59 protein-coding genes (2 of these 59 cut by a window edge) are annotated in these 52,916 nt (G+C 69.4%); 33 read left to right on the forward strand and 26 right to left on the reverse strand.

The genetic code is table 11. The features are described from left to right. Window positions 1-131, forward strand: the end of a protein-coding gene (gene amaB, locus VEB62_RS05520; RefSeq protein WP_324796494.1) for an L-piperidine-6-carboxylate dehydrogenase. The gene continues 1,363 nt to the left of window position 1, outside the view; the window shows 131 of its 1,494 coding nt (coding positions 1,364-1,494); its start codon lies beyond the left edge, outside the window; its stop codon occupies window positions 129-131. 246 nt (window positions 132-377) lie between these two features. Here amaB and VEB62_RS05525 read toward each other — a convergent pair whose 3' ends face one another. Both VEB62_RS05525 and VEB62_RS05530 read right to left on the reverse strand, forming a co-directional pair. Further along, window positions 378-1,574: a winged helix-turn-helix domain-containing protein gene (locus VEB62_RS05525; protein ID WP_324796497.1), complete on the reverse strand. Its 1,197-nt coding sequence runs from the start codon at window positions 1,572-1,574 to the stop codon at window positions 378-380. 310 nt (window positions 1,575-1,884) lie between these two features. Continuing rightward, window positions 1,885-3,765: a vWA domain-containing protein gene (locus VEB62_RS05530; protein ID WP_324796499.1), complete on the reverse strand. Its 1,881-nt coding sequence runs from the start codon at window positions 3,763-3,765 to the stop codon at window positions 1,885-1,887. A 143-nt stretch (window positions 3,766-3,908) separates the two neighbouring features. Here VEB62_RS05530 and VEB62_RS05535 point away from each other — a divergent pair, with 143 nt between their 5' ends. Continuing rightward, the gene (locus VEB62_RS05535) at window positions 3,909-5,765 is read left to right on the forward strand and encodes a monovalent cation:proton antiporter-2 (CPA2) family protein (protein WP_324796500.1); all 1,857 of its coding nucleotides are present in this window, start codon (window positions 3,909-3,911) and stop codon (window positions 5,763-5,765) included. A 39-nt stretch (window positions 5,766-5,804) separates the two neighbouring features. Here the strand turns inward: VEB62_RS05535 and VEB62_RS05540 are convergent, their stop codons facing one another. Then, window positions 5,805-6,374, reverse strand: coding sequence for a DUF4142 domain-containing protein (locus VEB62_RS05540; RefSeq protein ID WP_324796503.1), 570 nt, complete (start codon window positions 6,372-6,374; stop codon window positions 5,805-5,807). Between the two features lie 94 nt (window positions 6,375-6,468). Between VEB62_RS05540 and dusA the strand changes: the two genes are divergently transcribed. Both dusA and VEB62_RS05550 read left to right on the forward strand, forming a co-directional pair. Beyond that, the gene (dusA, locus tag VEB62_RS05545; RefSeq protein WP_324796505.1) at window positions 6,469-7,485 is read left to right on the forward strand and encodes a tRNA dihydrouridine(20/20a) synthase DusA; all 1,017 of its coding nucleotides are present in this window, start codon (window positions 6,469-6,471) and stop codon (window positions 7,483-7,485) included. A 131-nt stretch (window positions 7,486-7,616) separates the two neighbouring features. Further along, the gene (locus VEB62_RS05550; protein WP_324796507.1) at window positions 7,617-7,928 is read left to right on the forward strand and encodes a hypothetical protein; all 312 of its coding nucleotides are present in this window, start codon (window positions 7,617-7,619) and stop codon (window positions 7,926-7,928) included. Window positions 7,929-8,238: 310 nt separating this feature from the next. Here VEB62_RS05550 and VEB62_RS05555 read toward each other — a convergent pair whose 3' ends face one another. After that, entirely contained in the window at window positions 8,239-8,862 is a 624-nt protein-coding gene (locus VEB62_RS05555) for a DUF4126 domain-containing protein (protein WP_324796509.1), read from the reverse strand. Window positions 8,863-8,952: 90 nt separating this feature from the next. Here VEB62_RS05555 and VEB62_RS05560 point away from each other — a divergent pair, with 90 nt between their 5' ends. Then, window positions 8,953-9,936, forward strand: coding sequence for an SDR family oxidoreductase (locus tag VEB62_RS05560; protein WP_324796512.1), 984 nt, complete (start codon window positions 8,953-8,955; stop codon window positions 9,934-9,936). Between the two features lie 54 nt (window positions 9,937-9,990). On the opposite strand, the gene VEB62_RS05565 is transcribed toward VEB62_RS05560, so the two are convergent. The 5 genes from VEB62_RS05565 to VEB62_RS05585 form a co-directional block, all read right to left on the reverse strand. Then, on the reverse strand, window positions 9,991-10,278 hold the full coding sequence (locus VEB62_RS05565) for a GNAT family N-acetyltransferase (RefSeq protein WP_324796515.1): 288 nt from the start codon (window positions 10,276-10,278) through the stop codon (window positions 9,991-9,993). A 121-nt stretch (window positions 10,279-10,399) separates the two neighbouring features. Then, window positions 10,400-10,804 (reverse strand): hypothetical protein, encoded by a 405-nt coding sequence (locus tag VEB62_RS05570; protein WP_324796518.1) that lies wholly within the window; start codon window positions 10,802-10,804, stop codon window positions 10,400-10,402. Window positions 10,805-10,817: 13 nt separating this feature from the next. After that, window positions 10,818-11,510: a hypothetical protein gene (locus tag VEB62_RS05575; RefSeq protein WP_324796521.1), complete on the reverse strand. Its 693-nt coding sequence runs from the start codon at window positions 11,508-11,510 to the stop codon at window positions 10,818-10,820. Window positions 11,511-11,584: 74 nt separating this feature from the next. After that, window positions 11,585-11,989, reverse strand: coding sequence for a dihydroneopterin aldolase (gene folB, locus VEB62_RS05580; RefSeq protein WP_414641984.1), 405 nt, complete (start codon window positions 11,987-11,989; stop codon window positions 11,585-11,587). Window positions 11,990-11,992: 3 nt separating this feature from the next. Further along, window positions 11,993-12,766: an SDR family oxidoreductase gene (locus VEB62_RS05585; protein WP_324796524.1), complete on the reverse strand. Its 774-nt coding sequence runs from the start codon at window positions 12,764-12,766 to the stop codon at window positions 11,993-11,995. A gap of 153 nt (window positions 12,767-12,919) precedes the next feature. On the opposite strand from VEB62_RS05585, the gene VEB62_RS05590 reads away from it, so the two are divergent. Then, on the forward strand, window positions 12,920-13,393 hold the full coding sequence (locus VEB62_RS05590; RefSeq protein ID WP_324796527.1) for an NUDIX domain-containing protein: 474 nt from the start codon (window positions 12,920-12,922) through the stop codon (window positions 13,391-13,393). Between the two features lie 15 nt (window positions 13,394-13,408). Here VEB62_RS05590 and VEB62_RS05595 read toward each other — a convergent pair whose 3' ends face one another. The 4 genes from VEB62_RS05595 to VEB62_RS05610 are packed head-to-tail and all read right to left on the reverse strand — an operon-like array spanning window position 13,409 to window position 15,053. Further along, window positions 13,409-13,837 (reverse strand): DUF1801 domain-containing protein, encoded by a 429-nt coding sequence (locus tag VEB62_RS05595; protein WP_324796530.1) that lies wholly within the window; start codon window positions 13,835-13,837, stop codon window positions 13,409-13,411. Window positions 13,838-13,851: 14 nt separating this feature from the next. Further along, on the reverse strand, window positions 13,852-14,289 hold the full coding sequence (locus VEB62_RS05600; protein ID WP_324796533.1) for a DUF1801 domain-containing protein: 438 nt from the start codon (window positions 14,287-14,289) through the stop codon (window positions 13,852-13,854). Window positions 14,290-14,301: 12 nt separating this feature from the next. Beyond that, window positions 14,302-14,733, reverse strand: a complete 432-nt coding sequence (locus tag VEB62_RS05605) for an SRPBCC family protein (protein ID WP_324796535.1) — start codon at window positions 14,731-14,733, stop codon at window positions 14,302-14,304. Further along, window positions 14,730-15,053, reverse strand: a complete 324-nt coding sequence (locus VEB62_RS05610; protein WP_324796537.1) for an ArsR/SmtB family transcription factor — start codon at window positions 15,051-15,053, stop codon at window positions 14,730-14,732. Before VEB62_RS05610 ends, VEB62_RS05605 begins: the two co-directional genes overlap by 4 nt. Before the next feature lie 161 nt (window positions 15,054-15,214). Here VEB62_RS05610 and VEB62_RS05615 point away from each other — a divergent pair, with 161 nt between their 5' ends. The 5 genes from VEB62_RS05615 (at window position 15,215) to pgsA (ending at window position 22,206) form a co-directional block, all read left to right on the forward strand. Further along, on the forward strand, window positions 15,215-15,661 hold the full coding sequence (locus tag VEB62_RS05615; protein WP_324796539.1) for a DMT family transporter: 447 nt from the start codon (window positions 15,215-15,217) through the stop codon (window positions 15,659-15,661). Window positions 15,662-15,710: 49 nt separating this feature from the next. Further along, a complete protein-coding gene (gene uvrC, locus VEB62_RS05620) occupies window positions 15,711-17,612 on the forward strand; it encodes an excinuclease ABC subunit UvrC (protein ID WP_324796542.1) in 1,902 nt (633 codons plus the stop codon). A gap of 66 nt (window positions 17,613-17,678) precedes the next feature. Next, window positions 17,679-20,741, forward strand: coding sequence for a tetratricopeptide repeat protein (locus VEB62_RS05625; RefSeq protein ID WP_324796545.1), 3,063 nt, complete (start codon window positions 17,679-17,681; stop codon window positions 20,739-20,741). A gap of 43 nt (window positions 20,742-20,784) precedes the next feature. Further along, window positions 20,785-21,408 carry a carbonic anhydrase gene (locus VEB62_RS05630; protein ID WP_324796547.1) on the forward strand — a complete coding sequence of 208 codons (624 nt, stop codon included), beginning with the start codon at window positions 20,785-20,787 and terminating at the stop codon, window positions 21,406-21,408. A gap of 162 nt (window positions 21,409-21,570) precedes the next feature. Next, complete coding sequence (gene pgsA / locus VEB62_RS05635) at window positions 21,571-22,206, forward strand: CDP-diacylglycerol--glycerol-3-phosphate 3-phosphatidyltransferase (RefSeq protein ID WP_324796550.1); 636 nt, start codon at window positions 21,571-21,573, stop codon at window positions 22,204-22,206. Window positions 22,207-22,224: 18 nt separating this feature from the next. Here pgsA and VEB62_RS05640 read toward each other — a convergent pair whose 3' ends face one another. Further along, on the reverse strand, window positions 22,225-24,312 hold the full coding sequence (locus VEB62_RS05640; RefSeq protein WP_324796553.1) for a S46 family peptidase: 2,088 nt from the start codon (window positions 24,310-24,312) through the stop codon (window positions 22,225-22,227). A 187-nt stretch (window positions 24,313-24,499) separates the two neighbouring features. Continuing rightward, the gene (locus VEB62_RS05645) at window positions 24,500-26,569 is read right to left on the reverse strand and encodes a S46 family peptidase (protein ID WP_324796556.1); all 2,070 of its coding nucleotides are present in this window, start codon (window positions 26,567-26,569) and stop codon (window positions 24,500-24,502) included. A gap of 162 nt (window positions 26,570-26,731) precedes the next feature. On the opposite strand from VEB62_RS05645, the gene VEB62_RS05650 reads away from it, so the two are divergent. From VEB62_RS05650 to VEB62_RS05660, 3 genes are read left to right on the forward strand one after another with little or no spacing between them, the layout of a single operon-like run. Continuing rightward, window positions 26,732-27,874, forward strand: coding sequence for an ABC transporter permease (locus VEB62_RS05650; protein WP_324796559.1), 1,143 nt, complete (start codon window positions 26,732-26,734; stop codon window positions 27,872-27,874). Continuing rightward, window positions 27,871-28,626: an ABC transporter ATP-binding protein gene (locus tag VEB62_RS05655; protein ID WP_324796561.1), complete on the forward strand. Its 756-nt coding sequence runs from the start codon at window positions 27,871-27,873 to the stop codon at window positions 28,624-28,626. The genes VEB62_RS05650 and VEB62_RS05655 overlap by 4 nt, the downstream gene beginning before the upstream one ends. A 25-nt stretch (window positions 28,627-28,651) precedes the next feature. Next, window positions 28,652-29,665, forward strand: coding sequence for an HlyD family secretion protein (locus VEB62_RS05660; protein WP_324796564.1), 1,014 nt, complete (start codon window positions 28,652-28,654; stop codon window positions 29,663-29,665). Between the two features lie 3 nt (window positions 29,666-29,668). Here the strand turns inward: VEB62_RS05660 and VEB62_RS05665 are convergent, their stop codons facing one another. Together VEB62_RS05665 and VEB62_RS05670 are read right to left on the reverse strand one after the other, a co-directional pair. Beyond that, entirely contained in the window at window positions 29,669-30,466 is a 798-nt protein-coding gene (locus VEB62_RS05665; RefSeq protein WP_324796566.1) for a crotonase/enoyl-CoA hydratase family protein, read from the reverse strand. Window positions 30,467-30,639: 173 nt separating this feature from the next. Beyond that, window positions 30,640-30,798, reverse strand: a complete 159-nt coding sequence (locus VEB62_RS05670; protein ID WP_324796569.1) for a hypothetical protein — start codon at window positions 30,796-30,798, stop codon at window positions 30,640-30,642. A 154-nt stretch (window positions 30,799-30,952) separates the two neighbouring features. Between VEB62_RS05670 and VEB62_RS05675 the strand changes: the two genes are divergently transcribed. Then, complete coding sequence (locus VEB62_RS05675; RefSeq protein WP_324796572.1) at window positions 30,953-31,162, forward strand: DUF1289 domain-containing protein; 210 nt, start codon at window positions 30,953-30,955, stop codon at window positions 31,160-31,162. A 91-nt stretch (window positions 31,163-31,253) separates the two neighbouring features. Next, window positions 31,254-31,763: a retropepsin-like aspartic protease family protein gene (locus VEB62_RS05680; RefSeq protein ID WP_324796574.1), complete on the forward strand. Its 510-nt coding sequence runs from the start codon at window positions 31,254-31,256 to the stop codon at window positions 31,761-31,763. Window positions 31,764-31,784: 21 nt separating this feature from the next. Here VEB62_RS05680 and VEB62_RS05685 read toward each other — a convergent pair whose 3' ends face one another. Next, entirely contained in the window at window positions 31,785-32,609 is an 825-nt protein-coding gene (locus VEB62_RS05685; protein ID WP_324796575.1) for a sulfite exporter TauE/SafE family protein, read from the reverse strand. Between the two features lie 121 nt (window positions 32,610-32,730). On the opposite strand from VEB62_RS05685, the gene VEB62_RS05690 reads away from it, so the two are divergent. Next, a complete protein-coding gene (locus VEB62_RS05690) occupies window positions 32,731-33,813 on the forward strand; it encodes an AAA family ATPase (RefSeq protein WP_324796577.1) in 1,083 nt (360 codons plus the stop codon). 18 nt (window positions 33,814-33,831) lie between these two features. On the opposite strand, the gene VEB62_RS05695 is transcribed toward VEB62_RS05690, so the two are convergent. After that, the gene (locus tag VEB62_RS05695) at window positions 33,832-34,392 is read right to left on the reverse strand and encodes a methylated-DNA--[protein]-cysteine S-methyltransferase (RefSeq protein ID WP_324796580.1); all 561 of its coding nucleotides are present in this window, start codon (window positions 34,390-34,392) and stop codon (window positions 33,832-33,834) included. Further along, window positions 34,389-35,177 carry an isocitrate lyase/PEP mutase family protein gene (locus tag VEB62_RS05700; protein ID WP_324796582.1) on the reverse strand — a complete coding sequence of 263 codons (789 nt, stop codon included), beginning with the start codon at window positions 35,175-35,177 and terminating at the stop codon, window positions 34,389-34,391. The genes VEB62_RS05695 and VEB62_RS05700 overlap by 4 nt, the downstream gene beginning before the upstream one ends. Before the next feature lie 222 nt (window positions 35,178-35,399). On the opposite strand from VEB62_RS05700, the gene VEB62_RS05705 reads away from it, so the two are divergent. Together VEB62_RS05705 and uvrB are read left to right on the forward strand one after the other, a co-directional pair. After that, window positions 35,400-35,597 carry a hypothetical protein gene (locus tag VEB62_RS05705; RefSeq protein WP_324796584.1) on the forward strand — a complete coding sequence of 66 codons (198 nt, stop codon included), beginning with the start codon at window positions 35,400-35,402 and terminating at the stop codon, window positions 35,595-35,597. A 48-nt stretch (window positions 35,598-35,645) separates the two neighbouring features. Further along, entirely contained in the window at window positions 35,646-37,994 is a 2,349-nt protein-coding gene (gene uvrB, locus VEB62_RS05710) for an excinuclease ABC subunit UvrB (RefSeq protein ID WP_324796587.1), read from the forward strand. Window positions 37,995-38,023: 29 nt separating this feature from the next. Here the strand turns inward: uvrB and VEB62_RS05715 are convergent, their stop codons facing one another. After that, on the reverse strand, window positions 38,024-39,730 hold the full coding sequence (locus VEB62_RS05715) for an AIPR family protein (RefSeq protein ID WP_324796590.1): 1,707 nt from the start codon (window positions 39,728-39,730) through the stop codon (window positions 38,024-38,026). Window positions 39,731-39,869: 139 nt separating this feature from the next. Between VEB62_RS05715 and VEB62_RS05720 the strand changes: the two genes are divergently transcribed. From VEB62_RS05720 to VEB62_RS05730, 3 genes are all read left to right on the forward strand, one after another. Next, window positions 39,870-40,088: a hypothetical protein gene (locus VEB62_RS05720; RefSeq protein WP_324796592.1), complete on the forward strand. Its 219-nt coding sequence runs from the start codon at window positions 39,870-39,872 to the stop codon at window positions 40,086-40,088. Between the two features lie 260 nt (window positions 40,089-40,348). Continuing rightward, window positions 40,349-41,032 carry an HNH endonuclease gene (locus VEB62_RS05725; RefSeq protein WP_324796595.1) on the forward strand — a complete coding sequence of 228 codons (684 nt, stop codon included), beginning with the start codon at window positions 40,349-40,351 and terminating at the stop codon, window positions 41,030-41,032. A 234-nt stretch (window positions 41,033-41,266) separates the two neighbouring features. Beyond that, window positions 41,267-42,010, forward strand: coding sequence for a hypothetical protein (locus VEB62_RS05730; RefSeq protein ID WP_324796598.1), 744 nt, complete (start codon window positions 41,267-41,269; stop codon window positions 42,008-42,010). A 58-nt stretch (window positions 42,011-42,068) separates the two neighbouring features. Here the strand turns inward: VEB62_RS05730 and VEB62_RS05735 are convergent, their stop codons facing one another. After that, window positions 42,069-42,587, reverse strand: a complete 519-nt coding sequence (locus VEB62_RS05735; protein WP_324796601.1) for a hypothetical protein — start codon at window positions 42,585-42,587, stop codon at window positions 42,069-42,071. Window positions 42,588-42,763: 176 nt separating this feature from the next. On the opposite strand from VEB62_RS05735, the gene VEB62_RS05740 reads away from it, so the two are divergent. The 4 genes from VEB62_RS05740 (at window position 42,764) to VEB62_RS05755 (ending at window position 45,256) form a co-directional block, all read left to right on the forward strand. Further along, the gene (locus VEB62_RS05740; protein WP_324796604.1) at window positions 42,764-43,423 is read left to right on the forward strand and encodes a hypothetical protein; all 660 of its coding nucleotides are present in this window, start codon (window positions 42,764-42,766) and stop codon (window positions 43,421-43,423) included. Between the two features lie 113 nt (window positions 43,424-43,536). After that, on the forward strand, window positions 43,537-44,067 hold the full coding sequence (locus VEB62_RS05745) for a hemerythrin domain-containing protein (protein ID WP_324796606.1): 531 nt from the start codon (window positions 43,537-43,539) through the stop codon (window positions 44,065-44,067). Between the two features lie 4 nt (window positions 44,068-44,071). Beyond that, complete coding sequence (locus VEB62_RS05750; protein WP_324796609.1) at window positions 44,072-44,290, forward strand: hypothetical protein; 219 nt, start codon at window positions 44,072-44,074, stop codon at window positions 44,288-44,290. 57 nt (window positions 44,291-44,347) lie between these two features. After that, window positions 44,348-45,256, forward strand: a complete 909-nt coding sequence (locus tag VEB62_RS05755; protein WP_324796612.1) for a DMT family transporter — start codon at window positions 44,348-44,350, stop codon at window positions 45,254-45,256. 14 nt (window positions 45,257-45,270) lie between these two features. Here VEB62_RS05755 and VEB62_RS05760 read toward each other — a convergent pair whose 3' ends face one another. Beyond that, a complete protein-coding gene (locus tag VEB62_RS05760) occupies window positions 45,271-45,474 on the reverse strand; it encodes a cold-shock protein (protein WP_183254651.1) in 204 nt (67 codons plus the stop codon). A gap of 216 nt (window positions 45,475-45,690) precedes the next feature. Next, entirely contained in the window at window positions 45,691-46,449 is a 759-nt protein-coding gene (locus VEB62_RS05765) for an extensin family protein (RefSeq protein ID WP_324796617.1), read from the reverse strand. An 86-nt stretch (window positions 46,450-46,535) separates the two neighbouring features. Here VEB62_RS05765 and ppk2 point away from each other — a divergent pair, with 86 nt between their 5' ends. Further along, the gene (gene ppk2 / locus VEB62_RS05770) at window positions 46,536-47,285 is read left to right on the forward strand and encodes a polyphosphate kinase 2 (protein WP_324796619.1); all 750 of its coding nucleotides are present in this window, start codon (window positions 46,536-46,538) and stop codon (window positions 47,283-47,285) included. On the opposite strand, the gene gluQRS is transcribed toward ppk2, so the two are convergent. After that, complete coding sequence (gluQRS, locus tag VEB62_RS05775; protein ID WP_324796621.1) at window positions 47,286-48,134, reverse strand: tRNA glutamyl-Q(34) synthetase GluQRS; 849 nt, start codon at window positions 48,132-48,134, stop codon at window positions 47,286-47,288. It lies immediately after the preceding gene. A gap of 78 nt (window positions 48,135-48,212) precedes the next feature. On the opposite strand from gluQRS, the gene VEB62_RS05780 reads away from it, so the two are divergent. The 6 genes from VEB62_RS05780 (at window position 48,213) to VEB62_RS05805 (ending at window position 51,734) form a co-directional block, all read left to right on the forward strand. Further along, window positions 48,213-48,869, forward strand: coding sequence for a DNA-3-methyladenine glycosylase family protein (locus VEB62_RS05780; protein ID WP_324796624.1), 657 nt, complete (start codon window positions 48,213-48,215; stop codon window positions 48,867-48,869). Beyond that, window positions 48,866-49,516 (forward strand): trimeric intracellular cation channel family protein, encoded by a 651-nt coding sequence (locus VEB62_RS05785; protein ID WP_324796627.1) that lies wholly within the window; start codon window positions 48,866-48,868, stop codon window positions 49,514-49,516. Before VEB62_RS05780 ends, VEB62_RS05785 begins: the two co-directional genes overlap by 4 nt. A gap of 133 nt (window positions 49,517-49,649) precedes the next feature. After that, window positions 49,650-50,210 carry an HNH endonuclease gene (locus VEB62_RS05790; RefSeq protein ID WP_324796630.1) on the forward strand — a complete coding sequence of 187 codons (561 nt, stop codon included), beginning with the start codon at window positions 49,650-49,652 and terminating at the stop codon, window positions 50,208-50,210. Window positions 50,211-50,367: 157 nt separating this feature from the next. Continuing rightward, entirely contained in the window at window positions 50,368-50,589 is a 222-nt protein-coding gene (locus VEB62_RS05795) for a hypothetical protein (RefSeq protein ID WP_324796633.1), read from the forward strand. Between the two features lie 52 nt (window positions 50,590-50,641). Next, window positions 50,642-51,418, forward strand: coding sequence for a transglutaminase-like domain-containing protein (locus VEB62_RS05800; RefSeq protein ID WP_324796636.1), 777 nt, complete (start codon window positions 50,642-50,644; stop codon window positions 51,416-51,418). Window positions 51,419-51,506: 88 nt separating this feature from the next. Continuing rightward, window positions 51,507-51,734: a DUF6289 family protein gene (locus tag VEB62_RS05805; RefSeq protein WP_324796638.1), complete on the forward strand. Its 228-nt coding sequence runs from the start codon at window positions 51,507-51,509 to the stop codon at window positions 51,732-51,734. A gap of 20 nt (window positions 51,735-51,754) precedes the next feature. Here VEB62_RS05805 and VEB62_RS05810 read toward each other — a convergent pair whose 3' ends face one another. Next, window positions 51,755-52,916: the 3' portion of a M1 family metallopeptidase gene (locus tag VEB62_RS05810; RefSeq protein ID WP_324796639.1), read on the reverse strand. 575 nt of this gene lie beyond the right edge of the window; the window shows 1,162 of its 1,737 coding nt (coding positions 576-1,737); the start codon falls outside the window, past its right edge — the gene reads right to left on this strand; it ends in the stop codon at window positions 51,755-51,757.

Here is a 52,916-nt window from a genome sequence, read left to right on the forward strand (position 1 = left end):
GCGAGAAGGACACCGGCGGCGGCCGCGAATCCGGCTCCGACGCCTGGAAGGCCTATATGCGCCGCCAGACCCAGGCGGTGAATTTCAGCCGCGAACTGCCGCTGGCCCAGGGGGTCCGCTTCGACGTGTGAGGCTCGCTTCGCGATGAGACCATATCACCCCGTCATCCTCGGGCTTGACCCGAGGATCAGACCGCCCGGTGCTCCATCGAAAGGTGCACGGGCGCACTCGCCGGGCCATCCCCGCCGCACAGCCCGCCCCGACGCCTGATCCTCGGGTCAAGCCCGATGACGGAGGGGGAGGGAGAAACAGCAGAAGCCTTCAGAGTCTGGTCGCTCTGAATGGTCAAAGTGGCCCCAAATCCATGGTCGAAATCGTCACGAACTGATCACTGATTTCAGTTCGCCCGCCAGGTCGCCTTTCCCAACCACCTCGACCCCCTCCAGACCCAGCCACCCGGCCATCCGCCGCAACTCCGCCGCCAGCCCCGCGGCGGTCTCCGCCGTCGCGTCCGGCTCGCGCCACGCCGCCTGCGCCAGCAGCCGGCTGCCCTGCCGGTCCGCCTTCAGGTCGACCCGCGCCGTGATCGCCTCGCCCTCGAGGAAGGGCAGGACGTAGTAGCCGTGGGTGCGCTTGTGAGCCGGGGTGTAGATCTCCAGCCGCACCCGCGTTCCGAACAGCCGCTCGGTTCGGTCGCGGGTCCAGATCAGGTTGTCGAACGGCGACAGCAGCGTCGCCGCCACGACCTTGCGCGGCCGCTTCGCTCCCGGCGCGAGGAAGGCCGGCTGCCGCCATCCCTTGACCGTCACGGGCGCCAGCTCGCCCGCCTCGACCAGCTCCGCGACCCGCGCCTTCGCCTCCGCCAGCGGCAGCCGGAAATAATCCCGCAGGTCGGCCATGGTCGCCACGCCCAGCGCCCGCGCCGAGAGGCGGACCAGCTCGCGCTGGGCGTCGGCCTCGTCCGGTGTCGGCAGGTCGACGATGCGCCGGGGCACGGCCCGTTCGGTCAGGTCGTAGACCCGCTCGAACCCGCGCCGCGTCTTCGTGGTGATCAGGCCGGCCCAGAACAGCCACTCCAGCGCCCGCTTGCCGTCCGACCACGACCACCAGCCGGGCGCCCCGCGCGGCGCGTCGTTGAAGTCTGCGCCCGTGACCGGCCCGCGCCGCTCGATCTCCTTCAGCACCCCATCGATGTAGTCGCGCCGCTCGCGTCCGAACCGCGACAGCCCGGTCCACATTTCCCCGGCCTCGGCCCGCGCCATGCGCCAGCGCAGCAGCGGCTGCAGCTCGACCGGCATCAGCGACGCCTCGTGCCCCCAGTATTCGAACAGGGCGCGCCGCGCGCCCCAGGCCTCCGCCTCCAGCGCCTCGCGCGGATAGTCGCCCAGCCGCGAGAAGGCCGGCAGGTAGTGGGTGCGCGTCACCACATTGACGCTGTCGATCTGGACCACGCCCAGCTTGCGCACCACGTTCCGGACATGCGTCCGGCCGGGCGCCGCGGGGAGCGTCCGGCCGAAGCCCTGGGCGGAAAGCGCAATGCGGCGGGCGGTTTTGGGGGAGATTTGTTCGGTCATTGAAACGACCATGCCTTGAACCCTCCCCCGTTGGGAGAGGGGCCGGCGACCAGGTCCGATTTCCGCTCGTCAACGGTCCGGCGCCTTGTCAACCCGGCCGAAGCGAAGGCGGAGAGCCGGGACGCCCGACGGCAAAACGACAATCTCCCGGAAGCTGCGTCCGCAGCTATCCGGGAGACGGGCGAGGACACAGCGTGGCGGTCACCCTGGTCCCGGACAATCGCGTTGCGATTTCCGGGAGGCCTCACAATGGCTTCCTGCCGTCCCGGATCGCCGCCTTCGCGGCGTCCGGGATGACAAGGACCCTCCGCTAGGGCCTCGTCTGCACCGGCATCCCCTGCGCCGCCCGGATCAGCTGCACGAAGTCCGCCCGCTCCCCGTAGGGGTCCTCGCCCCGCGCGCCCTGGGCCTGTTCCAGGATGTCGTCCCAGCCGTAGCCGTCGTCCATCCACGGATCGTTGCGCAGCGTCTGGCCGAAGGCGGCGACGGCCAGCGCCCAGCGGGTGCTTTCCGGCGGCTGGGCCGAGACCCGCCCGGCGCTGCTGTTCGACACCACCCGCTGCACCAGCCGCGAGTCCCGTTCACCCGGCAGCTTGTAGCGGACCTGGACGAAACCGACCTCGCCGGTCGGGTCGCCGCCGCCGACGCCGATCGAACTGTCGGGACGGTTCGGCTCGTAGCGGCGGTCGGGAATCTGGCTCGGCCCGCCCACCGGCGTGATCTCGTACAGCGCCGTCACCGAGGCGCCGGACCCCACCTCGCCCGCGTCGACGCGGTCGTTGTTGAAGTCCTCCTCGTTCAGCATCCGGGTCTCGTAGCCGATCAGCCGGTATTCCGAGACGCGGGCCGGATTGAACTCGACCTGGATCTTGACGTCGTCGGCGATGGGGAAGGCGCCCCGCTCAAAGGCCGGGCCGAACAGACGCCGCGCCTCGTTCAGGTCATCGACATAGGCCGCGGTTCCGTTGCCGGCCTGGGTGATCGCCTGCATCCGGGCGTCCTGATAGTTGCCCCGCCCATAGCCGTAGACCGACAGATAGATGCCCGTCCCGCGCTTGGCGGCGACGTAGTCCTCCAGCCGCTGGTCGTCGGTGACGCCGACGTTGAAGTCGCCGTCGGTGAACATCAGGATGCGGTTGACCTTGTTGCGTCCGAAGGCCGCCTCGGCCTGGGCGTAGGCATTGACCATCCCCTGCGCCCCGGCAGTCGATCCGCCCGCGTTCAGGGCCGCCACGGCGCAGCGCAGTTTCAGCTTCTGCGTCCCCGGCGTCGGCCCCACGGCGGTGCCGACGTCCGAGGCGTAGAAGGTCACCGCGACGCTGTCCTCGGGCCGCAGCCGGTCGATGATCAGGTTCATCGATTTCTGCGCCAGCGCCAGCTTGTCGGGCGACTGCATCGAACCGGACACGTCGACCATGAAGGTCAGGTTCAGCGGCCGCCGCTCGTTCGCCGGCAGCTCATAACCCTGCAGCCCGACATGGACGATCTGCCGGCCCGGCGACCACGGCGACGCCGCCACCACCGTGGTGATGGCGAACGGCTCCGACGCCGAGCGCGGCCGCTCGTAGCCGTAGTCGAAATAATTGATCATCTCCTCGACCCGCACCGCGTCCGCGGGCGGCAGACGGCCTTCCTCGAGGAAGCGGCGGACGTTCGAATAGCTGGCCGTATCGACATCGATCGAGAAGGTCGACACCGGCTCATCGGCGACGCGGCGCACCGGGTTCGGCGTCGCGTCGGGATAGCGTTCGGTGTCCGGCGTCACATACGCGGGCGCCATCAGGTTCGCGCTGCCGCCCACCACCGCGCCGGACGCTTCCGGGCGCCGGATTCTCGACGCGGTGACGGCGACTTCGTCGATCGTCGTCGCATCGGCGGAGGGGACGGCAAGGGGCGCAGGAGGAGGAGGAGGCGGCGGGGGCGGGGGCGGGGGCGGGGGCGGGGGCGGCATCGGCGCGGGCGGCGCATAGGCGTAGCCCAGGCTTCCGGCCGTCGCCCGGGCGACCGGATACGCGGGCCGCGCCGGCGCCAGATCGATCCCGACCGCACGGCAGTTCTCGGGAGATACGACGCCGTCGACCACCCGGTCCGGGCCGCCGCCGCCGGCCGCCGCCGGAGCGGGCGCCAGCGGGGCGGCGAGGGAGACCGCCAGCACGGCGGCCAGGCTGCGTCTCAGAGGATAGGTCGTCATCGGCGTCTCTCCCGGTCGGTGCACGGCACATCTCATCCTGCGCCGCGCCCGCGCGCCGGTCGCCTGACGAAGCCTGACGCGCCGGGCTGGCGTCCGGCCGCGCGCGCCCCCAATATGACGGCTGGCGCACACAGGGGACCGGAATGCACGAGACGACCAGCATGGGTCTGGGACACGCGGTCGCCCTGCTGGCCGCCATGGTGGTGGCCGCCACCCTGTTCCGTCGCTTCGGCCTCGGCTCGGTGCTCGGCTACCTGGCGGCCGGCCTGCTGATCGGCCCTTCGGCCCTGGGCGTGGTGCGTGACCCGGAGTCGGTTCTGCACGTCGCCGAGTTCGGCGTCGTCATGTTCCTGTTCATTATCGGGCTGGAGATGCGGCCGGCGCGGCTGTGGAGCCTGAGGCGCGAGATCTTCGGCCTGGGCGCCGTGCAGGTTCTGGTCTGCGCCCTGCTGCTGACCGGCCTCGCCCTCGCCGCCGGCCTGGCCTGGCACGCGGCGGTGATCGCCGGCTTCGGCTTCGCCCTGTCGTCAACCGCCATCGTCATGCAGCTGCTGCAGGAGCGCAACGAGAACGCCGACCCGCCCGGCCAGCGAGTCATTTCCATCCTGCTGTTCGAGGATATCGCCATCGTGCCGCTGCTGGCGCTGGTGGCGGTCCTGGCGGGAACCTACGGCTCGGCCGTCGAGACCGGAAATCCGATCTGGATGACGGTCGCCCTGGCGGCCGGCGCGGTGGCGCTGGTCTATGTCGCCGGGCGCTGGGTGGTGAACCCCTTCTTCCGCCTGCTGGCCCGCTACGGCGGCCGCGAGATCATGACCATGGGGGCGCTGTTCGTGGTGCTGGGCGCAGCCTACGCCATGAACCTCGGCGGCCTGTCGATGGCCATGGGCGCCTTCCTGGCCGGGGTGCTGCTGTCGGAATCGACCTTCCGCCACCAGCTCGAGGCCGACGTCGAGCCGTTCCGCGGTCTGCTGCTGGGCCTGTTCTTCCTCAGCGTCGGCATGTCGCTGGACGTGCGGGTGGTGATCGCCGACTGGGCCTGGGTGCTGGGCGGCCTGGCCGCCTTCATGTCGGCCAAGATGATCGCGGTCTACGCCGTGGCCCGGCTGAAGCAGAAGCACGGCGAGGGCCTGCTGCGGGCCGCCATGATGGGCGAGGGCGGCGAGTTCGCCTTCGTTCTCTATTCGACCGCCTTCGCCGCCGGCCTCTTCGACGCCCGCACCGCCGCCATTCTCTCGGCCGTGGTCATCCTGTCGATGGCCCTGACCCCGCTCAGGGTCATGCTGGCCGACCGGCTGCGCCCGAACGAGGACCTGTCCCCCGACGACGCCGACGGCGTGGACCGGGCGAAGAACCTGCGCGAGCGGGTGCTGATCATCGGCTTCGGCCGCTTCGCCCAGGTGGTGTCGCAGCCGCTGCTGGCCCGCGACGTCGACGTCTCGATCATCGACACCGACGTCGAGATGATCCAGGCGGCCGGCAATTTCGGCTTCAAGGTCTTCTACGGCGACGGCTCCCGCCTCGACGTGCTGCGGGCCTCGGGGGCCGAGACCGCCGAGACTATCCTCGTCTGCGTCGACAAGTCCGAAACCGCCGACCGCATCGTCGAGCTGGTCAAGGCCGAGTTCCCGCTGACCAAGCTGTTTGTCCGCGCCTACGACCGCGGCCACGCCATCCGCCTGGTCCAGGCCGGGGTCGAGTACCAGCTGCGCGAGACCTTCGAGAGCGCCCTGGTGTTCGGCGAGCAGGTGCTGATCGACCTGGGCTTCACCGGGGAGCAGGCCAGGGAAACCATCGCGGATGTCCGCCGTCGCGACGAGGAGCGTCTGTCGCTCCAGCTGGTCGAGGGCATCCAGGCCGGCCGGTCGCTGATGCGCGGCAATATCGCCACCACCCGGCCGGAACCCTACGTCAAGCCGCGCCGCGAAGGCCGGGCGCTCAACGAGGAAGCCGCCGAGGCGCTGGAAGAGGACGAGGAGCGCGAAAAGGCCGGCGCCTGATCGGGCGCCGGCCTCCGGTTCGTCACCCGGGGGCGATGACTACATCGCCGCCTTGATCTGCTCCGCCTGGCGCAGGTGAGCCTCGATCTTCGCGATCACCGAGCGGGCATGGGCCGCCAGCGCCGAGTCGGCGTTCGAGAAGCCGCGGTGCAGGGTCAGCGCCTCGTTGTGCGCCGCGATCTGCTGGTCGACCCAGACGCGGTCGAAGTTCTCGGCCGACGCCGAGCGCAGGTTGTCGATCAGCCCCTGCCGACGCTCGTCCAGGGCCGTCGGCGCCGTCGTGCCCGGCGCGGCCTGCGGCAGCATGGCCTTCAGGGCGTTCGACGCGGCGGTGTGATCCGTCCTGATCATGTTCGCCAGTTCCTTGACCGCGGCGTTGCTGGACCGCTCCAGGGCGATGTCGGCGGCCTGGATCTCGTACATGTCCCCGATGGCGGCGCTGGGAATGTAGGCCGCCTGCAGGTTGGAGCCCACGGTCGCCGCCGAGGTCTGGCCGACCGGGCCGGACGCCGCGTCCTGAACCTTGTCGACGGCCTCCGGGCTCTGTTCGCGGTTGCAGCCGGCAAGCAGGGCGACGCAGGCGACACCGGCGAGAAGGGGTCTGATCATGGCTATTCCTCCGTTGAGGCCCGATGAACCGGGGCCAATGCCAAAGGTTCCCATGGTCGCCACCCGGCCGACTTCGGTGTAGAAGCGCCGCCCGATGGACCGCCGCCTCTCGATCGCCCCGATGATGGACTGGACCGACCGGCACTGCCGGGCGTTCCATCGCGCCCTCACGTCCCGCGCCCTGCTCTATACCGAGATGGTCACCGCCCCGGCCGTGATCCACGGCGATCGCGAGCGCCTGCTCGGCTTCGATCCGGTCGAGCATCCGGTGGCGCTGCAGCTCGGCGGCTCGGACCCGGAGCAACTGGCCGAGGCGGCGCGGATCGGCGCGGCCTTCGGCTATGACGAGATCAATCTCAACGTCGGTTGCCCCTCGGACCGCGTGCAGTCCGGCCGCTTCGGCGCCTGTCTGATGCGCGAGCCGGCGCTGGTGGCCGAGTGCATGGCGGCGATCAGGTCGGCGGTCGCCGTCCCCGCCACGGTCAAATGCCGCATCGGGGTCGATGACCAGGATCCGGCGGTGTCGCTGTTCGAAACCGTCGACGCCTGCGCCGCCGTCGGGGTCGAGGTGTTCATCATCCATGCCCGCATGGCGTGGCTGCAGGGCCTGTCGCCGAAGGAGAACCGCGACGTGCCGCCGCTGGACTACGCCCTCGTGCGCCGGTTGAAGCGCGAGCGGCCGCGCCTGTCGGTGACGATCAACGGCGGCGTCGCCTCGCTGGACGAGGCCGAGGCCCATCTCGACGACGCGGACGGGGTGAAGCTGGACGGCGTCATGCTGGGCCGGGCCGCCTATCACGAGCCGGCCATTCTCGGCGAGGCGGACCGACGGTTGTTCGGCGCGGCGACGCCCGACGTCGGGGCCTTCGAGGCCATCGGGCGCTACCGCCCCTATATGGCGGCGCGCCTGGCCGAAGGGACGCACCTGGCGGCCATGACCCGGCACATGCTGGGGCTGATGCACGGCCGCCCCGGCGCGCGCGCCTATCGCCGCATCCTGACGGTCGAGGCCGTGAAGCCGGGCGCGGGCCTCGAGGTGGTCGACCGCGCCGTCGACGCCGTGCGCGAGGCCGAGGCCGCCCGGACCGAACCGCGCACCGAGGCGGCCTGACGGCGGCTCTCCGGGCCTGGCGCCGTCTTCGTGATGCAACGGAACCACACCGGCGACGGTTGTCGCGCGTTTACCCTGTGCAGCGGGAACAGAGCGTCGCCGGCTCGCATTCGGCCTGGCAGGAGTACGCCATGCCCAAGACCCCGCCCACCAGGCCCGAGTTGCGTCTCGTTCCCGGCGACGCCGAGATCTACGACCTGATGCGCACGCCCGAAACCACCACGGAGCGCGTCAAACGCCTTCAGCTCGAGGCCCGCGCCCTCGCCGTCGAACAGGTCGAGGCGCTGGAGCGGGTGCTGCTGGACGCCTCCCGCATGGCGAAGGAGATCGCCGACGGCGGCGACGCCTATCCGGTCGGGGCCCGCGAGCTGGCCGGCCGCCTGTCGGCCGACCTGCCGGCCAAGGCCGAGACCCTGAAGGCCATCGTCAGCCGCATCCTCTAGGGTTCAGACTCAAAAAAGGGTCTGAACAGTCTGAAGGGTCTGATTCTGGCGGGCCGCCCCGGACGAAAGACGGAGTCCGCGGAGTCCGCGGGTCCGGATCGAGTGTGGAGACGGACCTCAACGGCGCGTCGGCGGTTCGATTGTCAAAGACCGGAGGGCATCATGCGCCCGCCGGCTTCTCAGGCGGACACATCGCATCGAGAATCTATGAAGGCGTTGATCGGGCCGGAATTTTTCCACTGAACCCGACTATAGATTCGCGAATTGTCGACACAGCGTCACGGCGCCCTCTTCGCCTGCGGGAGCCGAATCAGGCGCGCGCCGCCCGGCCTTCGCGGATGCGGCGCGCCAGGCGGAAGACGATCACCGCCAGCACCAGCAGCACCAGCGGGATGACGATCGGCGCCAGGAAGGCGACGATCACGGTGAGGAAGGCCAGCACATCCTCGACCAGCGACACCACCGGATTGCCCAGGCCGCCCGTCGTCGCGGTGGATCCCACCCGCACCCCCGTCTGGGCGGCGTTGAAGGCGAGGGCCGCCGGCGCGCCGACGATCAGCCCGGCCACCGCCGCCATGGCCGGATCGACGGCCCAGAACACGCTGCCCGCCGCGACGGCGCCGGCCACCGGCCGGGTGATATAGCCGACCGCGTTCAGCCCGTGATCGATGGCCGGGACCTTGTCGCCGAGGAACTCCGCTGTCGTGGCCACGCCCAGCGCGGCTATGGCGGGCCATGAAACCAGCCAGTCCATCTGGTCGATCAGCCGGACGCCGAACATCTCGAACCGCGCCGCCAGCGCCAGCATCAGCAGGGGCAGGAAGGTGCGCAGTCCCGTCGCCGAGGCAAGCCCCAACCCCAGCAGGGCGGGCAGGACCCACACCTGCATCGGCCCCGCCGCCGCCCCCAGCGTCTCCAGATCGACCTCGGGCATCGCCGTCTCCTCCAACCGCCCCGCTACAATGCGCGGGAACACCCCGGCGCTCCATCGACTTTCCGGTCATTCCCGAAACAGGAGCCGATCATGGACGACCGCTTCGAACACCGCGCCGACCGGATCGCCGATCAGGAGCGGAAGATCCAGGCCGGGATCGACGCGAAGGCCTCAGGGGGTGGCGGCCCGGAAGGCGAGGGCGCGGTCCAGGCCGGCGCGCGCCGGTACCCCGAGCCGCCCTTCCCGGAGCAGCATCAGCGCAAGCCGGGCGAGGAGGCCGCCCTCGACCCCGCCCCGATGTACGACGCCCCCTTCTGGAAGGGCTCGGGCAAGCTCGACGGCATGGCCGCCATCATCACCGGCGGGGACTCCGGCATCGGCCGGGCCGTGGCCGTGCTGTTCGCCCGCGAGGGCTGCGACATCGCCATCTGTCACCTGGACGAGGAAAAAGACGCCGACGACACCCGCAAGGCCGTCGAGGCCGAGGGCCGCCGCGCCATCGTGCTGAAAGGCGACGCCGCCGACCCGGCCTTCTGCGAGGCGTCCGTGAAGGCGACGCTCGAGGCGTTCGGCCGGCTGGATGTCGTCGTTCCCAACGCCGCGTTCCAGGAGCATGTCGAGGCGCTGGAGGACCTGACCCTCGAGCATTTCGACCGGACCCTGAAGACCAACCTCTACGGCTACTTCAACCTGGTGAAGGCGGCGGTCCCGCATCTGAAACCCGGGGGTTCGATCGTCATGACCGGCTCGGTGACCGGCATCAGGGGCAGCGAGAATCTGCTCGACTACTCAATGACCAAGGGCGGCATCCACGCCTTCGGGCGTTCGCTGGGCACGCACCTCGCGCCGAAGGGAATCCGCGTCAACGTGGTGGCGCCGGGGCCGGTCTGGACGCCGCTCAACCCCGCCGACCAGAAGGCGGAGAAGGTCGCCCGGTTCGGCTCGAAGACGGTGATGAAGCGCCCCGCCCAGCCGGAAGAGATCGCCCCCGCCTTCGTCTTCCTCGCCTCGCCGCAGTGCTCCAGCTACATCACCGGCGAAATTCTGCCGATCATCGGCGGCTACGGCGGCTAGCGGACGGACCCCGCCGGGGGCTGGTCGCGCCCGGCGTCCCGTTCGCCGCCAGTGTCAGGCGACGACGTCGCTGTACTGGCTGTGCCGCTTCAGCCAGACCACGGCGTAGCTGCACCGGGGCGCCAGTTTCAGTCCCTCCGCCCGGGCATGCTCCGCCAGCGCCTGCATGAAGGTTCCCGCCGCGCCGGTGCCCCGCAGGGCCGGGTCTGCCTCGACGTACTGAATGACGCGCGTGTTTCCGTGAATCGCGTAGTCCGCGTACACGGTGCGGGTCTGTCCGTCGGAGTCGGTGAAACCCTGCTCGAACCGCTGGCGGGCCACGACGTCGCGGAGATCAGTCATCTGCGGGCGCTCCTCACGTTGTGTCGGCAAACCGACACAGGGCCAATCCCCGATCCCCGCGAGGCGTTCCTTGCCGACCGTCGATCATCCACATTTCATGGACGGCTGTCGCTCCGGCGCCTCAGGGCGCCCGGTCGCCCAGCAGGTTGATGAGCCCGAGGACGCTCTTCACCGTGAACCAGATGCTGATCAGCAGCCACAAAATCCACGACAGGATGAAGAACGGAATCCCGATGATGATGATCGACAAAAGGCCTGTAATCACGATGGCGATCCAGCAGGCGATCGTCCACCAGAATACCGACCAGAACAGCCGGATCTGGGCGTTCAGGTGTTCCAGGGCCAGGCCCGAGGCTGAGCTCCGGGCTGCGTAGGCGACCACCAGCCCGACCAGCACCAGCACGTTGGCGCTGGGGATCGACAGGATGAACAGCGCCCAGGCGATCAGCGCCGGAACCTTGCCCTCGGCTTCGTGTCCCGGCTGGAACCGGGGTTCGCGCCGATCTTCGGGCGGGGTGGCGGTCATGGTGTTCGCTCCTTCAGATCCACCAGCCCTGGGGGTCTGCGATCGGCCGGCCGGCCTTCAGCGCCCAGACCCCCGCCGCGCCCCGCGCGACCAGCCACAGGGCGGCGAAGAACATGATGGCCGGCCCCAGGCCGAAGGGCACGAGGAAGAAGATCAGGCCCACCGCGACCGATACCGCGGCGGTCCACAGGGTGCGCTGCTGATAGACGAAATGCGACAGGGAGACGGGGTCGTCGGGGCCGGACCGACCGGTGACGGCGAACAAGCCGATGATCGCCGAGGCTCCCAAGGTGGGGATGGCGAAAAGGATCAGCGCATAGACAGCGTACAGGCCCATGCCGCCTCCTGGAATGGCCGTCGGCTCGCGCCGCCGGGGGCGGGCCGAGGGTTCGGGCGACGGTTCAAAGAAAGGGGCGGCCGCGACCGGCGGTTCGGGCGGAGGCGGCGTCGCTTGCGTTGCAGGCGGCGCTTCGGCGGGTCCAGGCGCCGGCTCGATCGGGATCGAGGCGGCGGCGGACGCGGTGAACAGGTCCGGATCCGGCCGGTTCGCCGTTTCCGGCGCCGACACGGCCTCTGACTCAGCCTCTGGCGCAGGCGCCGGCTCGGCCGGCGTGCGGACGCGGCCCTGCAACGACGCGGGCGAGGCGAAGCCGATCAGGTCGTCATGATCGTCGTCCGGAGCGTGGGGATCGCCGGGTTCGGCCATCAGGGGTCCTTCGAGTCCTTGAAACCAGAATGACGGTCCGCCGCGGCGGGCGCAACCGCCGAACGCGCGGAGCGTCAGCGCGCCAGCGTGACCTCGCAGCCGGGGGCGATGACGCCGTCCAGCGCGCCGGGCTTTTCGATCCGCACCGTGCAGCGCCGCACCCGGGGGTCCTTCAGGCAGGCCAGCGCCAGCCGTTCGGCGAAGGTTTCCACCAGGCCGACATGGCCCTCGGCCACAATGGTCCGGGCCGCCTCGGCCACGGTCTCGTAGTTGATGGTGTCGGCCAGTCGCTCGACCGCCGCCGGAACCAGGTCGAGAGTCACGTCGATGACCAGCCGCTGCAGCCGCCCCAGCTCGTGGTCGTGCACGCCGATGCCGGCCGCGACCTCCAGGCCGCGCACGAACACGCTCAGGCCCTCGCGGCGGATGCCCGGGGCGGCGTCGGCGCCCGGGAAGGGCAGGGGGGATGAGGCGGCCACGGGCTACTCCACGATGTCCGGGGTTTTCCAGGCCAGGTGCTGGCCCCCGTCGACGGCGATCATCTGGCCCGTCACCAGCTCCGCGTCCACCAGCCATCGCACCGCCGAGGCGACGGCCTCGGGACTGCCGGCGCGCGCCAGCGGGATGGCCCGGGCCTCGGCCTCGAACTCGACCTCGCTCTGGTGCGTCGAGGGCAGGGTCGGACCTGGCCCGACGCCGTTGACCCGGATGCGCGGGGCCAGCGCCTGGGCCAGCGTCCGCGTCGCCCACCACAGGCCGTTGCGCGACAGGGCGTAGGAGATGAAGCGCGGATCTGGCTTCAGCACCCGCTGGTCCAGCAGGTTGACAATGGCCGACCCGTCCGGCGCCTGGGCCGCGAACGCCTCGGCCAGCACGATCGGCGCGCGCAGATTGGTCTCCATGTGCGCGTCCCAGGTCGCGCGCGACAGCGCCCCGACCCGGTCGTCCTCGAACACCGAGGCGTTGTTGACCAGAACCGCCAGCGGCCCGATCGCCGCCACGGCGTCGGGAATCAGTCGCCTCGTTCCCGCCTCGACCGCGAGGTCGGCGGCGACGGTCGCGGCGCGGCGGCCCAGCGCCCGCACCTCGCCGGCGACGGACTCAGCCTCCTCGCCGGAGTTGCGATAGTGGATCGCGACGTCGAAGCCGGCGCGGGCCAGCTCCAGACAGATGGCCCGGCCGATGCGCCGACCCCCGCCGGTGACGAGGGCGGCGCCGGCCCGTGCCTGGCCGCGACCCGCCGACGGCTCAGTCAACCCGGCCGAACTCGATGAAGTTGATCGCGGCGAGAAGGGCCACGAAGCCGAGGATGATGAAGAGGGCCAGCATGCGATGCTCCTGTGTCGGCCCCGCCAATAAAGCGCGCGGCCCCGCTGTTCAAGAAGGCGTCAGGCCCTATCGTTCCGCCCATGACGACGTGGCGCACCCGCATCGAGCCCTGGACCCGGCCGCTGTTCTTCGCCCACGCCCGGGCGTCCCGCGGCATGACCCTGGGCGTGCGAGGCGTGGCGGTGGACGGCGACGGCCGCGTGCTGCTGGTCAGGCACACCTATCTGAACGGCTGGTGGCTGCCCGGCGGCGGGGTGGAGCGCGGCCAGACCGCCGAGGCGGCCCTCATCCGCGAGATGCGCGAGGAGGCCGGCGTCATCGTCGATGGCCGCCCGATCCTGCTCAGCGTCCACTCCAACGACCGCCACTTCCGCGGCGACCATGTGCTGGTCTACCGCGTCGAGCGCTTCACCCTCACCGATCGCACGGCCCACGGCGAGATCGCCGACGTCGGCTGGTTCGACCCCTGCGCGCTTCCGGACGACGTCCACCGCGCCACCCGCGCCCGCCTGTCCGAGGTTTTCGGCGGGGCCGAATGCGATCCGGCGTGGTGAGGCGCGTCCCGGCCTTCAGGCGGCCGGCGCGCTCCTGGGTTTGCGGGCCGTCGACAGGTTCAGGGCGACGGCGGCGCGGATGAGCGCCTTCAACGCCTCCTCGTCGATCTCGCCGCCCTGATGGAAATCGATGGCGCGACGGGTGTTGCCCTCGAGGCTGGAGTTGAACAGGCCCGAAGGGTCTTCCAGCGAGGCGCCCCTGGCGAAGGTCATCTTGACGGCGGTCTTGTACGTCTCGCCGGTGGTGATGATGCCGGCGTGCTCCCACACCGGGACGCGGCCCCATTTCACGGTTTCGACCACCTCGGGATCGACCTGATGGATGAGGGCGCGAATCCGGGCGAGGGTCTCGCCCCGCCAGTCGGCGAGCGCCGCGATCTTCGCGTCGATCCGTTGCGAGGCGGAGGCGCCGTCCCCGGCCGCGTCGATGTCTGTCTTTCCCATGGTCGTCCCTCCAGTCACATGCGTTCGCCGGGCAGCCGGCTGGCCTGTTTGATCCAGTCCGCAAGTCGGGCCTCGTCGAACGGGTCGTCCTCGTGGATGTGGAAATAGCGCACGTCCTTGTGCTTCGACGCGACGGGCGGCGTGGGGTCCAGCGCCGCGCCGCGGAAGAAGGCCACCTTCAGATAGCGGTCGAAGGCGTGGAAGCTGGCGAACCAGGCCCCCTCCTCGACGCCGTACATCGGCGTGTTCCATTTGACCGCCTTCTTCACGCCGGGGACGGTGCGCTCGATCAGGGCGTCGAGGCGGCGCCCCAGGTCGCCCTTCCAGCCGGGCGCGGCCTTGATCCAGGCCTGGACCGGCGCGTCGCCGTAGCCCTTGGGAATCTGGGGGTTGCCGCCGGACAGGAGGGCCGGCCGGGCGGCGGAACGCGATGCGGGGGTCTTGCCGGTCATGGTGTTCGCTTCTCAATCCGCCCGCGCCAGAACCTGTTCCAGGTTGGCGAGGAACTGCCGCCAGCCGGCATGGGCGCCGCCGAAGGCCTGTTTCTGGTCGGGGCGGAAGCCCGCCTGCTCGACCCGCAGATGCGTTCCCGCGTCTGTCGGGGTCAGGGTGAAGGTCACCACGCTCTTCATGGCGTAGGCCAGATCGTCGTGGGCGAAATCCCAAGTGTAGGACAGGGTCCTTTCCGGTTCGATGGCCAGGACCTCGCAGTCCAGCACCCCGCCCCACTCGCCGCTGAGCCTGAAACTGTGGCCCACGACCGGCTTGAAGTCGTTCTTCATCAGCCACTCCTCCATCAGGTGAGGCTGGGTCAGGGCGCGCCAGAGCTTCTCCGGCGGAAACGGGATCTCCCGTTCAACGACGACGGAGCGGGTTCCGGTCGCGGCATCGGTCATTGGTCCATCCTTTTGAGCAGGTCTTCCAGGTGGTCGATCCGGGTTTCCCAGAATCCGGTCATCCGGCCCGTCCAGTCGGTCAGCGGGGCGAGAGCCTCCAGTTGCGCGCTGTAGTGCGTCTGCCGGCCGTGGGGCCGGTCGCGCACCAGTCCGGCCTGTTTCAGGACCCCGAGATGTTTCGAGACGGCGGGCTGCGAGACCCCGGCGCCGGTCGTCAGGGCCCCGACCGTCTGCTCTCCCTCGCGGCACAGCCGTTCGAAGATCGCCCGCCGGGTCGGATCGGCGAGCGTCTTGAACAGGACATCCTGGGCGTTCAGCATCTGAAATCCATAACCGAATGGCTATAGATCGATCCATAACCGTCGGGATATATGTTCGTCAAGCCGGCGCCTGGAGAAGACCGTGCCGATCCGCCTGCCGGATCTCCGGACCATCGGCGGCGCCTCTCGCCAATCGGGAGCCGCCCGGCTACTCAGGCCATATGAACCCCGCCCTGTTTTCCATGGTCGCCGTCGTCCTCGCGGGCGGGGCCACCGCGCTGCAAGCGCCGACCAACGCCAAACTGATGGGAGCCGTCGGCTCGCCGGTGAACGCCGCCCTCGTCTCCTTCGCCGTCGGCACGGCGGCGCTGGGCCTTGCGGCGCTCATCCTCCAGGCCAGGCCGGACATCGCTGCGACCCGTGCATTGCCCTGGTACGCCTGGGTTGGCGGTCTTTACGGCGCGGTCTTCGTGGTGGCCGCCGCCTGGGGCGTGCCGCGCCTCGGGGTCGCCCTGACCATCACCCTGATGGTCGCCGGCCAGCTCCTGATCGGCATGATCCTCGACCATTTCGGCGCCTTCGGCATGCCGGCGCAACCGATCAGCTGGGGCCGCGCCGCCGGCGTCGCGCTTGTGATCGCCGGCGTCGTCATGGTCCGGAAATTCTGATCGGCTGCTGACGCTTCGCGGCGGCGCGGGGACGTCTATATTGGCTCCGATGACCGAGGAGACGATTCCCGCCGACGCCGAGACGCCGCCCGCTCCGCTGGTCGCCGCCGACCTGATCCGCGACGAGGCCCGGCGCGCGCCTGACAAGCCGGGCGTCTACCGCATGTACGGCGAGGACGGGTCCTGCCTCTACGTCGGCAAGGCCCGCTCGCTGAAGAAGCGCATCCTCCAGTATGCGCAGGGGCGGTTCCACACCCAGCGCATCAGCCTGATGGTCTCCCTGACCCGGTCCATGGAGCTGGTGATCACGGCCTCCGAGACCGAGGCCCTCCTGCTGGAATCGAGTTTCATCAAGAAGCTCAAGCCGCGCTTCAACGTGGTGCTGCGCGACGACAAGTCGTTCGCCGAGCTGATGATCCGCCGCGACCACCGCGCGCCGCAGGTCCGCAAGCACCGCGGAGCCCATACGGTGAAGGGCGACTATTTCGGCCCGTTCGCCTCGACCTGGGCGGTCAACCGCACCCTGACCACCCTGCAGAAGGCGTTTCTGCTGCGGTCGTGCTCGGACAGCGTCTACGAGACCCGCACCCGGCCCTGCATGCTGCACCAGATCAAGCGCTGTTCGGCGCCCTGCACCGGCCTGATCCCGCTCGAGGACTACGGCCGGCTGGTCGACGAGGCCGAGGCCTTCCTGCGCGGCAAGTCCCGCGCCGTCATCGGCCGTCTGTCCAAGGAGATGAGCGCCGCCGCCGAGGCCATGGACTACGAACAGGCCGCCCGCGTCCGCGACCGCATCCGCGCCCTCTCGGCCATCTCGATGGAGAACTCCGTCAGCGCCGACGGCGTCGCAGAAGCCGACGTCTTCGCCCTGCATTCCGATGGCGGCCAGGCCTGCGTTCAGGTGTTCTTCTACCGCGCCGGCCAGAACTGGGGCGGCCGCGCCTACTTCCCGCGTGTCGACCGGGCGGACACCGACCCCGAGATCCTCGCCGCCTTCCTCGGCCAGTTCTACGAGGACAGGCCGGTGCCCCGGCAGATCCTGTCCAATATCGTTCCGCACGAGAAGGAGCTTCTCGAGGAGGCCTTCTCGATGAAGGCCAGGACCGTCGACGGACGCCGGGTGGTCAGTATCGAACGGCCGGCCCGCGGCGCCAGGAAGGCCCTCGTCGACCACGCCCTGACCAACGCCCGCGAGGCGCTGGGCCGCAAGATGGCCGAGGGCTCCGCCCAGGGCAAAATCCTCGACGAGGTGTGCGAGGCGTTCGGACTGGAGGCCCGCCCCGAGCGGATCGAGATCTACGACAACGCCCACATTTCCGGCACGAACGCCGTCGGCGGCATGGTCGTGGCCGGGCCCGAGGGGTTCCGGAAGAACCAGTACCGCAAGTTCAACATCCGCGGCGAAGACCTCACCCCCGGCGACGACTACGGCATGATGCGCGAGGTCATGCGCCGCCGCTTCAGCCGTCTGGTCAAGGACGAGGACGAGGGCGAGGAGGTCGAACGCCCCGATCTGCTGCTTATCGACGGCGGCGCCGGGCAGCTGGCCGAGGTCCAGGCGGTGCTGGCCGATCTCGGCCTCGACGACATCGTCGCCGTCGGCGTGGCCAAGGGGCCGGACCGTGACGCGGGCAAGGAGCATTTCTTCATGCCGGGCAAGCCGCCCTTCATGATGCCCCTCAAGTCGCCGGCCCTCTACTATATCCAGCGTCTGCGCGACGAGGCGCACCGCTTCGCCAACGGCGCCCACGCCACACGCCGTTCGATGGACATCCGGCGCAATCCGCTCGACGAGATCGAGGGCGTCGGCCCGGGCCGCAAGAAGGCGCTTCTGCACGCCTTCGGCTCGGCCAAGGGCGTCTCCCGCGCGACCGTCGCCGACCTCGTCAAGGTGGAGGGCGTGAGCCAGCCGCTCGCCGAGCGCATCCACGCCTTCTTCCACAAGGGGTGAGGCCCCGTCGCCTCTGGTGGTTCGCGTGAGCCGTGCTAAACCTGCGCGGGAGTAAGGGGGCGTGCGATGGTTGGACGGTTGTTCGTGGCGCTCGCCGCGTTGCTGGCGATGCTCGCGAGCACGGCGTCGGCGCAGGAGGTCGAACTCGCGCCCGCGCCGGCCTGGGTGATGGCGCCTCCCGCCGATCCGCCGACGCCCGCAGCCGGCGATGCGGCCCTGCGCACCCTGGCCATCGACCACCAGATCCGCTTCGACGCCGAAGGAACGCACACCTACGTCTTCCAGCGCTTCCAGGTTCTCACCCGGCAGGGGCTCAGCAGCGTCGGCACCGTGAGCCTGGTGTGGAGCCCCCCGCGCGAGACCATCCAGGTCCACGCCCTGCGTCTCATCCGTGACGGCCAGACGATCGACGTTCTCGCCAGCCAGCAATTCGAGACGCTCCGCCGCGAGAGCAATCTCGAGTCCGCGATGCTGGACGGAAGCCTGACCGCCACCCTTCAGCCGCGTGACATCCGGGTCGGGGACATCCTGGAGCTGGCCTTCACCTCCCACGACACCCACGGCGTGCTCGCGCCCCATCTCGAATCCTTCGACGGCGCGGGCGGGGGCGAAGCCATCGATCGCTACCGCCTGCGGGCCAGCTGGTCGGAAGACCACCCGATGCGGGTAATGGCCTCGGCGCCGTGGGCCGACGTTCGTCCGCGCCGGGTCGGCCGGGACTGGGTCTATGAGATCGACGCCCGGACTCTCGCGCCCGAGCGGATGCCCGACGACCTCCCGGTCCGCTTCACCCTGTCCCGCTCGGTCCAGTTCACCGACTTCGGGTCCTGGGCCGACGCCTCCCGAGTGATGGCGCCGCTCTATGAACAGGGCGCGACGCTCGAGCCCGACTCGCCGCTGCTGGCCGAGATCGAACGTATTCGCGCCGGGCACGACACCGACGCGGCCCGCGCCGCGGCCGCCCTGCGGCTGGTCGAGGACCAGGTCCGCTATCTCGCCCTGTCGATGGGCGAGGGCAACTACGTCCCGGCGTCCGCCGACGAGGTCTGGCGCAGTCGCTACGGGGACTGCAAGGGCAAGACCGTGCTGCTGCTGGCCCTGCTCAAGGGGCTCGGCATCGAGGCCGAGGCGGTGCTGGTGAGCACCGGCTGGGGGGATGGGCTGGACGTCCAGCTGCCGCTGCTGGCGTGGTTCGACCACGTCATCGTTCGCGCCACCGTCGACGGCAAGGCCTACTGGATGGACGGCACCCGGATCGGGGACCGCACCCTCGATGGGCTGGTTCCCGAGGCCTATCGCTGGGGTTTGCCCGTGCGGGCCGCCGGGGCGGTTCTGGAAGCGGTCGAACAGCCGCCGCTGACCGTTCCGTCCATGGAGGTCGTGGCGGAACTGGACGCCCGCGCCGGCCTCGACGCGGACGCCGGCATGTCGATCGACATCATCTATCGCGGCGACCACGCCACGGCGGTTCGCCGCCAGCTCGGCAGCATCCCCCCGGATCAGCTGGAGACCATGTTCAAGTCCCAGTGGGACAGCGACGAGGCCGGGATGACGATCGACGCGGTGGAAACCCGCTACGACGAGCCCGCCAACGAGCTTCATCTCATCATGCGCGGCACGACCCGGATGAGCTGGGTCGACGGATCCGGCGGGCGCGTCATGGCCTTCCCGGATTCCGCCATCGTCCTGCCGAGCCGGGAGGAGCGAAAGGGTGTTCTGGCGCAGTTCAAGGACCATCCCTACGCCATCGACCACCCGGCGATGAGCCGCGCGGTCTACCGCGTGATCCTTCCCCACGGGGGCCGTGGCTTCCAGCTCGAGGGCGGCGACCAGACGCTGGAAGGCGGCGGCTACCGGATCGAGCGGCGCGGAACGCTGGCCAACGGCGTCGCCGAGCTCGCCGTGTCCACGACCAGCCTGACTTCCGAGGTCACCGCCGAGGAGATGGCCTCGACCCGCACCCGCGCCGAAAACGCCTCGGCCCTGCCGTTGCGCCTGCGGGCTCCGGCCGACTATGCGCCGACCAGCGGCGACGCCGCCCGCCGGCAGCCGGGTTCAAGCGACACCGCCGATCTGATCGCGCGCGCCGGCCGTCTGAGCGAGGCCGGCGACCACGACGGCGCCCTCGCCCTGCTCGGCGCGGCGATCGAACGCGAACCCGGGAACGCCGAAGCCCTGCGGGCGCGGGGCCAGGCCCGGCTCGCGGCTCGCGACTACGACGGCGCGCGCGCCGACTACGATCGCGCCGTCGATCTGGACCCGGCCGATCACGCCGCGGCGGCGGGGCAGGGCGTCGCGGCCCTCGGCCAGGGCAGGTACGACGAAGCCGTCGTCGCCCTTTCGGTGGCCCTGCGGCTCGACCCCGCCGATGTGAGGGCCCTGTCGGCCCGCGGCGCGGCCTACTACCAGCTCGGTCGGTCGGATCGTTCGCTGGCCGACTATCGCGCGCTCAAGACCACCCTGCCCGACAACCCCACCGGTGCGTTCGGCGAGCTGCGGGCCCTGATCCGCCTCGACCGCGGCGACGAGGCCCGCACCCTGATCGCCTCCAGGCTGGCCGACGACCCGACCGATGGCATCGCCCTGGACGCCCTGGTTCGCCTGGAAAAAAGGGCCGGCAGGCCGGCTGACGCGCTGCCCGCCCTGGACCGCGCCCTCGAGGCGGCCCCCGGCGCCGCCAACCTCCTCAGCCTTCGTGGCCAGATCCGGGCCTCTGTGGATGACATGGCCGGCGCGCGAAGCGACTTCGCCGCCATGCGCGACATGGATCCCGGCGATCCGGTGATGCTCAACAATGTGTGCTGGGCCCAGGCGCTTGAGGCCTTCGATCTGGACCAGGCGCTGGCCGACTGCGACGGGGCCCTGTCGGCGGGTGAAGCCGCCTTCATCGACAGCCGGGCCATGGTCCTGCTTCAGATGGGCCGCTACGACGAGGCCAGAATCGACTACGAACGCGCCCTGGCCGCCGCCCCCGACCAGACGCCGTCGATCTACGGCCTGGGCCTGGCCCGCCTCGCGCTCGGGGACGCCGGGGGCAGCGAGGATCTCGCAAGGGCGCGCGCCCGGAACATTGATGTCGCGGAGGATTTCACCGTGTTCGAGGCGCGGCATCCTGACCTGGTGAAATGATCGGGGGCTGGCGCGGTCGCGGGGTTTGAGGCATGGCGCGTTCATGAGCGAGTCTACCGACGACGAACTGGCCGCAGGCTATCGACGTTTCCGCACCGAACGCTGGCCGGCCGCCAAGGCCGACTATGAGGCCCTCGCGGTCGAGGGCCAGCGGCCGCACACCCTGGTCGTCGCCTGTTCGGACAGCCGCGCCGACCCGGCCCTGATCTTCGACACCGCCCCGGGCCAGCTGTTCGTGGTCCGCAACGTCGCCAATCTGGTGCCGCCCTACCAGCCCGACGGCCGCCTGCATGGCGTCTCGGCGGCGCTCGAGTTCGGGGTCAAGGTGCTGAACGTGTCGCGCATCGTGGTCATGGGCCACGCCCATTGCGGCGGCGTCGGCGCCATGCTGAACGGCGCGCCCGAGAACTGCCGCGACTTCGTCGCTCCGTGGGTCGGGCAAGCGACCCCGGTGGTCCGCCGCGTGGCCGAGGCCGTTGAGCCGGACCAGGTCGAACGGGCGGCCGAGGAGGCCGTGGTCCGTCTGTCGCTCGACAACCTGCGCACCTTCCCCTGGATCGCCGAGCGCGAGGCGGCCGGCGAGCTGACCCTCACCGGCCTGCATTTCGGCATCGCCGACGGCATCCTGCGCGCGCTCGCCGGTCCGGGCCGCTTCGTGGCCCTATGACCATTCTTGCTTCAGGTCGGATCGACCTGAATCCAGAAAATGGTCCAGACTCAGGGAGCGAAATCTGAGCCGTGATGGACGACGTCCGTCACGACCGATCTCGCCCTGCTCGCCTCACGCATCGAAGCGTGGCACATCGGCGTTGAAGCACGGATGCAGCCCATGACCCCCACCCACCACGCCAATCCCATTCCGAACATCCTGACGGGCCTCAGGCTCGTCGCGGGGGTGGTGATGTTCCTGATCCTGGCCGGCGCGGCGCCGCAGGGCATTCCGGTCCTGTCCGACTATCTGAGCCCGGACGACCAGTTCCGCCTCGGCCGCACCGCCTTCGCCATCTTCGTGGTCGCCGCCTCGACCGACTGGGTCGACGGCTATCTGGCGCGGCGCTGGCACGCCACCACCCGCTGGGGCGCCATCCTCGATCCCATCGCCGACAAGGTGCTGGTCACCGGGGCCATCCTCGGCGTGCTGGCCTGGGGGTCGGTGGCCCAGAGCGCCATTCCCTGCGGCCTGATCCTGTTCCGCGAATTCGCCGTCTCGGCCCTGCGCGAGACCGTGGCCGGCAAGGTCAAGCTGCCCGTCACCCTGCTGGCCAAGTGGAAGACCATGCTGCAGATGGTCGCTCTCGGCGCGCTGCAGATCGCCCTGCTGTGGGACGGCTTCGGCTGGCCGCTGGAGTGGCAGCCCCACTTCCAGACCTTCGCCTACCTGCTGATCTGGGTCGCCGCCATCGTCACCCTGTGGACCGGCTGGCAGTATTTCTCCAAGGCCCAGCAGAAAATGAGCCAGCTCTGACTCCGGGGAAAGGAGGGTCTATTCGACCCCCAGCTCCTCAACCAGCCGCTCCATCCCGTAGACGTCCCGCAGCGCCGTGGTCACCGCGCCGGTGGTCACGATCACCGAGCGGTTGACGTTGCGGTCGTAGCCGTAGGCGTTGCGCTGGGTCAGGACGGTGGAGTCGAAATTGGCTCCCAGGATCTCGCCCGCCTCATTGACCACCGGACTGCCCGACGATCCGCCGATGGTGTCGGACGACAGCGTCATGTTCATCACCGTGTCGCCGTCGATCCGGTCGCGGGCGGCCAGCAGCTTCGGCGCCACGTCGAACGGCGGCGCCCCGGTCGCGCGATCCCACAGGCCGTCGAAGGTGGTGAAGGGACCCCAGCGCTGGCCCGGCACGTCCGAGCCCTCGATCTTGCCATAGGTCAGCCGCAGGGTGCCGGTGGCGTCCGGATAGACGCTGTCGCCATAGGCGGCGAAACGGGCGGCGGCCAGCCGTTCCGAGGCGCGGTCGGTCGGGGCCTGGACCCGGTTCTCCCAGTCGGACCGCGCCGCGCGGGTCTCGTCCTGGATCGACAACAGATACTGGATCAGCGGGTCGTCCGAGGCCTGGACGGCGGCCAGTCCACCCTCCCACAGCGCCCTGCGGACCGCCGGATCGGCCAGTTTCGTGCCGTTGACCAGACGCGCCGAGAGGGCTTCCGGAGATTCCGCGCCGAGCAGACCGCGGACCGCGGGGTTGTCGACCGTCAGCCATTCGCGGGTCTTGGACAGCCACCATTCGATCCGGACCTGATCCAGCGCCGGATAGATCGGCCGCTCGGCGAACAGGGCGGACTGGGCCGCCGCCAGTCGGCTGTCGGCATATTCGGGCAGCCGCTCGGCTGACGGCTTTTCGCGTTCCTGCGCGCCGCGCACGAGGGTCCGGGCCCAGTTGAACAACTGCGACCCGCCGGCCACCGGAGTCGTTCCCACGCCGGTCGCGCCTTCCAGCAGGGCATAGGCGGCATAGGTCTCGCGCTGGATCGGCTGCACCGCGGCAAGCTCGGCCCAGGGGTCGCCGATGCGCGCGGCGAGGGCGGCGTCGGCCGCGACCCGGCGGCGGAACTCCGCCTCGCCCGCGGCCCGTCCGGCCATGAAGGCCGGATCGATCAGCGCCCGCATCCGCCCCAGTCCGCGCTTGTAGGTGTTCTCCAGCCCGACGATCGGGTCCATGGCGATGAAGGCGTTCTCGTCGCTCTCTTCCGAGAATCGGATCAGCCGTCCGCGCAGCTCCGAGGCGATCAGCTGATCCATCGGCAAGACCACGTCCCGGATCGTCATCAACTGGTCCTGGGTCAGCAGCCGCTGGGTCGCGCCGGGGCTGCCGGCGACGAACACCGGCGTGCCCTCGACGGGCTTCGAGGCATTCCATTTGAAGTGCGTGGGCGTCGCCACCGGCTGGCCGTTCTCGTAGAGGCGGATGAAGGCCGCATCGATGGCGAAGCGTGGGAAGCTGAAGTTGTCCAGGTCGCCGCCGAACGTCGCCGCCCGGTCCTCCGGCGCCCAGGCCAGCCGGACGTCGGTGTAGCGGCGGAATTTATACAGCTTGAACTGGCCGCCCCGGTACAGGCTGACCACCTGACAGCGCACGGTGGCGTCGCCGGCGCAGGCCTCCTGCTCGATCCGGCCGGATTCGGCGTCGCGCGCCTGGGTGAAGGCCTGGCCTTCCAGCCCCGCGCCCGCCGCGTGCATCCGCGCCGTCACGTCGGAAATGTCGGTCAGGATCTCCGCCGTGCCGCCGGGGCATTTCAGCTCTTCCTCGCGGGTCCGCGGCGCGAAGCCGGTCTCGGCGTAATTCACCGCCGGGGTGGACAGATTGGCCACGCAGGTGGCGACGCAATGGTTGTTGGTCATCACCAGGCCCTCGCCCGAGACGAGGCCGGCCGAACAGCCGCCGTACTTGACCGAGGACAGCCGCACCCGGTCCAGCCACGCCTGGTCGATGTTCGTCCCCAGCGTCTGGTTGGCGCGCGCGATGGGGAAGTTGTCGAACGTCCACATGCCCTCTTCGGCGTGCGCCGAAGAGGCGGCGGCGAAGGCGAGAACGGCGGCGGAGGCGGCGAGGGTGAGGTGACGCATGAAACACTCCTTCCTTCTCCCCGCGGGAGAAGGTGGCGGCCGGAGGCCGACGGATGAGGGGTCGCACAGGCGGACCCGATTTGATGGCCGGACCATGAATGACGAAGGGGTCGCCCGGCAAGACCGGTGCGACCCCTCATCCGTCAGGCTTTGCCTGACACCTTCTCCCGCAAGGGGAGAAGGGAGGTTACTCCACGCCCAGCTCTTCCAGGATGCGCGGGTTGGGATAGACGGTGCGGAGCACCTCGGTGATGGCCGCGGTCGACACCGTCACCGTCCGGTTCAGCTCGCCGTCGTAGCCGAAGGCGCCGCCCAGCGAGTGGATGTTGCCGTCGAAGGCCGCGCCGATCACCTCGCCCTCGGCGTTGACCACCGGCGAGCCGGAGTTGCCGCCGATGATGTCGTTGGTCGAGACGAAGTCGTAGACCACCGCCTTGTTCACCCGGGCCTCGTTGTCGGCGAAGGCCTGGGCGAGGCTGAAGGGCTCCGATCCGGTGGCCCGCTCATACAGGCCGCCGATGTAGGTGAACGGCGGCACGGTCACGCCACGGTACGTCCAGCCCTTCACCTCGCCGTACGACAGGCGCAGGCTGAAGGTCGCGTCCGGATACTGGTTGGTCCCGTAGACGGCGAACCGCGCCTGGGCGACCTTCTCGGCCGCGCGGGCGGTCGGCGCATTGACCTCGGCCGCCCAGCGGTCGGCGATCGCCTTGGCGGCCGCGTCATTGGCGGCGACGAAGGCCAGCAGCGGATCGGCCGCCGACAGCTGCTCCACCGTCATGCCCAGCGCCTGCCGCCGGAATTCCGCATCGGCCAGCTTCGTGCCGGAAACCAGGCGGTCGGCCAGCGCCTCGGGGCTCTCGCGGCCCAGCATCGCCTTCACCTGCGGATGGTCGACGGTCAGGTATTCGCGCGTCTTGGACAGCCAGTAGCGCATGCGGATCTCTTCCATGTCGGCCGAGACCGGCGTCTCCGCGCCAATGGCCTCGGCCAGGCGGGCGCGCTGGGCTTCCGTCATGGCCGGGTTCTTGGCGGCGCGGATCAGGGCGCGAGCCCAGGTATAGAGCTGCGAGCCGCCGCCGGCCGCCTGTTCGAGCTGGCGATACGGCAGATACAGCTCGGTCGCCGTCGCCTGGACGCGCGCCAGCTCCGTCCACGGGTCGCCGATCTGCTGCACCAGGTTCGGGTCGGCCGCGACGCGGGCGCGCAGCTCATCTTCCTCGGCGCGCTTGCGGGCCATGAAGGCCGGATCGGTCAGGGCGCCCTGCTGGCCGTAATAGACCTTGAAGCTGTTCTCCAGGCCGAAAATCGGATCGAACGACACCCGCTTGGCCTCGTCGCCGGTCAGCGAATATTCGAGCAGGCGCCCGCGCAGCTCCGAGTTCTGGATCAGGGTGACCGGCAGCTGCTGGTCGCGCAGGCGCTCCAGCTGGCTCATCGTCAGCAGGCGGGAGGTCGAGCCCGGATTGCCGGCGACGAAGGTGACATCGCCTTCCTTCGGGGCCTCGGCGTTCCACTTCAGGAAGTTCGGCGTCTCGACCGGCTTGCCGTCCTCGTAGGCCCTCAGGAAACCGGCGTCGAGGGCGTAGCGCGGGAAGTTGAAATTGTCGGGATCACCGCCGAAGAAGGCCGCCTGGTTCTCGGGCGCGAAGACCAGCCGCACGTCGTCATACTTGCGGAATTTGTGCAGGCTGTACTGGCCGCCCCGGTACAGGCTGATCACCTGGCAGTTGAACGTCTCGTCGCCGGCGCAGGCCTCGTCCTGGATTTTGGTGATCTCGGCCTGCCGCGCCGCGTTGAAGGCCGCGCCTTCCAGTCCCTGGCCGGCGCCCTGGACGCGGGCGGTGACGTCGACGATCTCGGTCAGCACCTCGGCCGTCTGGCCCGGGCAGCGGATCTCGTCCTCGCGCGCCGCGGCCGTGAAGCCGTTCTTCACATAGTCCTTCTGCGGGTCCGACAGCTCCTGGGCGCACCCGACCACGCAGTGCCAGTTGGTCAGGATCAGCCCCTCGGGCGACACGAACGACGCCGAACAGCCCTGGATGCGCACCGAGGCCAGCCGCAGCCGGTCCAGCCACGCCTGATCGATCCGGGTGCCGTATTTCTGGTTCACGGTCTGGATGGGGAAGTTGTCGAACGTCCACATGCCCTCGTCGGCCATGGCGGCGGACGGAACAGCCATGACGGCCATGGCGCCGGCGAGGGCGGCGAGGGAAGCGGTCACCGAAATGGCGGACCGAAGCGAACGGAGGATCATGCTCAAGCTCTCTAGGGCAGCCGGCTCCCGCCGGATTGGATGCGCCATCCTAAGCACCGCCGGTGAACGAAGGCCATCCACATGGCCTTAATCCGATTTAACTTGGCCCCAACCATCGGCGCCTTCAGATAGCGGCGTAACCCCGGGGGCCGGTTCTTCTCGATGTCGCTTGCACTCTCCACCCTGCTCTATGAGTGGCGGCGCTATATGGCGGCCATCGTGGCGCTCGCCTTCTCGGGTCTGCTCGTGCTGGCCCAGGTCGGCATGTTCATGGGCATTGGCAAGGCCTTCACCGCCACCATCGACCGGGCCCGCGCCGACGTCATGGTGCTGGCGCCGGGGGCGACGGGTCTGTTCAACGGCGGCCCGTCCGGCGTGCCGCGCCGCGTCATGCCCATGGTCAACAGCCATCCGGACGTCGTTGCGGTCGCCGACCTCGACGGGTCCTGGGGGCGTTGGCAGAATATCGTCGAAGGCGACGGTCCGCGTAAGAGCGAAGGCGTCCAGGTTTCGGCCATCGACGCCGTGCCCGGCGCCGTCACCGTTCCCACCGACTATTCCCCCGCCCTGATCGAGGCCCTGCGCCAGCCCTTTGGCGTCGCCGTCGACGAGACCTCCCTCAATCGGCTGGGCGTCAAGCTGGGCGACAAGGCGATCTACAACGGCAAGACCGTTCGCGTCGTCGCCGTCACCCGCGGCTATCCCAATATGATGAACGCCGGCATCGTCGTCTCGCGCGACACCCTGCGCATGCTGGGCGAAGCGTCGAACGGCGAACGCGTCGGGCCGCTGATGGTCAGCCTGCGTCCCGGGGCCGATGCCGACATCGTCGCGGCCCAGCTGAACGCCGGCTCGCGCGACCAGTTCAAGGCCTGGACACGGCCGGAACTCAGCAGGGCCGGCGAGGCGGCGATGTTCAAGGAGAGCTTCATCGTCATCATGCTGGGCTTCTCCCTGTTCCTCGGAATCCTGATCGGCGTCGCCATCACCTGGCAGACCCTGCGCGGGGCCATCATGGCCAACATCAAGGAGTTCGCCTCCCTGCGCGCCCTGGGGGTCTCGATGGGCTCGCTCCGCGCCGTGGTCATGGAGCTGAGCTTCTGGGTCGGCATCGCGGGCATTCTGGCCTCCGGCCTGCTGACCTGGGGCGTGTCGCTGCTGGCCCGGATGGGCGGCCTGACCATGTCCTTTCCCATCCCGATGGTCGCCGGCGTCTGCGTGATGCTGCTGATCATCGCCCTCGCCTCCGGCTTCCTGTCGCTGGGCGTCCTGAAGAAGAGCCAGCCGGCGGATCTGCTGCGATGAACCCGAACACCGTCACCCACGGCCGCGCCGGCGAGTCGGCTATCGAGGCCAGGGGGCTGGTCAAGCGCTTCAAGACCGGCCGCGCCTTCATCGAGGTCCTCAAGGGCGTCGACTTCGACGCGCGCCATGGCGAGATGACCATGGTCATGGGCCCGTCCGGCTCGGGCAAGTCGACTCTCGTCGCCGCCCTGTCAGGCCTGCTCAAACCGGAGGAGGGGCGCGTCGACGCGCTGGAGGTGGAGGATCTCTGGGATCATTCGGCCGGCCGCATCGACAAGTTCCGTCTCGATAATTGCGGTTTCATTTTCCAGGGCTTCAACCTGTTTCCGGCGCTGAACGCGACGCAGCAGGTCATGACCGTGCTGAAGTACCAGGGCGTGCCCAAGGACGAGGCCCGCCGCCGCGCCGTCGCGGCGCTTGAGGAAGTGGGCCTCGGCGCCCGCCTGAACCAGAGACCCGACTCCCTGTCCGGCGGCGAAAAGCAGCGCATCGCCATCGCCCGCGCCCTGTCCAAGAACCCAGCCCTGCTGTTCGCCGACGAGCCGACCTCGGCGCTTGACGGCGAGAACGGCCAGGTGGTCATCCGCCTGCTGCGCCGGGCGGCCACGGAACACGGCGCAGCCGTCATCTGCGTGACCCATGACCCGCGCCTCGAGGCCTGGGCGGACCGGGTCATCCACATCGAGGACGGCCGCATTCTCGACGACCAGCGTCGCACGCCCGATCCCAACGCCACTCTCGGCTCGCACTAGACCGATCCTCAAGGACCTTCGAAAAATGCCCCGCTTCCTCAAGAACAAGTGGCTCTGGATCGGCCTGGCGCTGATCCTGGTGGTCGTCGCCGGCTTCCTGTTCATGCAACAGGGCGCGGCGGCGAAGAAGGTCGAGCAGGAGAAGGCGGCCGCCGAGAAGATCGACAGCCCCTACGCGGCCATCGCCAACGGCAAGGCTGATGTCGAAGGCGGCATCATCCAGGTCGCCGCCCGCCGCGGCGGCGTGGTCCGCGCCGTCTATGTCCAGGAGGGCGAGCGAGTCGCCTCCGGCCAGATTCTCGCCCGTCAGGAAGACGACGAGCCGCGCCTGGCCCTGGCCCGCGCCCAGGCCGAGGTCGCCCAGGCCCAGAGCCAGCTGCGCATGACCCAGGTCGAGATCAACACCGCCCGCCGGGAGTACGAGCGGCTTGAGCAGCTGGTCGCCACCAATTTCGTCGCCGCCCAGCGCCTCGACCAGGCCCGCGACGCCATCTCCACGGCCGAGGCCCGCCTGGCCTCACAGCAGGCCGCGGTCCAGACCTCCCGGGCCCGCCTCAACGAGGCCGCCTATAACCTCGAACTGACCGTGATCCGCGCCCCGATGGACGGCCGCATCGTGCGTCGCTACGCCAATCCGGGCGCCGGGGCCTCGACCCTGAACGTGTCCAACATGTTCGACCTCGAGCCCAACACCCAACGCATCGTCCGCGCCGAGATCGTCGAGGCCGACATCCCCAATGTCACCGACGGCCAGGAGGTCGAACTGGTCTCCGAGGTCGACCAGTCCAGGGTCTACGTCGGCCGCGTCCTGCGCCGCGCGCCGTTGTTCGGCGCCCGCAAGCTGGCCTCCGAGGACCCCTCGCAGCGCACCGACGAGCGGGTCGTCGAGGTGGTCGTCTCCGCCGACAACGCCCCGCTGCTGATCGGCCAGCGGGTGCTGGTCAAGTTCATGAAGCCCGGCGAGCGCGCGGGGGCCCCGCGCGCCGCCGCCGCGGGCGTCTCCGCCGATCGCGCCATGCAGGCCCCGGCCAGGAGCTGACGATCAGCGCCCCGTGAACGTCCCGGGCCGCTTCTCCAGCACGGCCGCCACCCCCTCCGCGTGATCGTCCGTCAGATGCGCCAGCGCCTGCATCGCCGCGGTCATCTCCAGCATCTGGTCGAAATTCATGTCGCGACCCTGGCGCAGCAGGGTCTTGGCCATGCGCAGCGCCTGCGGGCCGTGCGCCGCCACCCTGGCCGCGATCTTCAGCGCCTCTTCCATCAGCGCGTCCGGCGCGACCACATGGTTGATCAGCCCCCACCGTTCCGCCGTCGCCGCGTCGATCGTGTCGCCGGTGAACAGCATCTCCGCCGCCCGCGCATAGCCGACGTTCCGCGGCAGCAGCCACGCCCCGCCGTCGCCCGGCAATATGCCCAGTTTGAGGAACGGCACGCCGAACGTCGCCTCGGTCGAGGCCAGCCGGATGTCGGCGAGGCCGGCGATGTCGCAGCCCAGCCCCATGGCCGGCCCGTTGACCGCCGCCACCAGCGGAACCTCCAGCCCGTACAGCGACCGCACGATCCGGTGCACCACCCGCCGATAGCGCTCGCGGATATCCGCACCCGAACCCGCGAACAGATCCCGGCGGTCGCGCATCGCCTTCAGGTCGCCGCCGGCCGAGAACGCCCGCCCCGCGCCGGTGATCACCACGCAGCGCACCGCGGGATCGTGGTTCACCGCCACGCACGCCGCCGCGAAGGCCTCGCCGTCCTCGAGATCGGGCAGGGCGTTGAGCCGCTCGGGCCGCGACAGCGTCCAGATCTCGATGGCGCCGCGTCGTTCGGTCTGGATCAGGGTCATGCCCTAGCAGTGCCGCATGGGCGGGCAGGGCGCAAATCCGCGCTCAAGCAGCCCGAAGGGCGATAGCGCCGCCAGAATTCCGCGCTCAAGCAGCCCGAAGGGCGATAGCGCCCCTGGAAAGCACAAAACCCCGGCCTTGCGGGCCGGGGCTCTGTCATTCGATCCGGGGTGGCCTAGCGGCGCGGCTTGTCGATCCTGATCGGCTGGAAGTTCGAAGGGTGGCTGATCACCCGATCGCCGGCCCCGTTCGTGCCCCTGGTGTTCACCAGCATCCCGCCCCACAGGGCGAAGGACATCATGGCGTGCTGGAGATTGCGGTCCTTGTCGTTCATCTTTGATGTCTCCTTTCGTTGAACGATGAAAAGAGACACGTCGTGCTGATCGGGAGTCTCACCGTCATAGTCGTTTCGCGTCACGGTCAAGGTAGCGTCCCTCGACCGGAAACGCAAGTATTTTTACTCCGCAGCCGGATCATGTTTCACGCTGATGTCATCACCCGTCGCCCGAAACCCGCAACCGCCCCGCTCGATCGCCACCCCCTGCGTCAAGGTCTGTATCGTCGACGGCGCCTCGGGCCTCTGCCTCGGCTGCTGGCGCACCCTGTCCGAGATCGGCGGCTGGAGCGGCCTGTCGGACGATGAGCGCGCGGCGATCATGGCCGAGCTGCCGGCCCGCGCGGCGCGCGCGAGGGCGTAGACGGCCGGCCTCGCCGCCGTCCTTTCCCGTTTACCCCCCGCCAACCATCCCTCTTCACCGCATCCCAACGACGCCGTGCGAGAACACCGCCATGAGGTTCGATCTCTCCTCCGCGGCCGTCATGGCCTTCGCCGTCGCCTCGGCCCTGACCACCGCCTGGTGGATGGATCAGACCGGGCTGCGCGGTCAGGCCCACGCCGCCCCCATGCCGGCGGTCTCCGCCCCGGCGACCGGCGGTCCCGCCCAGGTGCTCAAGGCCGCGGACGGCCACTACTGGGCCGACGCCCTGATCGACGGGTGCGCCGTCCGCGTCATGGTCGACACCGGGGCCAGCGTCGTGGCCCTGACCCGCGACGACGCCGCCCGCCTCGGCCTCAAGCTCACCCCCGCCGACTTTTCCGGAACCGTCATCACCGCGTCCGGCCCGGTCCGCGCCGCCGCGGTCGAACTCGAGGCCGTCGCCGTCGCCGGCGCCCGCGTCGAGCGCGTCCAGGCCCTCGTCGTCGAGCAGGGCCTGCCCCACTCCCTCCTCGGCATGAGCTATCTCGGCCGCCTGTCGTCGTTCAGCGCCACGCCCGCGGGCCTCACGCTTCGCCCCTGAGGCGAGGCGGCGCCGGCGGCCTCAAACCGCCTTCACCACCACCGAAATCGCGGTCGCCAGCAGATACAGCGCGAACGCCTTTCGCAGCACCCGCCGGTCCAGCGAATGCGCCAGCTTCGCCCCCCACGGCGCCACCGCCGTGGTCAGCACCGCCATCACCACCGCCCCGGGCACGTTGACGTAGCCCAGCGACAGCGGCGGCCGCCCGACGGCGTCCCAGCCGAACGCCACGAACCCGACCGTCGCCGCCGCCCCGATGGCCACGCCGAAACCCGAGGCCGTCGCCACCGCCTGGTGGATAGGCCGTCCGCACAGCGTCATCAGCATGCCGCCGAAGCTGCCGCCGCCGATCCCCATCATCGCCGACAGCCCGCCGATCAGCGTCCCGAAGCCGCGCCGCCCCCAGCCGGTCGGCATCGTCGGCCTCAGCACGAACCGTTCGGGCATCAGCCCCAGCTGCGCCGCCACCAGCGCCAGGCACACGCCGTAGACAAGAGCCAGCCCCTCCATCGAAGTCACGCCCGCCACGGCCGCCCCGACCAGTCCCCCGAACGCCACCCATGGCGTCCAGGTCTTCAGCACCACCTCGTCCACCGCCCCGTGCGTCCGGTGCGCCCTGAGCGACCGCCACGAGGTCGCGACGATGGTCAGCAGCGACGTCCCGATCGCCGTGTGCAGATTGCCCTCGCCCCCGACGCCCAGCACCTCGAAGGCGTAGAACACCGCCGGCACGATCACCGTGCCCCCGCCGACCCCGAACAGCCCGGCCACGACCCCGCCGGCCAGCCCGGCGGCGACCAGCGCGGCGAGCAACAGCAGGATTTCGTTCAGGGGCAGGGCGGTCATGGCGGCAAGCTCTAGCGGAGCCGGACAGGCGAGGGGAGGGCGGTCTTCTCCGCGCCGCGAGCAACCTTCATCCCCTAACCCCGTTCTTTCCGCACAAGGCATTCGCCGGAAAGAAACCCCCATGACCGCGATTAACACCCTGTCGGCCCTCGCGGCCGGCGCGCTGGCCCTGTCCGCCGCCGCCGCCGCCCAGGCCCAGACGCCCTACACCGCCTACCCATCCGGCCAGGCCGCAGTCCCCTCGTCGTGCCGCAACGTCGAGCAGCTGGCCAATGGCTATGTCTCGGCCGAGTGCCAGGCCGAGGGCGGCTTCCGCTGGAGCTCGATCCGCAGCGTCGATTGCCGCAGCGCCATCACCAACCGCAACGGCGTGCTCAGCTGCAGCGGCGCCACCGCCACCGTCGGCCCGCTCTATCCCGACGATTCCTGGGGCTCGGGCCAACCCGCCGTCCAGGACCAGCCCGGCGGCGTCTTCGGCGCCCTGCTCGGCGCCCTGTTCGGGGTGCAGACCGCCGACCAGGGCGATCAGGTGCTCGATGAGGACTGGAGCCGGGGCCGCCGTCCCCTCTACCAGCGCCGCGCCGATCTCGACGCCCGCATCGAGGCCGGCGTCCGCGACGGCTCGATCAGCCGGACCGAGGCCGGCCGCCTGCGCGACGACTACGACGCCCTTGTGCAGCTCGAGACCCGCTACGCCGCCGACGGCCGCATGACCACGACCGAGCGCCGCGAACTGCGCGACCGCTACCGCGCCCTGTCCCAGCGCGTCGGCGACGAGCGCCGCGACGACGACGCGGGCTACGGCTGGCAGCCGCTGGCCGACCAGCGCGCCGCCTTCAGCGCCCGCGTCGATGTGGCCGTGCGCAATCGCGACGTGACCCGCAGCGAAGGGACCCGGCTGCGCGCCGACTTCGACGCCCTGGTCCGGCTTGAGTCCGACTATCGCCGCGACGGCCTCAGCGCCCGCGAACAGGAAGACCTGGCCAGCCGCCTGGCCGAACTGAATCGCCGCGTCGGCGACGAGGGCGGCTATGACGGCGGCTACGGCTACGATTCCCGCTCCGCCGAGATCGAGGCCCGTATCGTCGCCGGCGAGCGCAACGGCTCGATCACCCGCACCGAAGCCGCCCGCCTCCGCGAAGAGCTCCGCGACCTGACCCGCCGCTGGGCGGATCTCGAGGCGCGGGTGAGCGTGCGCCGCTAACCGCGAAAGGGGGCGTGGCTAGATCAGCAATGCCCCCTCGTGCCTCAGCAGCCAGCCCTTCCTTTCCAGCCCGCCGCCAAAGCCCACCAGCGCCCCGTCCGCCCCGATCACCCGGTGGCAGGCCAGCACCAGCGGGATGGGGTTGCGGTTCAGCGCCACGCCCGCCGCCTGGGCCGCGCCCGGCTCGCCCGCGCGCCGCGCCATCTCGCCGTAGCTGATGGTCACGCCCGCCGGCACCGCGGCGAGGGCGCGCCAGACCCGCGCCTGGAAGCCGTCGCCGGCCCCCGACGCTGAGTGCGCGCCGTCGAGCGACCACGGCGCCCGGGTCAGCGCCTCGCGGTCGCCGTCGAAATAGGCGGCGATGGTGCGCGCCACAGCCGCCGGGGCCTCCCCGTCGACCAGCGCCGCCGCCGGATATTCGCGCCGCATGGCCTTGACCAGCCCGCCCTCGACCGGGCCGCCGAACGACAGGCCGCGCAGCACCCCGCCGTCGTCGCAGGCGAGGGCCAGCGGGCCGATCGGGCTGTCCAGCCACGACAGGGTCAGGCTGGCCGGAGGGGAGGCGGGGGGCTCGCTCATCGCGCCTCCGGCATCAGGGCGTTGAGTTCGCCCCAGCCCAGCGCCCCCTCCATCAGCGGGGCCGAGCGCCCGTCCTCGAGGAAGCCGCGGGTCAGCGCCGCCGCCCGGCCCAGCGCCGCCCCGACGATGCCCGAGCCGGCGCTCAGCCGCCGCACCCCCAGCCCCGCCAGCGTCTTCGCGTCCGGCAGGCCCGGGAAGGCCAGCAGGTTCAGCGGCATGTCCGTGGCCTTAACCAGTTCCGCTATACCCGCCTCGTCGACCAGCCCCGGGGCGAACAGCCCGTCCGCCCCCGCCGCCCGGTAGATCGCCCCGCGCCGCGCCGCCTCGGCCACGCGCGTTCCGGCCTCGCCGACGCCTCTCAGCCACACGTCGCAGCGGGCGTTGATGAACAGATCCGGCCCCACCGCCGCACGGATGGCCGCGATCTTGGCCGCCAGCAGTTCGGGCGAGCCGCCGCCGTCCTCGATATTGATCCCCTGCGCCCCCGCCTCGACCACCGTCCGCGCCGAGGCCGCCACCTCGGCCGGGTCGTCGGAATAGCCGCCCTCGAAATCGACCGAGACCGGCAGGCCCTGCGCCGCCCGCACCACGTCCCGCGTCGCCTGCGTCACCCGCTCGACCGGCAGGGCGTCGCCGTCCGGCCAGCCCAGCGCCCAGGCCACGCCCGCGCTGGTGGTGGCGACGGCCTTCGCCCCCAGCGAGCGCATCAGCGCCGCCGAGCCCCCGTCCCAGACGTTGGGCAGGATCAGCAGGCCGGATCGGTGCAGGTCTCGGAAGGCGGTCATGGGCGGGTCTCTCCTTGTGTTCGACGGATAACATGGGCGCCGCCGTCCGCGCGCGCTGGCGGTTTCCGGACTTTCTCACCGGTCCTGCCGCCACCCTGCCGCCACCATCCTGTCAGCAGCCGCCACGCCGTGCGCTTGCCCCCGGAACAGGCCCGGCGGCGCGGCGTTACAGCAGCGCTCGGACGGGCGCCCCGCCGCGTCGCGCATCAGGACATTCGCCCCATGGCCTTTCGTCGCGCCACCCTTCCCCTCACGGCCCCGTCCGTGCCCCTGTTCGCCATCGCCGTGATCCTCGCCGTCCTCGCGATGCTGGTCCAGTACGGCGGCGTCGACATCCCGGTGATCCGCGACCATGCGTTCAATGCCCTGGCCATCGCCTTCGCCGTCCTGACCGCCGGGGTTCTGATGCGCGGCGCCTGACCGGCCCCGCCCCTAGCCGAGTCCGGTCCCGCCCCCTAGATTGCGTTCATGGCCCGTTCTCCCTCGCCGTCCTCTGGCAAACCCGCCAAGCCCGTCCACACGCCTGGCCAGTCGGGCCTGGCGGAGGCCCCGGCCAAATTCATCTTCGATCCGGCGGTCAAGTCGAACCGCGCCCCGATGTTCGCCCCGGTCACCGGCCCGCGCCTGACGCCGGAGGAGGCCCCCGGCAAGCCGTCCGACTGGGTCCCGCACCGTCCCGACCGGCCCGACAACCGCAAGCACATCCCCTTCCGGCTGGACACGAAATACACCCCCGCCGGCGACCAGCCCTCGGCCATCGCCGAGCTCGTCGCCACCGCCAATACCGGCGAACGCGACCAGGTCCTGCTCGGCGTCACCGGCTCGGGCAAGACCTTCACCATGGCCAAGGTCATCGAGGCGACCCAGCGCCCCGCCCTGATCCTCGCCCACAACAAGACCCTCGCCGCCCAGCTCTACAGCGAGTTCAAGAGCTTCTTCCCCGACAATGCGGTCGAGTATTTCGTCAGCTATTACGACTACTACCAACCGGAAGCTTACGTACCAAGAACAGACACTTACATCGAAAAAGACAGCTCGGTGAACGAGCAGATCGACCGCATGCGCCACTCGGCGACGCGGGCGATTCTGGAGCGGGACGACGTGATCGTGGTGGCCAGCGTGAGCTGCATCTACGGCATCGGCTCGGTCGAGACCTATACGGCGATGACCTTCACGCTGAAGGTGGGCGACACTATCGATGAGGCCAAGCTCCGCGCCGACCTGATCGCCCTGCAGTACAAGCGCAACGACGCCGCCTTCGAGCGCGGCATGTTCCGCAAGCGCGGCGATGTCCTCGAGATATTCCCGGTCCACCAGGAGGACCGCGCCTGGCGCATCCAGCTGTTCGGCGACGAGCTGGAATCCATCCAGGAGTTCGACCCGCTCACGGGCAAGAAGACCGCCGACCTGACCGAGATCACCGTCTACGCCGCCAGCCACTACGTCACCCCCCGGCCCTCGCTCAACCAGGCCATCACCGGCATCAAGGCCGAGCTGAAGGAGACGCTCGACTGGATGGTCGAGAACGGCAAGCTGCTCGAGGCCCAGCGTCTCGAACAGCGGGTGCGCTTCGATCTGGAGATGATGGAGGCCACCGGCTCCTGCGCCGGCATCGAGAACTATTCCCGCTGGCTGACCGGCCGCGCCCCCGGCGAGCCGCCGCCCACCTTCTTCGAATACATCCCCGACAACGCCCTGCTGTTCGTCGACGAGAGCCACGTCACCGTCGGCCAGATCAGCGCCATGTACCGCGGCGACTACCGCCGCAAATCGACCCTGGCCGAATACGGCTTCCGCCTGCCCTCGGCGATCGACAACCGCCCGCTCAAGTTCGACGAATGGGACGCCATGCGCCCCCAGACCGTCTTCGTCAGCGCCACCCCCGGCCCGTGGGAGATGGAAAAGACCGGCGGCGTCTTCACCGAACAGGTCATCCGCCCCACCGGCCTGATCGACCCCCCGGTCGAGATCCGCCCCGTCTCGGGCGACACCCGCAACCAGGTCGACGACGTCATCGACGAGGTGAAGGCCGTCGCCCGTCAGGGCTACCGCTCCCTCGTCACCGTCCTGACCAAGAAGATGGCCGAGGACCTGACGGAATACATGCACGAGCAGGGCGTCCGCGTCCGCTACATGCACTCCGACGTCGACACCCTCGAGCGGATCGAGATCCTGCGCGACCTGCGCATGGGCGCCTTCGACGTCCTGATCGGCATCAACCTGCTGCGCGAGGGCCTGGACATCCCCGAGTGCGGCCTGGTCGCCATCCTCGACGCCGACAAGGAGGGCTTCCTGCGCTCCGAGACCAGCCTGATCCAGACCATCGGCCGCGCCGCGCGCAACGTCGACGGCCGCGTCATCCTCTACGCCGACCGCATGACCGGCTCGATGGAGCGCGCCATCGCCGAGACCAACCGCCGCCGCGCCAAGCAGGAAGAGTACAACGCCGAACACGGCATCACCCCGGAGTCGGTCAAGCGCGACATCCGCGAGATCATGGCCAGCCCCTATGAGTCCCGGGCCCTCGACAAACTGACCGCCCCGGGCATGGCCGAGGAGAGCAAGCCCTTCACCGGCTCCAACTTCCAGGCCGCCCTCAAGGACCTCGAAGGCCGCATGCGCAACGCCGCCGCCAACCTCGAATTCGAGGAGGCCGCCCGCCTGCGCGACGAGATCAAGCGCATGAAGCTGATGGACCTCGAGTTCGCGAATGAGGTGCTGACGGCGGAGGGCGAGACGGTCGACAAGGCGGCGCCGAAGCGATGGCGGGCCGACGCGGCGGCGGAGAAGGCGGAGGCGTTCCGGAAGGGGCGGTAGGGGGCGGCAGACCTAGCAAAACTTGCCGTCTAGCTGACCACAGCCTGCTCTTGGCAGTACTTTATAATGCTGTCCGTAAATGGCTGCGTTCGGATAGTGTCGCGATCAAAATCGCCCCCGGCAACATGCTCCACGGCGGCTGCCGCTCTTGAGAAGAGATCGTCCGCTTGGGAATTATCCCAAAGTGCTTCTGCAAGCTTGGTCGCCCGCCGGCTAATTTCATGAGAGTTCATGGGAGGATTCGAAGAGATGTCGAAGAGAAGCCGGACGGCAAGCAGGATATGAAAGCGTGCAGGCTTGTACTTGGCTTCAAGTTTCTGGCTTCGGAAGAGGTATTCGAGTTTGTACAGCGCAAACGACGACACGTAGTATGGGTCAAGTCGGTGGCTGTCTGCAAAGATGTCAGTGCCTACCTTGTCCGTGAGGGCACGGTAATTTCGCGTCGTGCGATGGGGTTCCGAAAGGTACATCGCGGCGAACGAGCGAATAGCATTCGCCGGAGTTACAATTCGCGTCTTCTCTATGTCCAAGCGATCATATTGGCAACTCCTCCGCTCGTAGTAGAGTCTCTTGTCGACAGGATATGATGCGAAGAAGGCTTCAAGTTTCTTGGAGAACTCGGTGAGAGCCAAGAACTGCTCTTCCTTGAGAGCGGTCTGCCGATTTGTCGCTCTGATGATCGACTCAATAACCTCTTCATCTTGGGTTACGATAAGGCGGAGAGGAATGCAGACTTCATCTGTGAGGTCGTTCTGTTCGAACAACACATGACTGGTCTGGCATCCATTAACGATCTGAAAATCTTCGATATGGAACCGGCTGGCGGTCTTATGGAGAGACCGTGCGATAACGGTCACCCCGTTGTTCATTAGAACAAATCTCGCTCTTTCTGGTGAAAGCAGGGTATCGCGCATTTCAGTATTGACGGTATTATATTCCTGCCAGTCGCGAACGTTGTCGTAAAATATGCTTCTGACTATTCCGCCATCATCATCTGTGATGATACTGCGGAACTGTGAGATTGGTACGTAGCCGAGATAGGCCTCGGTAACATTCTGAATCTCCGGTATTTCGACACGGTTGGCGAATACGAATTCGCGAGATATAGCGTTCTTGGTCTCGTTGTACCTGCGCTGAATCCCGTCGGCACCGATACAGCCAAATTCAATGTCGCCAAAAAGCTGGGTCCCCTTTAGATCAGCGATGGCGGCTTGGCGTCGCGCCTCCAAATTGTCATCACCGACCCACTGTCCCGTAGTGACATAGAAGAGCCGGCAGTTCGGATTGCCGCGTTTGAATTTGCTGCTGCGCTCGTAGATGGCATTCATCACCTCAGCCATCTGCTTGACGCGGTCGTTGCGAGGAAGTGAAGGTGTTGACTTAAAGAAGTCCAATACACCAAAAGAGAACGTGCCGATCTTAGCCGCATCGAACGCAGAGCTTCGCTCAGCTTGTACAAATATAAAAGTGACGTCTAGTACAGATGCATTTTCGGCGGCGTCTACCAACTCGTCAACATCGTAGATCATTTCGCCATTCACGATTACAGCAATGGCGTCAATTCCTGTGTCTGACTCTGATCCGGTGACGACATCGGTGGTGTCGAAGTGTTCGCTATGATGCCGCTTGACCGTTACGTAACTGGCAAAATGTTCAAACCGTTTGTCTTCCGGAAGCTTCTTGAGATCAAACTCTTCGGAGAATTCCGCGAGGAGTGATTCAGTGATTCTGTCCATCTGGTTCTCCGCGCCTACCGACGTGCCGGCGTTCTCGCCCCGTGTCTTCTCAGCTTAGCGCACATCGATGTTTTACCAATCTCCGGTTGGTAGCTGTGCACAGCTTGTTCCGGCACGCTCCTGCCGAAAGGAGCCTGCTATGCCAACCTTCACCGTCCTCTCCCGCGTCGACGCCTACGTCGACTACACAACCGAGGTCGAAGCCGACTCCCTTGAGGAGGCCGTTGACCTGGCCTATGACGGCGACCCGTCCACCAAATGGAAAGAGCAGGGCGTGGTCGAGTTCGACGCCCGCCATATCGTGGCCCTCGCCGCTGACGGCGAGGAGATCGAGGCCTATTCGCGCGGCGAGGGCTGAGGTTTCGCCCCCATTCTCCGCTCATCCCGGCGAAAGCCGGGACCCAGGCCTGTCCAGCGTGACGCCGGCGGTTCCGGACCGGCGGCGTGGGAGCTTGGCCGCACCACCGATCATCCAAAGCGCTGGGTCCCGGCTTTCGCCGGGATGAGCGGTTTGATGGGTGAGCATCCACCCGCTACGGTGGGTGGATGGGGAGCGATACCAACCACAAGTGTGAGGCGCGTCGTGCGCGATCCTCCCGCCGGCGGGCGGTGTAAGCCGTGCCGATCCGCCCGGAGCATATTGTGGAGGCGTTGTCCCAGTTGGGAGGTCAGGCGCATCTCGATCAGATCGTGCCAAAGGTCGTGGAGATCGTTCCTGATCACCAAGCCGTCAGCCCCGCCGCCAGTGTTCGGGCTCGTCTTCAGGAGAACTGGGCGGGTTCCGCTCACTTCAAGGGCAACGCCCTGTTCGAGAACGTCTTTGGTCCGGCCGCGCGGGCAGGGGTCTGGCGTCTCACATCTGATCAACTTGCGCCGGGCAACCCGGATAGCGTGTTGGACGGAGCCGAAGTCGACATCGGAACGCAGGAAGGCCGCGCAATTCTCCGCGTCCATCTGAGGCGCGAGCGTTCGCGGAAACTGATCGACGACTTCAAGGCCTCCCTGACCAACTACGCCTGCGAGGCCTGCGGCGACGATATGGAGGCTATCTATGGACAGCTTGGCGCCGACTACATCGAGGCCCACCACAAGGTTCCCGTCGCCCAGATCGAAGAGGGGCAGACGACAAAGCTTTCCGACCTCGCCGCTCTTTGCGCGAACTGTCACCGGATGATCCACCGCAACGGCCTGATGTCGGTCGAGGACCTGGCCGCACACATGCGTGCGCGGCGCCCGTCGTTCGCCATTGCGGCTGAATCGGGCAAGGGCGAGTGGCTGCACGACGCGCCTGACCGCGACTAACACCCCGCTTTCGTCATCCTCCGGCGCGCGCAGCGCGACCGGGGGACCCAGCGGCGCGCGGGAGCGCGAAACTGTCGGGAGCACCGGCGTGTGAACAGATCGCCTTCGGCGCCGCTGGGTCCCCCGGTCGCGGCGCTGAAGCGCCTTGCCGGAGGATGACGAAAGCGGGGGGAGGGCTGGACAACCCGCCCCCTCCAGCGCGACCCTCCGCCCGATCTCGGGGGAGACCGCACCATGCCGTTCATCCACAAATTCGCCGCGGCGGCCATCGCCGTCCTCGCCCTCGCCGGCCTCGGCGCCTGCGCGACCGGGCCGTCGCTGACGCCGGAGCAGATGGCGGGCGTCCGGGCGGGCGAGCAGTCGGCGATCATCCTGTCGTACGAGGAATACGCCGGGATGTACGGGGCCTATGTCCGCTTCGCCAACGTCGAGACCGGCCGGCTCTACCAGGTCGAGATGCACGGCGGGGCCAATCTCGTGAACGCCGGGCCCGACATGGTGGCGGCCCCGCCGGGCCGATACCGGGTCGCCGGCGGCAGCCTCTATACGGCCGACGGGACCGGCAACATGCCGCTGCTGGACCACTGGTTCGAACCGTTCGACCTCGCCGCCGGCGAGGTGGTCGACCTCGGGACGCTGCACATCGACGACGTCACCGTCCACGCCGTGCCGGGCATGAGCGAGCGGGTGCTGCGGGCCCTGGTGACGTTCAACCCGAACCGGACCGACCGCTATCTGACCTACAGCGTCGACTATTCCGACGCGGAACGGGTGCGGCGGATGCTGGCCAGCAAATACCCGACCCTGGGGGTGACGCCGGTGCGCCGGCCGCTGCGGGTCCGGCTCGACCGGGCGGGGTTCGAACGGGTCGTCGTCGAGGCCTACGCCCTTGAGCCCGACGGGAGCCCGCCCACGATCGAGGAGGCCCAGGCGCGGGTCTCGGCCGCCATGGCGCGGTTCCTGGACGAGGGGCGGTAGGGGCCACTCCCCGTGCGCTCAAGCCCTCTCCCCTCGGGGGAGGGACCGGGACATCCTCTCACTTGGCTCCTGTCGCCCCGTCCCCCTTCGCCGGGAAGGCGATGTCCCTCGCCGTCCCCACGGTGCTCAGGAAGGTCTCGAACATGCCGCGCATGCGCCCGCGCGTCATGCCGGCCAGGTAGTCCATGCGCCACACCTTGAGGCGGTTGCCGATCGCCATGTCGGACAGCCAGACGATGTTGACCTCATGTTCCATGGCCAGGGCCTCGGCCTCGCTGTCGAGCTCGAAATTGACATGCATCATGAACTCGGCGCAACGCTTGGCTTCGCCCTCGCCGGTGCAGCTCCAGCCCTCGAACTGGACGAACAGGCCGTCGGGATAGGCGATCTCGATCTGGTACTCGTTGTTGTCCAGGTGCTCGACCTCGCCGGGGACGCCGCCGGTTTCGGTCGCGAGGGCGCGGACCTCGGCGATGCCCAGCGTCGTCAGGGGCTTGTCAGGCCCGGCCTGCGCCAGGGCCGGCGCGCCGCCGGCCATCAGGGCCATGCCCGCGACTATGCCCGCCAGTCTCCGCATCGGCCCCTCCGTGATTCCGCCCGGGGGATGGGATAGCAGAAGCGAACCCGATCCTCCCATACCCTGTCATCCCGCCCAACCCCGGTCGCTGACCGACCATCCCGCACGCCCCTACGTCCGATTCCGACGCACCCGCCCCCTACAATCCGCCACGCAAACGGAGAGGGGACTCCCACATGAATGCGCACAACCGCCTGCCGACCACCCGCTACGTCACCGCCAGCCCAGAGACCTGGAGCCTGATCCGCGGGGCCTATCTGTCCGGCCTGTCCGCCCCCACCGTCGCCGCCCGCTTCGGCGTCTCCGAGACCGCGCTGCGCCGCCGCGCCCGCCGCGAGGGCTGGACCAAGCGCGACTTCGCCGCCCGCGCCACGCCGTGGCCGATCGGCCGCACGCCGCCGATGGGCGCGCCCTCCGGCGCCGCCTTCGCCCCCGCCGCGCCCGGCGTCCCGACTGACCCCGACGCGCCCCTGACCGAGGACGACATCGTCGCCGCCTGGACCTCGCCGATCCAGATCCGTCCCCACGACCTGGCCCGGCGCACCCTCGCCGCCGCCGCCGAGGCGGTGCGCGGCGGGCGCGGCCTGACCGCCCTGCGGCTGGCCCGGGCGGCGTCCGAGATCGCCCGCCTCGACGCCCTGTTCGAATGGGTCGAATACGATCCGGCCGAGCAGGAGCGCGAGGCCGAAGCCGGCCAGATGATGGCCCGCCAGTTCCTGCGCGAGCGCGCCCTGCGCCTCGCCGAGGACCTCGCCGCCGGCCGCCCCCTGCCGCCCGAATACGCCGACGTCGCCCCCCGCGAGGCGGACGACGAGGGTGCGGGAGTGTCGGGATGACCGGGTTTCGGCATTTTCGAACGACAGGGCCAACCCGGCCGCTTTCCGGGAACATCACCCCCCGCCCCCGGTTGCCCTTGCGAACCCTCACCCCCGCGCAAGGAGACCTGGACATGTCCGTCATCGACAAGGTTCTCGGCAAGATCACCCCCCTGCCGAACGAGCAGAAACGCATCGAGGCGACCGCCAACGCCCGCGCCGTCGCCAGCACCGGCGGCTGGCTGTGGCAGGTGCTCGACCATCACGACGAAATCCGCGCCCGCTTCGCCGCCTGCCGCGACGCCGAGTCGGCCGAGGAGCGGGTCGTGGCCATGAAGGAGCTGGCGACGATTCTCAACGCCCACGCCATGGCCGAGGAGGTGGTGCTGTATCCGGCCCTCGCCCAGGTGGGCGAGAAGATGCACGCCGGCCACGCCTACAGCGAGCAGACCACGGCCAAGATGCAGATGGCCGAGTGGGAGACCATCGCCCCCTCGACCCCCGAATGGAAGGACAAGCTGGCCCACATCGAGGGCGCGGTCCTGACCCATATGTACGAGGAGGAATCGCGCTGGTTCCTGCATCTGAAGGACAAGGCCGACCGCCAGGACCATCTCGCCGACCGCTACCGCGAGGAGTTCGAACGCTGCGGCGGGAGGGGTTGAGCCGATGACCCAGACCCCGCTGCAGGCCGGGGAGGCCGCCGGCACGATGGCCGCCTCGGCCGACCTGTCCGAACTGGACCCGACCGCGCGGGTGGTGCGCGAGCGGCCACCGGGCCAGCCGTCGGGCCGGCCGCGCGGCCTGCACGTGGCCGGCGCCTGGGCCGCCATGGCCCTGCTTCCGGCGGCCGCCTTCGTGATGCTCAGGGGGCGCCGGCGCCGATGAAGCATTCGGGGGGCGACCGGCGTGACGGAGGGCGGGGCGGCGGCCTATACGGCGGTCATGTTCACGCCCCGCGTTCAAGCCCTTGCCGTCCTGCTGGTCGCCGCCTGCGTGCTCGGCCTGGCCCCGATCCTCGTGCGGCTGACCGAGACGGGCCCCGCTGCCGCCGGCTTCTGGCGCTTCGCCTTCGCCATGCCGCTGCTGCTGGCGGTGACCGCGCGGCCGGCGTCGCTCGGCGGGGAGGGGGCCGGGACGCCGTCGCGATGGATGGGGCTGGCGGCGCTGTTCTTCGTGCTCGACCTGTCGTTCTGGCACTACGGCATCGTCATGACCTCGGTGGCCAACGCCACCGTGCTCTGCAACCTGACGCCGGTGGTGGTGACCCTGTTCGCCTGGTTCGCCTTCCGCGAGCGGCCGCGGCGGCTGTTCATCGTGGCGCTGGGGCTAGCCCTGGCCGGGGCCTTCGCCATGTCGGCGGGGGCGGACGGCGGGCAGGGGACCAATCCCCGACTGGGCGACCTGTTCTCCCTGTCGGTGGCGCTCTGGTACGCCGGCTATTTCCTGGCGGTGAAGGCGGCGCGGCGCACGGCCTCGGCCATGCGGGTGATGCTGTGGTCGACGGGGCTGGGCCTGCCGCTGCTGCTCGGCGTGTCGCTGATGCTGGGCGAGGACCTGCAGCCGGCGACCCTGGCCGGCTGGGCCGCCTGCGCCGGCATGGGGCTGATGCATGTGGTCGGCCAGGGCGGGGTCGCCTGGGCGCTGGGCCGGCTGCCAGCGGCGCTGACGGCGGTGACCATCCTGATCCAGCCGGTCGTGGCGGCGGGGCTGGGCTGGTGGGTGTTCGGCGAGACCATGACGCCGGTGCAGCTGATCGGCGGGGCCGTGGTGCTGACGGCGGTGGTGCTGGCGCAGTGGAGCGCCACTCAGAAGAAAGGCGCGGAAGCCGAAGCTTCCGCGCCCGTCTCATGATTGTGTCGGTCGGATCAGAGGAGTTTCAGATCCACCGCCGAGGTCTTGCCGCGCTGGGATTCCAGCTCGTATTCGACCTTGGCGTTTTCATCGAGGCCTTGCAGGCCCGCCTTCTGGACGGCCGTGATGTGGACGAAAACGTCCTGGCCGCCGCCATCGGGCTGGATGAAGCCGAAACCCTTCGTCGGGTTGAACCACTTGACCGTGCCGGTCGCCATATTGCGTCTCCTGAACGCGCTTTCCAGGCAGGCGTCCCTCAAGGGAGGCCCGACAGTCCATCTGGACGGCTCGTTCAGGCGAAGGAGCAGGCACGGGTGTGGACGCCGCGCGAAATCCGGACTGCGGGGGCATTTCTCTCGCGCAAAGCGGGGCCGGTCAACCGCAAACCGTTTCGCTTTCGCCGGAACGCCGTTACCGCCCCTCACGCGCCTCCGTTACGCGCACAGGCCGCGGTCGGCGCCGTCCAGATGCAGGTGGTCGCGGTGGGCCTCGTTGTAGTCCGGGGTCAGCACGGTCGAGAACACGCGGCAGGCCCCGTCGCGGATCCGCTTCAGGAAGCCCTGGCCGGCGGTTCCGGCGGGACCGGTCCCGTCCCAATCCGCCAGCACGGACACCCGGCGCCCGTCCTCCAGCGTCATGCCGCCAAGGTCCAGCGCATTGGCCCGCGCATGCTCGCTGGGCCGGGCGCTGGCGTCGGTCTGGCCATAGATGCGGCGGCAGCTGTAGGTCCCCACGTCGTTCATCCGCGCCACCCGGCTGCCGAACGTCGCCTCGGCCGCCGGCTGCAGCACCTGGCGGTCCCAGAGGACGTAGCGCACCGCCAGCGGGCATTGCATGACCGGGGCGCCGGGCAGCGGCGTCACCGCCCCGCCGGTGATCCTGACGGCCCCGCGCACGACGCAGAAGCCGCCGTCGTCGCGGTCCTCGGCCCGCTCGACCGTGACGCCCGCCTCGCGCAGCACCTGGATGCAGGCGTCGGTGACGGCCTTGATCTCTTCCGGCGCGGCGGTGCGGGCCAGTTCGAAGTCGGCGACCTTGGCCGCCGTCGCCTGGCCGATGGGATGGCTCAGGTCCAGCGGCTTCCACGGCAGGTCCTGATGCGGCGCGAAGGCGTTGAGCAGGGCGAAGGCGGCGCACAGGCCCAGCCCGGCCTCCCACAGCAGGTTCCAGAAATCGGCGAAGTCGCGGTCCATGCCCGTTCACTCTTAGACCGCCTCGCGCCGGGCGGAAGAGGGCGCGTGATCTTGTCGGCGGGCGACGAGGGGCCCAAGGTTCAGTGATGGGAAAGAAGATGGACGCCTACGAGGCCGAACTGGAACGCCTCCAGCTCAAGCTGATCGAGGCCCAGGCTTGGGCCATCGAGACGGGGTTGAAGGTCGTCATCGTCTTCGAGGGGCGCGACGCCGCCGGCAAGGACGGGTCGATCACACGCCTGACCGAATACATGTCGCCGCGCCAGACCCGCGTCTTCGCCCTGCCAAAGCCCACCGAGCGCGAAAGCAGCCAGTGGTATTTCCAGCGCTATGTCCCGCATCTGCCGGGCGCGGGCGAGACGGCGATCTTCAACCGCTCCTGGTACAACCGCGCCGGCGTCGAGCCGGTGATGGAGTTTTGCACCCCGGCGCAGCACGAACAGTTCCTGAAGGACGCGCCGCGGTTCGAACGCATGCTGGTCGATTCAGGCATCCTGTTGATCAAGCTGTGGTTCGACATCTCGAAGGAGGAGCAGGCGGAGCGCCTCGCCGAACGGGTCGCGGACCCGCGCAAGCGTTTCAAGATCTCGCCGCTGGATGCCGAGGCGCAGACGCGCTGGGGCGCCTATTCCGCCGCGCGCGACCGGATGCTGGCCGAGACCCATGCACCGCACGCGCCCTGGACCGTCGTGGCCACCGACCACAAGAAGACCGCCCGGCTGAACGTCCTGCGCCATGTTCTGACCCGTTTGGCCGCGCCGGGCGTCGGTCCGGAGAAGCCGGACAAGGACGTGGTCTTCCCGGCGGACAAGGCCGACGGCCGCCTGGCGCCCTGATCAGACGCCCAGTTCGGCCCGCAGCGTTTCGGGGCTCAGGCCCCCGGCCCTCAATTCCGCCAGCGTCACGGACCGGTCGCGCTTGGCGTAGCGTCGGCCGTCCTCGCCGACGAGCAGGGCGTGGTGGCGATAGACGGGAGTGGGCCAGCCCATCAGCGTCTGGATCAGGACCTGGATATGGGTCGCCTCGAACAGGTCCTCGCCGCGGATCACATGCGTCACCCCCTGCAGGGCGTCGTCGTGGGTGACGGCCACGTGATAGGCCGTGCCCGCGTCCTTGCGGGCCAGGACGACGTCGCCCGCAGTTTCGGGGCGCGCCCGGATCAGACCGTGTTCGCCATCGGGGCCGCGTCCCTCCTCCACGAACGCCAGGGCGTCCCACGCGCGCCGGCCCAGCAGGTCGCGGGCGCGGTCCAGGGACAGACGCCACGCAAAGGGCCGCCCTTCGGCGAGAAAGGCGGCTTCCTCGTCCGCCGGGTGCGGACCGGGCCGGGCCGCTTCGGCGGGCCCGTGCGGCGCGTCGCCGATGGCGTCGAGGATGTCCTTGCGGGTGCGGAAGCAGCGATACAGCAGGCCGCGCCGGTCCAGCGCCTCCACCACCGGGGCGTAGTCGCCCAGATGCTCCGACTGCCGCCGAACCGGCTGCTCCCAGTCCAGCCCCAGCCAGCCGAGGTCCTCAAGGATGCCCGCCTCGAACTCGGGCCGGCAGCGGGTCGGGTCGATGTCCTCGATTCGCAAGAGGAACCGCCCGCCCGCCTCCCGGGCCGCCCGCCACGCCGTCCGGGCCGAAAAGGCGTGGCCCCTGTGCAGACGGCCGGTCGGGGAAGGGGCAAAGCGGGTGACGAACATGGGCGCAGGATAGCGGCAACCGGACGCGATCACATCCGGTCCGCTTGTCGCCGCCGACGCCGGCGTTACGGTCGCCGGATGCAAACTCCCTACTGGCTGGACGATATCGACGCGGCGCGCCGGACGATCGTCGAAATCGATCCGGCGCTGGCCCGCGCTCACGCCCAGACCCCGGCTTTCGAGTGGCGTCGCCGCGTGGGCGGGTTCGAGGGCCTGTTCCACATGATCGTCGACCAGCAGGTCTCGCTCGCCTCGGCCGCCGCGATCTGGGCGCGCGTCGAGGCGGGGCTGGGCGGCGAGGTGACGCCCGGACGCATGCTGGCGACCGAGATCGAGACGCTGCGCACCTTCGGGCTCTCGATCCAGAAAGCGACCTACGGCCACGAGATCGCCCGCGCCCACGTCGAGGGCCGCATCGATTTCGACCATCTGGAGCGGCTGTCGGATGAGGAGGCGGTCGCCCGGCTGACGGCGATCAAGGGTGTCGGCAAATGGACGGCCGAGACCTTCCTGATGTTCTGCGAGGGACGTCGGGATGTCTTTCCCGCCGGCGACATCGCCCTGCAGGAGGCGATGCGCTGGGCCGACGGGGCGGCGCTGCGGCCGCGCGAAAGGGAGGCCTATGTCCGGGCCGAGGCCTGGCGGCCTCATCGCAGCATTGCGGCGCATCTGCTGTGGGGGTGGTATGGAGCGGTCAAACGCGGCGAGGTCGCGCTGGAGGACGCCGCCGCGTGACCCCGATTGTCGATCCTGGCCTTGCGACCCCGGAGTCCGTGCTCGGCGCGCTGGACTTCGCCGGCGTGGCCGTGTTCGCGGCCACCGGCGCGCTGGCGGCGGCGCGCGAGAAGCATGACCTCGTCACCTTCGCCTTCTTCGGGGCCATCACCGGCGTCGGGGGCGGCACCCTGCGCGACCTGCTGATCGGCGCGCCGGTGTTCTGGGTCCAGGACTGGCGTTACATCGCGGTCTGCCTCGCCGCCTCGGTCGCTGTATGGCTGGCGGGCGCGCGCACCTGGCGGTTCCGGGCGCTGCTGTGGCTCGACGCCGTCGGTCTGGCCGCCTACGGCGTGCTCGGAGCCGCCAAGGCCGAGGCCTTCGAGGTCGCTCCGTTGATCTGTATCGTCATGGGCGCCCTGACGGCCTGTTTCGGCGGGGTGGTGCGCGATCTGCTGGCAGGGCAGCCGTCGATCCTGCTGCGCCGCGAGATCACCGTGTCGGCGGCCCTGCTGGCCGCCACCATCTTCGTGGTCGCCCGCGCCGCCGGGCTGGAGGCCTGGCCCGCGGCCCTGATCGCAGCCCCCTGCGGGTTCGCCTTGCGGGCCGGCGCCCTGATCTGGGGCTGGAGTTTGCCGGCCTTCCCCGGGAGCGCCGCGCGCGGCTGAGCGTTGTGAAACGGTCGCGGCGCCGTCATCGCCAAGCCGTCGAATCAGGCGTAGGATTCGGCCACAGCCAGGGAAGGAGACGTGTCTTCAGTCCGGTCGCGTTGATAGATTTCGTTCGAACGGCGAGGGCCCCATGCAGGTCCTGAGCCGCCCTCCGTCCGGCTGGCCCGCGCTGGTGCTCAACGCCGACTTCCGACCGCTGTCCTACTACCCGCTGTCGATCTGGCCGTGGGAGGAGGTCGTCAAGGCGGTGTACCAGGACCGCGTCGACGTGGTCTCGACCTACGACAAGGTCGTCCGCAGCCCCTCGATGGAAATGGTCCTGCCCAGCGTGATCGCGCTGAAGAATTACGTCGATCAGGACCGACAGCCCGCCTTCACCCGCTTCAACGTCTTCCTGCGCGACGGCTTCGCCTGCCAATACTGCAACGCGACCACCGAACTGACTTTCGATCATGTCATCCCGCGCAGCCGGGGCGGACGCACGACGTGGGAAAATATCGTCGCCGCCTGCAGCCCCTGCAATCTGAAGAAGGGCGGTCGCACCCCCCAGCAGGCCGGCATGCCCATACGTCGCGCGCCGCACCGACCCAGTGCCTGGCAGCTACAGGAGTTCGGCCGCCGCTTCCCACCGCACTACCTGCACCAGAGCTGGCTCGACTACCTCTACTGGGACATCGAACTGGAGCCCTGAGCCCGGCCGGTTGCCCGTATTCTTCGCCTGCCGCCGCTGTTTCCACCGTTGTTCCGTCGATGGTCCGTCCGGAAGCCTGGAGAAAGCGATTCATCCGATGCGGGAACTCAACGCCGTTCTGGGCAGTTGAGCTCGCGAGGTAATCGGGAGAGATGCCATGAAGAAGACCCTTGCGGCCGTCACGGCCGGATGTCTGTTGCTCGCCGGTCAGGCCGCAGCGACCAGCCAGGGCGGAGCCCGGGTCGGAGACCGTGTCGGGGCCAGGGCGGACGCCTCCAGCGAGTTCAACGGCATTCCGATTATCGGCATCCTCGCCATCGCCGGCGTGCTGGCGGCGGCGATCGTGGTGATCTCGGGCGACGATTCCGACAGCGATTGAAACGCGCCATTGATGGATTGACGAACTCGTGGGGGCGGCCCAGTCCGGCCCCATGAAAATTCGTGTCCGCGCCGAACTCGTCTACCGCTTCGATCCACCGACGGATGCGATCTACAAGATCCAGGTCGCGCACTGGCCGGGCCAGACGATCCTCGAGGAGCGGCTGACGGCCGCGCCCAGCGTCGCCTTCGCCGAAGACCAGGACGAGGAGTTCGGGGCCCGCACCCTGCGCGCCCACCTGATCGGCGAGGTGGCGTTGACCTATGAGGCGGTGGTCGACAACGGCACGCTCAAGGGCCTGCCGCCCGTCACGATCCAGCACGACTGGGGCGATCTGCCGGCCGAGGTGCTGCCCTACCTGAACCCGAGCCGCTACTGCCCGTCGGACCAGTTCGGCCGCTTCGTGGAACGCACCTTCGGCGGCACGATCGGCGGGGACCGGGTGCTCAAGATCCTCGACTGGATCAAGGCCGAGATCGACTACGAGCCCGGGGCCTCGGACAGCGAAACCACCGCCGCGCGGACCTTCATCGACCGCGCCGGAGTCTGCCGCGACTTCACCCACATGGGCATCACCCTGTGCCGCGCCTCGGGCATCCCGGCGCGCGCCGTCAGCGCCTATGCCCATCAGCTGACCCCGCCGGACTTCCACGCCATCTTCGAGGTCTGGCTGTCCGACGGCTGGTGGCTGGTCGATCCGACGGGGCTGGCGCCGGTCGAGGGGCTGGTGCGCATCGCCTGCGGCCGCGACGCCGCCGACATCGCCTTCCTGACGACGCAGGGGCGGTGCGAACTGGTCCGTCAGTCGGTGACGGCCGAGGCGGTCTGATCACATCGCCGTGCGCATAACGTGTGTCGGTTGACATTCCAAGGTTGTAAGAAAAGGCTGGTCGCGTCCTTACCTTCAGGAGCTGATCATGAAAGCCTTCACCCGCCTCGGACGCATCGGTGCGCTGGCGCTCGCCATCGGGGTCGGCACCGCGGCTGCCGCCGCGCCCTCCGACATCCGGCGCGAGACCTTCTGGTACGATGACCCGGGCCATACGGTTCTGGTCGGCCACGGCATCATCTTCTGCGACAACACCACCCAGTCGTGGGGCAGCAAGACCGAGTACGTCGTCTCCCACGTCTACGGCTGCTCCTGATCGGGGGTCCGGCGTCGAGCTCAGTCGTCGGCGTCGGCCACCGCCTTCCATTGCTCGATGTGCTCGAGCCGGCGCAGGACCTTGTTGTCCGGATCGATCAGCACGTGGGCGCCGGCGGGGACGGCGACCCGGCCCCGGCCGCCGGTCATGGCCACCGTCCGGCGCCGGCCGTCGATCTCGATCTCGACCGGCATCGGGAAGACGCCGCCGTCGCCGGTCACCCATTCCAGCGCCAGTTCGCCGCCCTCTCGCGTCTGACGCAGGTCGGGCAGGGCGGCCTGATAGAGATAGCCGCGGAAGAACCAGGTCAGGTCGCGGCCGGTCTCCTCGTTGACGAGGGCGAGGAACTCCTGCGTCGTGCCGTAGCGCGGCCGGAACGCGCCGGGTCGCGGCGTCGCCGTGCCGTAGACCAGCCGGGTCACCGAGCGGAAGAAGGCTTCGTCGCCGATCAGCATGCGCAGGCTGTGGGCGATCAGCGAGCCCTTGGAATAGATGTCGTTGCCGGGCCCGATGTCGCCGTTATAGACCTCGTCCTCGGTCTTCTCGGCGCCGGACACTACGGGGAACCGGTTGGCCAGGCCCTTGCGCTGGCCGACCAGCGAGGATTGCATCCAGGCCTCGCCATTGAGCCAACGGTCGTAGAGCGGCTGCATATAGCTGCCCAGCCCCTCGTGCAGCCACATGTCGTCGGCGTTGCGGTTGGTCAGCTGGTTGCCGAACCACTCGTGCGACAGCTCGTGGTGCAGCAGCCAGTCGAAGCCGCGGCCGTCCAGCCTGTACGCGTTGCCGTAGGCGTTGATCGTCTGGTGCTCCATGCCGAGGTGGGGCGTCTCGACCACGCCCATCTTCTCGTCCGCGAACGGATAGGGACCGACGGTCGCCTCGTAGAAGTCCATCATCGGGGCGAACTGGGCGAACAGGGCGTCGACCTTCGCCGGATCGGCGGACGCCAGATGCCAGTAGGTCATCGGGAAGGTGTTGCCGAACCGGCTGGCGTATTGCGTCGTGCGCTCGGCATAGGGGCCGACGGTCAGGGCGATGGCGTAGGTGTTCGGATGCGCCGCCGACCAGTTCCAGGTGGTCCAGCCGTCGCCGTGATCCTGCTTGCCCAGGAACCGGCCGTTCGACGGGGCCGCCAGGTCCGACGGGACGGTGATGTGCAGGTCGACCCGGCCCGGCTCG

Origin of the sequence: Brevundimonas sp., assembly GCF_035626975.1 — a bacterium.
Taxonomy (GTDB): Bacteria; Pseudomonadota; Alphaproteobacteria; order Caulobacterales; family Caulobacteraceae; genus Brevundimonas.

What these genes read in the sequence shown, in the direction of transcription:
- VEB62_RS05730 (WP_324796598.1), top strand. Translation starts at nt 41,267, where the DNA reads ATGCCGTTCATCCACAAATTCGCCGCGGCGGCCATCGCCGTCCTCGCC.
- VEB62_RS05720 (WP_324796592.1), top strand. Translation starts at nt 39,870, where the DNA reads ATGCCAACCTTCACCGTCCTCTCCCGCGTCGACGCCTACGTCGACTAC.
- VEB62_RS05590 (WP_324796527.1), top strand. Translation starts at nt 12,920, where the DNA reads ATGACGACGTGGCGCACCCGCATCGAGCCCTGGACCCGGCCGCTGTTC.
- VEB62_RS05535 (WP_324796500.1), top strand. Translation starts at nt 3,909, where the DNA reads ATGCACGAGACGACCAGCATGGGTCTGGGACACGCGGTCGCCCTGCTG.
- VEB62_RS05735 (WP_324796601.1), bottom strand. Translation starts at nt 42,587, where the DNA reads ATGCGGAGACTGGCGGGCATAGTCGCGGGCATGGCCCTGATGGCCGGC.
- VEB62_RS05575 (WP_324796521.1), bottom strand. Translation starts at nt 11,510, where the DNA reads ATGGCCGAACCCGGCGATCCCCACGCTCCGGACGACGATCATGACGAC.
- VEB62_RS05525 (WP_324796497.1), bottom strand. Translation starts at nt 1,574, where the DNA reads ATGACCGAACAAATCTCCCCCAAAACCGCCCGCCGCATTGCGCTTTCC.
- VEB62_RS05625 (WP_324796545.1), top strand. Translation starts at nt 17,679, where the DNA reads ATGGTTGGACGGTTGTTCGTGGCGCTCGCCGCGTTGCTGGCGATGCTC.
- VEB62_RS05795 (WP_324796633.1), top strand. Translation starts at nt 50,368, where the DNA reads ATGAAGAAGACCCTTGCGGCCGTCACGGCCGGATGTCTGTTGCTCGCC.
- VEB62_RS05605 (WP_324796535.1), bottom strand. Translation starts at nt 14,733, where the DNA reads ATGACCGATGCCGCGACCGGAACCCGCTCCGTCGTCGTTGAACGGGAG.
- ppk2 (WP_324796619.1), top strand. Translation starts at nt 46,536, where the DNA reads ATGGGAAAGAAGATGGACGCCTACGAGGCCGAACTGGAACGCCTCCAG.
- VEB62_RS05555 (WP_324796509.1), bottom strand. Translation starts at nt 8,862, where the DNA reads ATGCCCGAGGTCGATCTGGAGACGCTGGGGGCGGCGGCGGGGCCGATG.
- VEB62_RS05665 (WP_324796566.1), bottom strand. Translation starts at nt 30,466, where the DNA reads ATGACCCTGATCCAGACCGAACGACGCGGCGCCATCGAGATCTGGACG.
- VEB62_RS05570 (WP_324796518.1), bottom strand. Translation starts at nt 10,804, where the DNA reads ATGACCGCCACCCCGCCCGAAGATCGGCGCGAACCCCGGTTCCAGCCG.
- VEB62_RS05650 (WP_324796559.1), top strand. Translation starts at nt 26,732, where the DNA reads ATGTCGCTTGCACTCTCCACCCTGCTCTATGAGTGGCGGCGCTATATG.
- VEB62_RS05615 (WP_324796539.1), top strand. Translation starts at nt 15,215, where the DNA reads ATGAACCCCGCCCTGTTTTCCATGGTCGCCGTCGTCCTCGCGGGCGGG.
- VEB62_RS05700 (WP_324796582.1), bottom strand. Translation starts at nt 35,177, where the DNA reads ATGACCGCCTTCCGAGACCTGCACCGATCCGGCCTGCTGATCCTGCCC.
- VEB62_RS05800 (WP_324796636.1), top strand. Translation starts at nt 50,642, where the DNA reads ATGAAAATTCGTGTCCGCGCCGAACTCGTCTACCGCTTCGATCCACCG.
- VEB62_RS05780 (WP_324796624.1), top strand. Translation starts at nt 48,213, where the DNA reads ATGCAAACTCCCTACTGGCTGGACGATATCGACGCGGCGCGCCGGACG.
- VEB62_RS05550 (WP_324796507.1), top strand. Translation starts at nt 7,617, where the DNA reads ATGCCCAAGACCCCGCCCACCAGGCCCGAGTTGCGTCTCGTTCCCGGC.
- VEB62_RS05675 (WP_324796572.1), top strand. Translation starts at nt 30,953, where the DNA reads ATGTCATCACCCGTCGCCCGAAACCCGCAACCGCCCCGCTCGATCGCC.
- VEB62_RS05790 (WP_324796630.1), top strand. Translation starts at nt 49,650, where the DNA reads ATGCAGGTCCTGAGCCGCCCTCCGTCCGGCTGGCCCGCGCTGGTGCTC.
- VEB62_RS05610 (WP_324796537.1), bottom strand. Translation starts at nt 15,053, where the DNA reads ATGCTGAACGCCCAGGATGTCCTGTTCAAGACGCTCGCCGATCCGACC.
- VEB62_RS05600 (WP_324796533.1), bottom strand. Translation starts at nt 14,289, where the DNA reads ATGACCGGCAAGACCCCCGCATCGCGTTCCGCCGCCCGGCCGGCCCTC.
- gluQRS (WP_324796621.1), bottom strand. Translation starts at nt 48,134, where the DNA reads ATGTTCGTCACCCGCTTTGCCCCTTCCCCGACCGGCCGTCTGCACAGG.
- VEB62_RS05740 (WP_324796604.1), top strand. Translation starts at nt 42,764, where the DNA reads ATGAATGCGCACAACCGCCTGCCGACCACCCGCTACGTCACCGCCAGC.
- VEB62_RS05595 (WP_324796530.1), bottom strand. Translation starts at nt 13,837, where the DNA reads ATGGGAAAGACAGACATCGACGCGGCCGGGGACGGCGCCTCCGCCTCG.
- VEB62_RS05765 (WP_324796617.1), bottom strand. Translation starts at nt 46,449, where the DNA reads ATGGACCGCGACTTCGCCGATTTCTGGAACCTGCTGTGGGAGGCCGGG.
- VEB62_RS05565 (WP_324796515.1), bottom strand. Translation starts at nt 10,278, where the DNA reads ATGACTGATCTCCGCGACGTCGTGGCCCGCCAGCGGTTCGAGCAGGGT.
- VEB62_RS05705 (WP_324796584.1), top strand. Translation starts at nt 35,400, where the DNA reads ATGGCCTTTCGTCGCGCCACCCTTCCCCTCACGGCCCCGTCCGTGCCC.
- VEB62_RS05745 (WP_324796606.1), top strand. Translation starts at nt 43,537, where the DNA reads ATGTCCGTCATCGACAAGGTTCTCGGCAAGATCACCCCCCTGCCGAAC.
- VEB62_RS05750 (WP_324796609.1), top strand. Translation starts at nt 44,072, where the DNA reads ATGACCCAGACCCCGCTGCAGGCCGGGGAGGCCGCCGGCACGATGGCC.
- VEB62_RS05690 (WP_324796577.1), top strand. Translation starts at nt 32,731, where the DNA reads ATGACCGCGATTAACACCCTGTCGGCCCTCGCGGCCGGCGCGCTGGCC.
- VEB62_RS05685 (WP_324796575.1), bottom strand. Translation starts at nt 32,609, where the DNA reads ATGACCGCCCTGCCCCTGAACGAAATCCTGCTGTTGCTCGCCGCGCTG.
- uvrB (WP_324796587.1), top strand. Translation starts at nt 35,646, where the DNA reads ATGGCCCGTTCTCCCTCGCCGTCCTCTGGCAAACCCGCCAAGCCCGTC.
- VEB62_RS05695 (WP_324796580.1), bottom strand. Translation starts at nt 34,392, where the DNA reads ATGAGCGAGCCCCCCGCCTCCCCTCCGGCCAGCCTGACCCTGTCGTGG.
- dusA (WP_324796505.1), top strand. Translation starts at nt 6,469, where the DNA reads ATGGACCGCCGCCTCTCGATCGCCCCGATGATGGACTGGACCGACCGG.
- VEB62_RS05630 (WP_324796547.1), top strand. Translation starts at nt 20,785, where the DNA reads ATGAGCGAGTCTACCGACGACGAACTGGCCGCAGGCTATCGACGTTTC.
- VEB62_RS05760 (WP_183254651.1), bottom strand. Translation starts at nt 45,474, where the DNA reads ATGGCGACCGGCACGGTCAAGTGGTTCAACCCGACGAAGGGTTTCGGC.
- VEB62_RS05670 (WP_324796569.1), bottom strand. Translation starts at nt 30,798, where the DNA reads ATGAACGACAAGGACCGCAATCTCCAGCACGCCATGATGTCCTTCGCC.
- VEB62_RS05655 (WP_324796561.1), top strand. Translation starts at nt 27,871, where the DNA reads ATGAACCCGAACACCGTCACCCACGGCCGCGCCGGCGAGTCGGCTATC.
- VEB62_RS05680 (WP_324796574.1), top strand. Translation starts at nt 31,254, where the DNA reads ATGAGGTTCGATCTCTCCTCCGCGGCCGTCATGGCCTTCGCCGTCGCC.
- VEB62_RS05560 (WP_324796512.1), top strand. Translation starts at nt 8,953, where the DNA reads ATGGACGACCGCTTCGAACACCGCGCCGACCGGATCGCCGATCAGGAG.
- VEB62_RS05715 (WP_324796590.1), bottom strand. Translation starts at nt 39,730, where the DNA reads ATGGACAGAATCACTGAATCACTCCTCGCGGAATTCTCCGAAGAGTTT.
- pgsA (WP_324796550.1), top strand. Translation starts at nt 21,571, where the DNA reads ATGACCCCCACCCACCACGCCAATCCCATTCCGAACATCCTGACGGGC.
- VEB62_RS05530 (WP_324796499.1), bottom strand. Translation starts at nt 3,765, where the DNA reads ATGACGACCTATCCTCTGAGACGCAGCCTGGCCGCCGTGCTGGCGGTC.
- VEB62_RS05660 (WP_324796564.1), top strand. Translation starts at nt 28,652, where the DNA reads ATGCCCCGCTTCCTCAAGAACAAGTGGCTCTGGATCGGCCTGGCGCTG.
- VEB62_RS05540 (WP_324796503.1), bottom strand. Translation starts at nt 6,374, where the DNA reads ATGATCAGACCCCTTCTCGCCGGTGTCGCCTGCGTCGCCCTGCTTGCC.
- VEB62_RS05645 (WP_324796556.1), bottom strand. Translation starts at nt 26,569, where the DNA reads ATGATCCTCCGTTCGCTTCGGTCCGCCATTTCGGTGACCGCTTCCCTC.
- VEB62_RS05805 (WP_324796638.1), top strand. Translation starts at nt 51,507, where the DNA reads ATGAAAGCCTTCACCCGCCTCGGACGCATCGGTGCGCTGGCGCTCGCC.
- uvrC (WP_324796542.1), top strand. Translation starts at nt 15,711, where the DNA reads ATGACCGAGGAGACGATTCCCGCCGACGCCGAGACGCCGCCCGCTCCG.
- VEB62_RS05640 (WP_324796553.1), bottom strand. Translation starts at nt 24,312, where the DNA reads ATGCGTCACCTCACCCTCGCCGCCTCCGCCGCCGTTCTCGCCTTCGCC.
- VEB62_RS05755 (WP_324796612.1), top strand. Translation starts at nt 44,348, where the DNA reads ATGTTCACGCCCCGCGTTCAAGCCCTTGCCGTCCTGCTGGTCGCCGCC.